48 protein-coding genes and 1 pseudogene (1 of these 49 running past the window's edge) are annotated in these 57,671 nt (G+C 55.0%); 18 read left to right on the top strand and 31 right to left on the bottom strand.

Going from position 1 to position 57,671, the window contains the following annotated elements; translation table 11 throughout:
- A protein-coding gene (locus FEAC_RS08320) for an ATP-binding protein (protein ID WP_035389376.1) crosses the window boundary here: on the top strand, positions 1-1,954 show its 3' portion. 608 nt of this gene lie to the left of the window's left edge; only the last 1,954 of its 2,562 coding nucleotides appear in the window; the start codon falls outside the window, past its left edge; its stop codon occupies positions 1,952-1,954.
- 445 nt (positions 1,955-2,399) lie between these two features.
- Here FEAC_RS08320 and FEAC_RS08315 read toward each other — a convergent pair whose 3' ends face one another.
- The gene (locus FEAC_RS08315) at positions 2,400-2,660 is read right to left on the bottom strand and encodes a Txe/YoeB family addiction module toxin (RefSeq protein ID WP_035389378.1); all 261 of its coding nucleotides are present in this window, start codon (positions 2,658-2,660) and stop codon (positions 2,400-2,402) included.
- Positions 2,661-2,909 carry a type II toxin-antitoxin system Phd/YefM family antitoxin gene (locus tag FEAC_RS08310; protein ID WP_035389379.1) on the bottom strand — a complete coding sequence of 83 codons (249 nt, stop codon included), beginning with the start codon at positions 2,907-2,909 and terminating at the stop codon, positions 2,661-2,663.
- A gap of 213 nt (positions 2,910-3,122) precedes the next feature.
- On the opposite strand from FEAC_RS08310, the pseudogene FEAC_RS16380 reads away from it, so the two are divergent.
- Positions 3,123-3,296 (top strand): annotated as a pseudogene (locus tag FEAC_RS16380) (type II toxin-antitoxin system RelB/DinJ family antitoxin); the annotation flags it as partial.
- Positions 3,297-3,807: 511 nt separating this feature from the next.
- Here the strand turns inward: FEAC_RS16380 and FEAC_RS08305 are convergent.
- The 6 genes from FEAC_RS08305 to FEAC_RS08285 all read right to left on the bottom strand — a co-directional run bounded on the left by FEAC_RS08305 (position 3,808) and on the right by FEAC_RS08285 (position 11,397).
- Positions 3,808-4,656 carry a carbohydrate ABC transporter permease gene (locus tag FEAC_RS08305; RefSeq protein WP_052566086.1) on the bottom strand — a complete coding sequence of 283 codons (849 nt, stop codon included), beginning with the start codon at positions 4,654-4,656 and terminating at the stop codon, positions 3,808-3,810.
- 8 nt (positions 4,657-4,664) lie between these two features.
- Positions 4,665-5,621: a carbohydrate ABC transporter permease gene (locus tag FEAC_RS08300; protein ID WP_201773876.1), complete on the bottom strand. Its 957-nt coding sequence runs from the start codon at positions 5,619-5,621 to the stop codon at positions 4,665-4,667.
- A gap of 16 nt (positions 5,622-5,637) precedes the next feature.
- Positions 5,638-6,807, bottom strand: coding sequence for an ABC transporter substrate-binding protein (locus FEAC_RS08295; protein WP_052566082.1), 1,170 nt, complete (start codon positions 6,805-6,807; stop codon positions 5,638-5,640).
- A 7-nt stretch (positions 6,808-6,814) separates the two neighbouring features.
- Positions 6,815-6,946: a hypothetical protein gene (locus FEAC_RS16085; RefSeq protein WP_269078258.1), complete on the bottom strand. Its 132-nt coding sequence runs from the start codon at positions 6,944-6,946 to the stop codon at positions 6,815-6,817.
- A 73-nt stretch (positions 6,947-7,019) separates the two neighbouring features.
- The gene (locus FEAC_RS08290; RefSeq protein ID WP_160290366.1) at positions 7,020-10,004 is read right to left on the bottom strand and encodes a substrate-binding domain-containing protein; all 2,985 of its coding nucleotides are present in this window, start codon (positions 10,002-10,004) and stop codon (positions 7,020-7,022) included.
- A gap of 223 nt (positions 10,005-10,227) precedes the next feature.
- Positions 10,228-11,397, bottom strand: coding sequence for an ABC transporter ATP-binding protein (locus FEAC_RS08285; protein ID WP_035389380.1), 1,170 nt, complete (start codon positions 11,395-11,397; stop codon positions 10,228-10,230).
- A 523-nt stretch (positions 11,398-11,920) separates the two neighbouring features.
- Here FEAC_RS08285 and FEAC_RS08280 point away from each other — a divergent pair.
- The 3 genes from FEAC_RS08280 to vapC all read left to right on the top strand — a co-directional run bounded on the left by FEAC_RS08280 (position 11,921) and on the right by vapC (position 14,519).
- Complete coding sequence (locus FEAC_RS08280; RefSeq protein WP_052566080.1) at positions 11,921-12,826, top strand: MIP/aquaporin family protein; 906 nt, start codon at positions 11,921-11,923, stop codon at positions 12,824-12,826.
- A 1,103-nt stretch (positions 12,827-13,929) separates the two neighbouring features.
- Positions 13,930-14,133, top strand: coding sequence for a type II toxin-antitoxin system VapB family antitoxin (locus FEAC_RS08270; RefSeq protein WP_152623145.1), 204 nt, complete (start codon positions 13,930-13,932; stop codon positions 14,131-14,133).
- Between the two features lie 2 nt (positions 14,134-14,135).
- A complete protein-coding gene (gene vapC, locus FEAC_RS08265; protein WP_160290365.1) occupies positions 14,136-14,519 on the top strand; it encodes a type II toxin-antitoxin system VapC family toxin in 384 nt (127 codons plus the stop codon).
- A gap of 79 nt (positions 14,520-14,598) precedes the next feature.
- On the opposite strand, the gene FEAC_RS08260 is transcribed toward vapC, so the two are convergent.
- From FEAC_RS08260 to FEAC_RS08250, 3 genes are all read right to left on the bottom strand, one after another.
- Entirely contained in the window at positions 14,599-15,144 is a 546-nt protein-coding gene (locus FEAC_RS08260; protein WP_081901079.1) for a zinc ribbon domain-containing protein, read from the bottom strand.
- 125 nt (positions 15,145-15,269) lie between these two features.
- The gene (locus FEAC_RS08255) at positions 15,270-15,488 is read right to left on the bottom strand and encodes an SDR family oxidoreductase (protein ID WP_035389388.1); all 219 of its coding nucleotides are present in this window, start codon (positions 15,486-15,488) and stop codon (positions 15,270-15,272) included.
- A gap of 167 nt (positions 15,489-15,655) precedes the next feature.
- Positions 15,656-16,591 carry a LysR family transcriptional regulator gene (locus FEAC_RS08250; RefSeq protein WP_052566079.1) on the bottom strand — a complete coding sequence of 312 codons (936 nt, stop codon included), beginning with the start codon at positions 16,589-16,591 and terminating at the stop codon, positions 15,656-15,658.
- A 95-nt stretch (positions 16,592-16,686) separates the two neighbouring features.
- On the opposite strand from FEAC_RS08250, the gene mdcA reads away from it, so the two are divergent.
- The 9 genes from mdcA to FEAC_RS08205 all read left to right on the top strand — a co-directional run bounded on the left by mdcA (position 16,687) and on the right by FEAC_RS08205 (position 26,034).
- Positions 16,687-18,363, top strand: a complete 1,677-nt coding sequence (gene mdcA, locus FEAC_RS08245) for a malonate decarboxylase subunit alpha (RefSeq protein WP_035389430.1) — start codon at positions 16,687-16,689, stop codon at positions 18,361-18,363.
- Positions 18,357-19,325 (top strand): triphosphoribosyl-dephospho-CoA synthase, encoded by a 969-nt coding sequence (locus FEAC_RS08240; protein ID WP_201773875.1) that lies wholly within the window; start codon positions 18,357-18,359, stop codon positions 19,323-19,325. The genes mdcA and FEAC_RS08240 overlap by 7 nt, the downstream gene beginning before the upstream one ends.
- A gap of 5 nt (positions 19,326-19,330) precedes the next feature.
- Positions 19,331-19,633 (top strand): malonate decarboxylase subunit delta, encoded by a 303-nt coding sequence (locus tag FEAC_RS08235; protein ID WP_035389391.1) that lies wholly within the window; start codon positions 19,331-19,333, stop codon positions 19,631-19,633.
- The gene (locus FEAC_RS08230; RefSeq protein ID WP_052566078.1) at positions 19,630-21,318 is read left to right on the top strand and encodes a biotin-independent malonate decarboxylase subunit beta; all 1,689 of its coding nucleotides are present in this window, start codon (positions 19,630-19,632) and stop codon (positions 21,316-21,318) included. The genes FEAC_RS08235 and FEAC_RS08230 overlap by 4 nt, the downstream gene beginning before the upstream one ends.
- On the top strand, positions 21,312-21,980 hold the full coding sequence (locus FEAC_RS08225) for a malonate decarboxylase holo-ACP synthase (RefSeq protein ID WP_052566077.1): 669 nt from the start codon (positions 21,312-21,314) through the stop codon (positions 21,978-21,980). Before FEAC_RS08230 ends, FEAC_RS08225 begins: the two co-directional genes overlap by 7 nt.
- On the top strand, positions 21,977-22,930 hold the full coding sequence (locus FEAC_RS08220) for an acyltransferase domain-containing protein (protein ID WP_052574657.1): 954 nt from the start codon (positions 21,977-21,979) through the stop codon (positions 22,928-22,930). Before FEAC_RS08225 ends, FEAC_RS08220 begins: the two co-directional genes overlap by 4 nt.
- Positions 22,927-24,453, top strand: a complete 1,527-nt coding sequence (locus FEAC_RS08215) for a carboxylesterase/lipase family protein (RefSeq protein WP_052566075.1) — start codon at positions 22,927-22,929, stop codon at positions 24,451-24,453. Before FEAC_RS08220 ends, FEAC_RS08215 begins: the two co-directional genes overlap by 4 nt.
- Before the next feature lie 92 nt (positions 24,454-24,545).
- Positions 24,546-25,292, top strand: a complete 747-nt coding sequence (locus FEAC_RS08210) for a class I SAM-dependent methyltransferase (RefSeq protein ID WP_052566074.1) — start codon at positions 24,546-24,548, stop codon at positions 25,290-25,292.
- A complete protein-coding gene (locus FEAC_RS08205) occupies positions 25,273-26,034 on the top strand; it encodes a UbiA prenyltransferase family protein (protein WP_052566073.1) in 762 nt (253 codons plus the stop codon). The genes FEAC_RS08210 and FEAC_RS08205 overlap by 20 nt, the downstream gene beginning before the upstream one ends.
- Before the next feature lie 527 nt (positions 26,035-26,561).
- Here FEAC_RS08205 and ettA read toward each other — a convergent pair.
- Positions 26,562-28,238, bottom strand: coding sequence for an energy-dependent translational throttle protein EttA (gene ettA, locus FEAC_RS08200; protein ID WP_081901088.1), 1,677 nt, complete (start codon positions 28,236-28,238; stop codon positions 26,562-26,564).
- A 1,182-nt stretch (positions 28,239-29,420) separates the two neighbouring features.
- On the opposite strand from ettA, the gene FEAC_RS08195 reads away from it, so the two are divergent.
- Positions 29,421-30,464: a zinc-dependent alcohol dehydrogenase family protein gene (locus tag FEAC_RS08195; protein ID WP_035389393.1), complete on the top strand. Its 1,044-nt coding sequence runs from the start codon at positions 29,421-29,423 to the stop codon at positions 30,462-30,464.
- Between the two features lie 952 nt (positions 30,465-31,416).
- Here the strand turns inward: FEAC_RS08195 and FEAC_RS08190 are convergent.
- The 11 genes from FEAC_RS08190 to queE all read right to left on the bottom strand — a co-directional run bounded on the left by FEAC_RS08190 (position 31,417) and on the right by queE (position 42,399).
- Complete coding sequence (locus FEAC_RS08190) at positions 31,417-32,268, bottom strand: fumarylacetoacetate hydrolase family protein (protein ID WP_052566072.1); 852 nt, start codon at positions 32,266-32,268, stop codon at positions 31,417-31,419.
- Positions 32,268-33,008: a GntR family transcriptional regulator gene (locus FEAC_RS08185; RefSeq protein WP_035389395.1), complete on the bottom strand. Its 741-nt coding sequence runs from the start codon at positions 33,006-33,008 to the stop codon at positions 32,268-32,270. The genes FEAC_RS08190 and FEAC_RS08185 overlap by 1 nt, the downstream gene beginning before the upstream one ends.
- A gap of 212 nt (positions 33,009-33,220) precedes the next feature.
- The gene (locus tag FEAC_RS08180; RefSeq protein ID WP_160290364.1) at positions 33,221-33,934 is read right to left on the bottom strand and encodes an enoyl-CoA hydratase/isomerase family protein; all 714 of its coding nucleotides are present in this window, start codon (positions 33,932-33,934) and stop codon (positions 33,221-33,223) included.
- A gap of 18 nt (positions 33,935-33,952) precedes the next feature.
- Positions 33,953-35,443, bottom strand: a complete 1,491-nt coding sequence (locus FEAC_RS08175) for an aldehyde dehydrogenase family protein (protein WP_201773874.1) — start codon at positions 35,441-35,443, stop codon at positions 33,953-33,955.
- A 91-nt stretch (positions 35,444-35,534) separates the two neighbouring features.
- The gene (locus FEAC_RS08170; RefSeq protein WP_035389399.1) at positions 35,535-36,293 is read right to left on the bottom strand and encodes an ABC transporter ATP-binding protein; all 759 of its coding nucleotides are present in this window, start codon (positions 36,291-36,293) and stop codon (positions 35,535-35,537) included.
- Positions 36,294-36,339: 46 nt separating this feature from the next.
- Positions 36,340-37,113 carry an ABC transporter ATP-binding protein gene (locus FEAC_RS08165; protein WP_052566070.1) on the bottom strand — a complete coding sequence of 258 codons (774 nt, stop codon included), beginning with the start codon at positions 37,111-37,113 and terminating at the stop codon, positions 36,340-36,342.
- A gap of 136 nt (positions 37,114-37,249) precedes the next feature.
- Positions 37,250-38,281, bottom strand: a complete 1,032-nt coding sequence (locus FEAC_RS08160) for a branched-chain amino acid ABC transporter permease (RefSeq protein ID WP_035389401.1) — start codon at positions 38,279-38,281, stop codon at positions 37,250-37,252.
- A 95-nt stretch (positions 38,282-38,376) separates the two neighbouring features.
- Positions 38,377-39,264, bottom strand: coding sequence for a branched-chain amino acid ABC transporter permease (locus FEAC_RS08155; RefSeq protein WP_052566069.1), 888 nt, complete (start codon positions 39,262-39,264; stop codon positions 38,377-38,379).
- Between the two features lie 5 nt (positions 39,265-39,269).
- Positions 39,270-40,586 (bottom strand): ABC transporter substrate-binding protein, encoded by a 1,317-nt coding sequence (locus tag FEAC_RS08150; protein ID WP_035389403.1) that lies wholly within the window; start codon positions 40,584-40,586, stop codon positions 39,270-39,272.
- Positions 40,587-41,404: 818 nt separating this feature from the next.
- Entirely contained in the window at positions 41,405-41,758 is a 354-nt protein-coding gene (gene queD / locus FEAC_RS08145) for a 6-carboxytetrahydropterin synthase QueD (RefSeq protein ID WP_035389405.1), read from the bottom strand.
- Entirely contained in the window at positions 41,758-42,399 is a 642-nt protein-coding gene (gene queE, locus FEAC_RS08140) for a 7-carboxy-7-deazaguanine synthase (protein ID WP_035389407.1), read from the bottom strand. The genes queD and queE overlap by 1 nt, the downstream gene beginning before the upstream one ends.
- Positions 42,400-42,989: 590 nt before the next feature.
- Here queE and FEAC_RS08135 point away from each other — a divergent pair.
- On the top strand, positions 42,990-43,739 hold the full coding sequence (locus tag FEAC_RS08135) for a DUF169 domain-containing protein (protein WP_052566068.1): 750 nt from the start codon (positions 42,990-42,992) through the stop codon (positions 43,737-43,739).
- Positions 43,740-44,014: 275 nt separating this feature from the next.
- Here FEAC_RS08135 and FEAC_RS08130 read toward each other — a convergent pair whose 3' ends face one another.
- Both FEAC_RS08130 and FEAC_RS08125 read right to left on the bottom strand, forming a co-directional pair.
- Positions 44,015-45,265 (bottom strand): beta-ketoacyl-[acyl-carrier-protein] synthase family protein, encoded by a 1,251-nt coding sequence (locus tag FEAC_RS08130; protein WP_052566067.1) that lies wholly within the window; start codon positions 45,263-45,265, stop codon positions 44,015-44,017.
- On the bottom strand, positions 45,255-46,991 hold the full coding sequence (locus FEAC_RS08125) for a class I adenylate-forming enzyme family protein (RefSeq protein WP_081901082.1): 1,737 nt from the start codon (positions 46,989-46,991) through the stop codon (positions 45,255-45,257). Before FEAC_RS08125 ends, FEAC_RS08130 begins: the two co-directional genes overlap by 11 nt.
- A gap of 419 nt (positions 46,992-47,410) precedes the next feature.
- Here FEAC_RS08125 and FEAC_RS08120 point away from each other — a divergent pair, with 419 nt between their 5' ends.
- Positions 47,411-48,352 carry a nuclease-related domain-containing protein gene (locus tag FEAC_RS08120; RefSeq protein WP_201773873.1) on the top strand — a complete coding sequence of 314 codons (942 nt, stop codon included), beginning with the start codon at positions 47,411-47,413 and terminating at the stop codon, positions 48,350-48,352.
- Between the two features lie 205 nt (positions 48,353-48,557).
- Positions 48,558-49,046, top strand: coding sequence for a zinc ribbon domain-containing protein (locus tag FEAC_RS16375; RefSeq protein WP_081901083.1), 489 nt, complete (start codon positions 48,558-48,560; stop codon positions 49,044-49,046).
- A gap of 414 nt (positions 49,047-49,460) precedes the next feature.
- On the opposite strand, the gene FEAC_RS08115 is transcribed toward FEAC_RS16375, so the two are convergent.
- From FEAC_RS08115 to FEAC_RS15555, 6 genes are all read right to left on the bottom strand, one after another.
- On the bottom strand, positions 49,461-49,733 hold the full coding sequence (locus FEAC_RS08115; protein WP_035389411.1) for a hypothetical protein: 273 nt from the start codon (positions 49,731-49,733) through the stop codon (positions 49,461-49,463).
- Between the two features lie 950 nt (positions 49,734-50,683).
- Positions 50,684-52,216: an ABC transporter substrate-binding protein gene (locus tag FEAC_RS08110; RefSeq protein WP_035389412.1), complete on the bottom strand. Its 1,533-nt coding sequence runs from the start codon at positions 52,214-52,216 to the stop codon at positions 50,684-50,686.
- A gap of 239 nt (positions 52,217-52,455) precedes the next feature.
- Entirely contained in the window at positions 52,456-53,436 is a 981-nt protein-coding gene (locus tag FEAC_RS08105) for an ABC transporter ATP-binding protein (RefSeq protein ID WP_052566066.1), read from the bottom strand.
- A 97-nt stretch (positions 53,437-53,533) separates the two neighbouring features.
- On the bottom strand, positions 53,534-55,801 hold the full coding sequence (locus FEAC_RS08100) for a dipeptide/oligopeptide/nickel ABC transporter permease/ATP-binding protein (RefSeq protein WP_052566065.1): 2,268 nt from the start codon (positions 55,799-55,801) through the stop codon (positions 53,534-53,536).
- Positions 55,798-56,481, bottom strand: coding sequence for an ABC transporter permease (locus FEAC_RS08095; protein WP_081901085.1), 684 nt, complete (start codon positions 56,479-56,481; stop codon positions 55,798-55,800). The genes FEAC_RS08100 and FEAC_RS08095 overlap by 4 nt, the downstream gene beginning before the upstream one ends.
- Positions 56,478-57,671: hypothetical protein (locus tag FEAC_RS15555; protein WP_052566063.1), on the bottom strand; the 1,194-nt coding region annotated here is incomplete at its 5' end. The genes FEAC_RS08095 and FEAC_RS15555, both read right to left, overlap by 4 nt.

Raw genomic sequence — 57,671 nt, 5'->3', positions numbered from 1 at the left:
TCTACTGTGGGTTGCTGATGACGTAGACGCACGAATTCAGGAGTATCGTCATAGTCACGGCATAGACGGACCTTGGGAAACCCGGGAAAGGGTGCTGGTTGCGTTGACCGGTAGCGCTAACGGCGAACACCTCATCCGTCGAGCCGCCCGCATGGCTCAGCGTGTCAAGGGTGATCTGATTGCTGTCCATATCCGCTCTGGCGACGGCATCCTTCAGTCAAGGCCCGACGACCTTGAACGACAGCGCTCCCTGGTCATTGAGCTCGGCGGAATCTATCGTGAAATTCTTGGCTCAGACATCGCAGAAGCGCTAATACAAGTAGCTCGAGCGGAGAATTGTACCCAGATCGTGTTGGGGACAAGCCACCGATCCAGATGGGCACGCCTAAGTGCGGGCTCGGTGATCAACTCGGTGATCGCTAAATCCGGCGAGGCACTCGACGTTCATGTCATATCCCCACCTGTCCGTTTGAAACCCGAGCAGCCGAGTGATCGTGTACCCAGAAGGGAGCGACGGCCCAATTGGTGGGGCCTTGGATGGCTTAGGCGAGAGCTAGGCGTCATCAGCTGGCGTCGGCAGATTGTTGGACTGTTGGTGGTTGTCGTCGCGATTCCGTTGGTCACGCTGGGCCTGACATCCATACGGGGTCATTTACCCCTCGGTACAGTGTCACTCGTCTATCTTCTACCAGTCATTGCCGGAGCCGGCATAGGTGGTGTCGGCCCTGGTGTGATCGGCGCGATCGGCGGATTTTTACTGCTCAACTGGTACTTCAGTCCACCAACCCATGCCCTTGCCATCACGGATCCTCGGGACATCATCGCCCTCTCTATCTTCCTTGTGATAGCAGGCGTTGTTATCGTCCAGGTCGGCCTCGTCGCCCGTCGCTCGTTTGATGCACATCGCATTCGCTCCCAGGCGGCCTCGATGGCTCGAACCTCGAGCGCACTTTTAAATCTATCCGATCCCTTGCCAGACCTGATGGAGGAGATATACAGCACCTTCTTAGTAGACGGGGTCGCTGTTCTACGTGCCGTTGACGAGGGTTGGACTCCAGAAATCGCAACTGGACCACATCCACCCTCTTCGCCCAAGGAAGCAACTCTTAGCATACCGATAGGCTCCGACCTGCTGCTGGTGCTTGACTCTGCGCGGTTACGGGCCGAGGATCGAGAGATGCTCAGCATCTTCGTGACCCAGATAGCGGTTGCTGTAGCCAACCGGCAGCTTCGAGAACAAGCAGCCGAGGCAGCGGCTCTGGCCAAGGCCAATGATGTGCGCACAGCGCTACTGGTCGCCGTCAGTCACGATCTTCGAACACCGCTCGCTTCCATTAAGGTGGCGGTAACGAGCCTCCTCCCGGACGACGCAACATGGGACTTGACAGCCGCTAGGACTCTTCTCGAAACGATAGATGCCGAAGTCGATCGCCTCAACGCCTTGGTGTTCAACCTACTAGACATGAGTAGAATACAGACTGGAGCGCTCATCGTTCGTCTCCAGCCAGTGGCACTTAACGAGATCGTCTCAGCCGCTTTAATCTCCCTCCCGCCCAGCGATCACCAGCTCGACCTCGAAGTACCTGAAACTTTGCCTCAAGTACAAGCAGACCCGCCATTGCTTGAGCGAGCAGTCGCCAATTTATTGGCCAACGCTCTCTCTGCATCGAGCCAACATACCCCGGTGCGTGTCGTCGCCGGTCACCAACCGGATGACTGGATGGAACTGCGGATCGTCGACCGAGGGCCAGGCATAGCAGCTGTAGACAGGAGCCGCATCTTCATGCCCTTCCAACGGCTCGGTCATCAAGATAGCGACAATGGTGTAGGTCTTGGGTTGGCGGTGGCCAAAGGGTTCATTGAAGCCATGGGAGGTGAACTCACGCTCGACGACACTGCCGGAGGTGGCACGACGATGATCATAAGCCTGCGAGTAGCAGAACCGAGGTCTTAGTTGTGCGTATTCTCGCTATACCTGCCGACCATTCTCGCTGAAGTATGCCGCCCCCAGGAGGGTGCAGGAAGGATCGCCTGAAGTGTATATATCGGTCAAAGGTCACCTCCTTCTGGGTTGACTTGATGGTACCACGAGAGCTAAATCGCTCGACTTGGTCACTTTGAACTTCTCTATCCCCATGGAGGTTTTGCTCATCAAGATAACGTGAGCGTTGCGCAGAAGGTGATAGAGGGCCACTCGACCGGTCGGTACCCTATTTGACCTATCGCCAACGCATCCTCGCATACGGTCGCGGTGCAGGATCGCCATTCCAGTAGCTGAACGGCTTGTGGGACGCGTACAGAACTTCCGTATCGAAGAGCTGTTTGCACTTCTGCAGGATCCGCGAGCGAGCATACGGCGGGGCGGTCGTGCTTTGGGATCCACATCGCTCCTCAGCATTCTATGCCTCGTAGTGGTAACGGGCCTGTAAAACAATCAAGTCCTCACCATCTACGAGATACACCAGCCGATGCTCCTCATCGATCCGCCGTGACCAGCATCCGGCGAGCAGATGGCGCAACGGCTCCGGCTTGCCAATACCCGTCGTCGGATCGCGTAGAGCATCGTCGATCAGGCGATTGATCCGCTTCAGGGTTGCACGGTCATTTGCCTGCCACCAAACGTAGTCCTTCCATCCGCGAGGAGTGAATACAAGGCGCACCTAGCTCCGATCGAGGGTGTGCTCTTCCCGTAGACCGGCGCGAGCTTGGGCCAGGCTCTCGATCAACCATTGGGCATTGGCAGGCACTCGCAGCAGCATGGCCGTCTCGTTCAGCGCGTCCCAGTCGGCTCGCGACACGAGCACAGCATCGCCCCGGCGAGAGGTGATCTCGATCGGCTGGCGGTCATCGTTAACTTGCTCGATGAGCGGAAACAGGTTCTTGCGGGCCTCGCTGGCGGTGATGGTCACGATTACCCTCTCTTCGTCGTTAGTACAATTCATTGTACCACTTGCCGAGGAGCTTGCCGGCTGCAGAACTGCGTCGATACACACAGTTCCGATTGCCGATGAGTCATTCTGTATCTGTCGGCTCGATGATCGAAACGAACAATGTCGATGCGTAGTAGCTCCCATGTTGAGCGAGGTGCAGTCCGGGCAGCTAATCTCTAACGCGCTACCGAGGTCCTAGAAGCGATGGACTTATCAGGCTCCGATACCGTTCATCTACTCATGTTTCGCATTGCAGAAGAACGTCGGATCCCATTTGCAGTAAAGGCTCCTAATTCTACGACTCCCAACGTCATCGCCCACCTCGAAGACAACTCGGCCAACTCTCTCAATAGCATCGACGCCTGAACGCGCAGGATTGAGCAATCATCGATCTTCAAACGCGATTGCCGACGGATAATCAAGTCCCGAGATCCGGTCATCACTGGAGAACAAGAAGCCAGAGCACGGGGGTGTGAGCCTCGACGAGTAACCCCGATGGCAGACGACGCCCGCCACCACCGTATCACAGACCCCACGCGAGTGCTACCCACGTCCACCACGCACTAGGTCCAAACGAACTTCGACAAAAGAACATAGAGAAACCACAACATCGTCCTCGACATTCAAAGTCACACTGGCAAAACACGTCTCTCAACCTTGAGAATTTACATTGGGGCCACCCAACCGGGATCCCAGGTCATCGACTAGCACTTGATCCAATCAGCGAACTTACCTATGATGACGGGCGAAGCTACGTCTACGCTAACTCGACGGTCGTGCGTCACTCATCGGTGGTTTCGCCTCGGGCCATAATGATTCGTAGGCCCCGATGGTCGTGGTCCGAAATGCAAAGGTGCACGCGCCCTGGACCGCCGCACTAGCGCATGCCCGTTGTTGCTATTCCACGGACGAACCACTTCTGGAAGACGAGAAAGATAACCGCCACCGGAATCGTCGTCATCACCGCAGCTGCCATGAGATATGGCCAGTTGACGAAGTACTCCTGTTGAAACATGACCACACCAAGGGGAACTGTCCAAAGATGCGGTCTACTCGCAACCAGCAATGGCAAGAGAAAGTTGTTCCATGACAACATGAATGAGATCAAAGCTAGGGTCAACAATGACGGGAGCACGAGTGGAAGGCTGAGCTGCCAAAACATTCGAAACCTGCCGGCTCCATCCATAATGGCGGCATCCTCAAGGTCGCTCGGCAAGTTCAAGAAGGCCTGACGCATCAAGAAGATGCCAACCGCTTGCACCGCGAGGGGAATGATGAGCCCATAATAGTTGTCCAGCAGACCAAAGGCACGTAGCAGAATGTATACCGGCAACATAACCGACTGGAATGGCACCATCAACATCGCCAGCACGCCAATGAACATCAACCGCTGACCACGGAACTGAACGCGTGCAAGTGCATAACCAGCCATGGAGTCACAGATCAGATTGCCAATCGTCACCCCAATGGCGGCGATGGCACTGTTGCCAAACCACCGCGCCAGCGGTACAAGATGCCAGATCTTGACGTAGTTCTCCCAGTCAAAGATATGGGGAATCCACACCGGGGGATAGACCAGCGACTCCGATAATGGCTTCAGCGACGTCGAAAGGCTCCATGCGAACGGAATGAACATCACCAGCGCACCCATGGTAAGAATGGCCAGATAGAACCACCGTGAAATATGACGCCTGATACGCCGTGATCTTCGCCTTGTATTTTGCATCATCACACCTAATACTCGATCGGCTTCCCAAGCCACTTCGTCACCACTAAGGTGATCCCCATCGTCAACACGAACAAGAGAACCGTCGCCGCCGCGCCATAACCGACCTTCCCATAGCTGAATATGTACTGGTAGATCAGCAATACGATCGTGGTCGTCGAGTGAAGCGGTCCCCCTGTCCCACCGGACAAGATAAAGGACTGATCGAACATCTGCAGAGTGCCGATCATGCCCATGATAACCACGAAGAAGGTTGTCGGTCGAAGCAAGGGAACGGTGATATGAATGAATCGCTGCCACACACTCGCACCATCCATCTGCGAGGCATCGTAGATATTCTGTGGTATCGCCTGCAATCCCGAGAGGAATACCACCATGAAATATCCGGATGTCGTCCATATATTCATAATCATGATGGCCTTCAGCGCGAACAACGGATTCGCCAACCAGTTGGGTCCGTGGATACCGATAATACTGAGAAAGCCATTCAGAATTCCGAACTTGTTATAGATCCACATGAATATTATCGATATCACCGCCGATGAGCTCACGGCGGGGAAGAAGAATGCGAGCCGAAAGAACCCCTTGGCCGGTAGATTCTGATTCAACAACACCGCGATGCACAGCGCCACGATCGTCTGTGTGGGAACTACCACCAACGCAAAGGTAACGGTGTTTACGACCGCGGTCCAAAACAGATGCGACGTGAACAGGAATCCAAAGTTCGACAAACCAACATAATGCATATGATTGAGCAGCGACCAGGAGAACAAGCTCAGGTAGAAGGCATACAGGGCTGGTCCAAGCGTGAACAGGAAGAGTATCGCAACACCCGGGAGCGTCATCGCGAAGCCAATACGCGCGTCTCGTGCTCTTCTCGATGGCTTGAACAATCGCAGGGGGCCCCTACCGCTGCGTTGCGGTGACGCCGCGGCAGGGGTCTTGGAGGTAGTAAGTACCGTCACGAAATCCTACTCTGTGCTATCCCTGGGAACTCAATATCGCCTGTCCAGCCTTTTGCATATTCGCCAACGCCTGCGCGGCAGATTCCTTACCCTCGATGGCCAGGGTAGCCTGGTCAACCATAGTCGTCGAAGAATACTGAACGAATCCAGGGGGGAACGTCCAAGCAATGGTGTGGGGCAGCTGCTCTAGCAGTCCGGCGGTCACCGGATGACTCTTATAGTACGGCAGACTCACGAGTGACTTGCGTGTCGGAAGGGCCAATCCCAGATTCATCCAACGTGTCATACCACTTTGGCTGGTCAGATAGGAGATCAGCTTCCAGGATGCTCCCGGATGTTTCGAGTCCTTGGTGATGGCATAGGCCACTGGAAACGTCAGCGAGATGTTGTTCACCGGACCAGAAGGGAGCACCGCCGTGTTGAAGTGAATCTTTGGATAGGTCTGGTTCAAGAAGGGGACCAACCAGTCACCCGACAGCACCATCGCGGCCTTGCCCATGCCAAAGGCCTGCCCGCCCCAACTCGCCCCTACGCTGGTGGGCACAGTGGCGTAACCATGGCGGTACAGGTTTACAAAGAACTGAAAACCCTTGACCGAAGCCGGACTCGTGAGGGTGAACTTTGACATCGTCGAGTTCATCACGCCACCACCACTCTGATACAAGAACTCGGCCCACCGTGGCTCCTGCACCGAGTTGATCAGACCATAGACATGTTGGGACGGATTGGTAAGGATCTTGGCATCGGCAGCGAGTTGGGCCCAGGTGGTCGGAGGGCTCTTGATCCCTGCCTTCTTGAACATAGCCGTGTTGTAGAACAGTGCTAGCGGCGACTGGTCCTTGGGTATTCCGTAGATATTACCTCCCTTCTTGAACAGCGCCAAGGAACTGGGGTAGAAATCACCGATTGAGAAATGTGATGCCTTGATGTAGGAGTTGAGAGGAACCAAAACATGATCCGCCATGAATGTGCTCGACTCGCCTCCGTTATTGACATAGATGACGTCAGGGGCATTGCCGGCAACAAATCTCGTACGTAGTACCGATTCATAGTTGCTACCGGAACCCGAGATAGGTCGGTAATTCACATGAATATTTGGGTATAGCTTGCTAAATCCACTGAGGTCCTTCTGTAAGAGTTGCGCCTCTACCGGGGACGATGTCCACCCTGAGAGGGTGATCGTCACTGGCCCACTACTCGATGACGATGAGGCGTTCGAAGTCCCCCCGCAAGCCGCTAATAACAATGTCAGGCACGATAGGGAAACCGACCCCTGCACTAATCTGCGAATAACTCTGTTCACCGTCTACTTCCTTTCCTCCCATTAGGAGATACTCAATGACTACTAAGGTTCAACTAACTGCTCAATAACTCTGTCAACCGTCGTCGTTCTACCCGTTAAAGCGGAGCGGTCTCGATACACCAGCCCTCTGGGAGCTCGGAGCAGGACACATGACCTGCGTCCCACTCGATATCCACTAGAGAACCCGCGACTGGCAAACCTCGGATCCGAATCGGATGGGTTCTCGCGACCTCCAGCGGCGAAAGCGAGACGATCCGCTCGATGGCATCCACCTCGATCCCCAGCAGCGTCGCAGTCACCTGCCAGACCGCCCCCGCTGCCCAGGCCTGCGGAGAGCACGCCCCCGGATACGGGAACGGGCCCCTGTTTCCTCTCTCTTCTCCGGAGAAGAGTTCGGGCAAGCGATGCTGGGGAAACGATGCGGCGGCATCCAGCAGCGCGCGTGCCACCCGTCCCGCTCCGAGCAGATCGCCACTGGCTCGCAGCCCCGCTGCGATCAGAGCGGTGTCATGGGGCCAGACGCTACCCCGGTGGTAGCTGTAGGGGTCATATGCCGACTCAGAGGAGCCCAGCGTTCGGATTCCCCATCCCGAAAAGAGCGCCGGCGACAGCAGCCGCCGTTGGGTTGGCTCACGATACCGCTTGGGTACTATCCCGCTCCAAAGACACTGGCCGGGATCCGAGGAGAGCGAATCGAGCTGTCGTCCGATGCCGTCGACCGCCAGCGCGTAGTAGTCACGATCCTTGAGCCAGAACGCCTCATGAAACGCCACTTGGACCGCCTCGGCATCGATCTCTAGATCCTCGGCCTCCTCGACTCGTCCGATCGACCGATACGTCATCGCCAAGGACTTGAAGGCCTGATAGACGTACCCCTGCACTTCGGCCACGGCAAGCGGCGGGGCCCCGTGGGAGCCATCCGCGAAGACCATGGAGTCAGAGGAGTCCTTCCAGGACTGGACCAGGAGCCCCTCCGCATTCCTCGGGTGGAACTCGAAAAGGCCCTCCTCATTGCGCTGCGTTCTAATCCACTCGATGGCGAGTTCAACCGCCGGCAACATCTCATTTAGGAACGATCGGTCTCCAGTCCGGCGCCAGGTGCGTGCCACCAGGGTAACGAAGAGAGGTGTCGCATCGACGGAGCCATAATAGCGCCCAAAGGGAATCTCCTTTACCCGCGCCATCTCCCCCAGGCGGAGCTCATGAATGATTTTCCCGGGCTCCTCCTCGGTCTCGAGGCGTACCTGCGTACCCTGCAGGCGAGCTAAGACTCTGGCAACTCCGATGGAGAGCTCGGGCGCAAATGTCAGTGTCTCTAATCCAGTGATGATCGCGTCTCTGCCGAAGAGGGTACCGAACCAGGGCAATCCCGCCATCGGGGCAAGCTCTCCCTCGTAAACCGTTGTCAGCATCGCAAGATCCTCGTGTGCGCGACGCAGGGCACCGGTCCAATCGGCATCGCGCATCTCCACGAGCGGCCAGGGTATCTCTCGCGAGGGCATCAAGGAGATGACAGGATTGGACCAGTTCGTGGTGATCGTAAGGGCACCGCTCGATGGCTCGACCGGAAGGCTCCATGACCATCCGAAATCCGTCATCTGTGCCGGCATCCGGTCCACACCGATGCGGACCGACCTTCGGATCTCATCTCGTCCCTCGTAGACGATGTCGATCGCCGATGTATCCGAGCGCGAGACCACCGTTCCATGCCCCCCAGGGGTCATGCCACGCACCGCGAAGATGTCCTGAAAGTCCGACGCGACCGAAAGCTCTATGACCACGGGAAATACTGGACCCCACCAGTTCCAACTCCACTCATCAACCAGTTCATCGGGAGCAATGGTGATCCTTCGCATCATCCGGAAGGTGGAAGCGGCCGTCTTGGTGATGTAGCTTGCGCGAATCTGGCTACCGTCGTGCTCAACCGCCGCTGGCGTCAGCGGCCTACCATCGGCTCTCACCTGATACAGCGAGAGCATGCGGGTGTCGCCTATATACAACCCGTGGCGCCCGCTGGCTGGGCTCATACTCAACTGCTTGGACCAGAGTGCGAAGGCAGGCCCAGACTTGATGACCGGCTCTTCCATGTCGACCTCAGGCGTTGCAAACGATCCAGCCGGTGCCGTTGACTCTCGAACCACTAACGTAGGCTCCACGATTCCGCCCGCCGAGCTATGGCCCTCTAGGGTATCCAATATGGTGGTCCCAGCCACACTCCCTAGGGCCTCCCAGTGAGGCGAGATGGTCGTGATCGGGGGAAACGCCTGCGCCCCATGATGGGTGTTGCCATAACCAATGACCGAGAGTCGCTCAGGCACTCCGATTCCCAGATCACCGGCCGCAGCGATGGCACCTTCAGCCATTGCATCGTCTAACACAACTAGGCCAGTCGGCCTCCCAATGCCGGTCAGCAGCGCCTTGGCAGCCTCGTAGCCTCCGCGAAAACCACGAGGACCCGAGAGCGTAACCAGGGTACCCGATACATCGGTGACCACGCCCTGACAGGCGCGCTCCCATAGCTCCGCAAGAGCCGACGGGTAAGTGACCAGACCGAGCTGTCGATGACCCAGGTCCAACAGATGCCTTGTCGCCAGCTGCGCCGCCGCGCCATGATCGACGTCGACTCTGGCGAAGCCCGGTGCACCCGGCCCAAGCAGCACCAGTGGAATATGGATCGACGACTCCCAACCGAGCGCCTCCCCGTCGAGGGCCATCACCACCACTCCGTCCACTCGACCGGAGTCCGCTACCTCGCGGAGTGAGCTGACGCCGCCGGTGACCTCACCACCGAGTAGCAGTAGATGATATCCCTTGTCGAGAAGTGCCAGCGTCAGACTGCTCACGAGCGGTGCAAACCCCTCGGAATTCACCATGTCCTGACTGGCAAACAAACCGACGGTCTGGGACTGCCCCAACGCCAGCGACCTCCCGCGCGCACTCGAGACATAGCCGAGATCCTGGATGACCTTGCGCACCCGCTCCCGCGTGGCCGCGGATACCCGTCCTCGTTCGTTGAGCACGTAGGAGACCGTAGCGATGGAAACCCCAGCTTCACGAGCTACGTCCTCAATTTGTGGCACTCGCCGCTTCCCATCACCGTCTTGCATCTGACGTGATGAAGCGCTTAAGCGATGGTCCCCATTCCCACTCTTCGAGTTCAAAATCGCCCCCTAATCTTGATGCTGCGCGAGCCCGGTTGCTTAATCGCTTAAGCACTGCCCCCCAACAAAGTAACGAAACACTATCACAACTGCTACGCCCGCGTGTGCATTTCAGCAAAATATTTTTCGCAGCCCACCTCACTTAGGGCGTGAGCGGCCCTTTCCCCACTGCAAGCCCTGTCGTTGGATCGAAGAAATGCAGGCGCTCGAAGTCCGGCGACAGCACAAGCCGCTCGCCAACGTGGACAGGGAGGTCCGGCTCAACGCGCACCACACCCTCGCCTCCCCCAATCAGAATCTCACCGTCGTCCTCCACAGCGCCCTCGACCTTGGCTGCAGTCGCATCCAAGGTGAAGTGCACTAGAATTTCGGCCCCGAGCGCCTCTAGCAGCACCACCTCCGCCGTAAAGGTAAAGCCGTCGTTCTGGGTCGCCACACGAAGATCGTTTGGCCGGATACCAACGGTAATCCGTCCCCCTCCATAGCGGACGAGCGAGGGGTGCGATATCCGAACGGACTCGGGCAGCTCAAGAACCTGGGACCCAAGACGCAGCGCTCGCGCTCCCTCCAAGAGATTAGCCTCGTAGAGATTCATGGCGGGAGATCCAATGAAGGCGGCCACAAACTGACTGACCGGATTGTCGTAGAGATTCTGCGGGGTATCACACTGCTGAAGGAGGCCGTCCCGCAACACGGCGACCCTATCCCCCATCGTCATGGCCTCCATCTGATCGTGGGTGACGTAGATCGTCGACACCCCCAGCTGAGCCTGAATTCTCTTCACCTCAGCACGCATCTTGACTCGCAATTTCGCATCGAGGTTCGACAACGGCTCGTCCATCAGGAATGCACTCGGCTCGCGCACGATAGCTCGACCCATAGCGACTCGCTGGCGCTGTCCTCCCGAGAGCTGTTTCGGCTTGGCATCCAAGAGGCCGGTGAGGCCGAGTATCTCGGCTGCGTCCTCCACTCGTTTGCGAACTTGCTGTTTGGGAAGCTTCTTCATCCGCAGAGCGAAGCCGATGTTCTCCGCTACCGTCATGTGAGGATACAGGGCATAGCTTTGAAACACCATCGCCATGTCGCGGTCCTTTGGCTCGAGATCGTTTACCAGCCGATCTCCCATCAGGAGACTCCCAGAGGATATATCCTCGAGTCCGGCGACCATTCTGAGCACCGTCGTCTTGCCGCACCCCGACGGACCCACGAGGACCATGAACTCTCCGTCGTTCACGGCCAAATTCAAATCCTTCACTGCGCAGTAGTCGTTCGAGTATGTCTTGGTGACATTCTCGAGAACAATTGAGGCCATCTCTTGCTTACCTTTCACGAAGAATCAGGTGCATCACGCTCGGGTGATACACGCTCGATTTCACCCTTTCGTTCAGGAGAAGCGCAAGACAAGCCATTTCGCTATGGTCTCGGATCTGACTTGGCGTCCACTGCCCCCGCCGCCAGTGTAGAGCGTAGCACAGTCACGAACGAACGATCGCCAGATCACTCGCTTCACCGTTGCATCTGAGCGATAAATAGCGAGTGTACTCGTCATGATGCAATCTTTACAAGGTTCTAGTCTCTGACTTCACTCTCACTCGTTCGAGGGTTGTTCTTGCCTCGCCGAGCACGGCCAGTATTGCTACCGCTCTTACATGCTCTCTCCAGGTGTAGAACCTCTTCACTCGAGCAACGATCGCATTACCAACACAGTACAACCACAACAGGCAACGTCTCCTTGCTCCGACGCTCCATCTTTGCGACCAAAGAAATCCTTGTCAGAGTCCACTTGTGAGGCGAAACCGAAAGAGCCTCCTCCCAACCAACTACCTTGAGTATCAGTGAGCTCAGATACGGTCAAGAACAAGGTGGGCAAAACGAAGCGATCCCTTGTCGCTCAGGTGCCCTGGCCGCTACTGTTGTCGGAGTTCATTGGCACCGCGTTGTTGTTGGGCGCTGGTCTTTCGATCGTCATCCTCAACTTCGGCCATGGGAGCCCGATGTTGAGATGGGTTCCTAGCAACTCAGTTCGTCGCGCTCTGACCGGATTTCTCTTCGGCTCTGTGGGAGGCTCCATTGCTCTTTCGTCCATCGGCAAGCGCAGTGGAGCTCATATCAATCCAGTGGTGACCCTAGCGTTCCGCCTTCGAGGTACGATCTCTACCCCGCTTGCTGCAGGATACATTCTTGCACAGCTCTCCGGAGCGGTACTCGGATCGGTACCTTTACTCCTGTGGGGACCGGTGGGGAAGAGCGTTGCATTTGGCGCAACGCTACCTTCTGTAAAATACGGCTCGCTCAATGCCGCATTGGGTGAAGTCGGCACCACTTTTGTCTTAGTAGTTGCGCTCTTCAGCGTGCTAGGCGTAGAGCGCATTCGCAAATTTACCCCGCTACTCTTCCCTCCGCTCTATGGAATCATGGTCTGGTTGGAGGCAACGCTGTCGGGAACGAGCACGAATCCAGCTCGTAGCCTTGGCCCGGCGGTCGTCTCCGGTGACTGGCATGGATTCTGGGTATACATTGTCGGCCCATTCGTTGGCTGTATCATTGCGCTAACTGTGCTACGTATTAGTCCTTTGCGACGTCTAGAAGTGGACATCGCTAAGATCGAGCACTTCTCCCGGGATGAGTATGGGGTTTTAGGGTTACATCACCTTGAGCGTGAGCATCATACGGACGAATCTGAGGTCTCAAAAACTTGTAGTCTAGAACCACGCCGAGACAACGACAAACCCAGGAAATAATGAACGGGGAGAGGTGAGGGCGGAAGTGACGGGTTCTGTCACTTCCGTTGCGAGCTTACCGTCGTCCAGGAGCTACCGCCATCGCTCGTGCGCCAGATGACCGGATCCTCTCCTAGGTTCGCGTCGTCACCAAGTAAGAATCCCACTTGGGAGTTGAGGAAATGGATTTGAAGCGTACCTCCTCTGCAATCGGCGGCGACACTTGGCGAAGGTGCCCAGCTTGTACCACCGTTGGAGGAAACGAGTAGGGGGCTTCTCGAGCCGACAAGAACGATTCTTGTGCTAATGGGCACTACGAGTTCACCGAGATATCCATTGACGAGCGGAGAGTGGAGACACGTGGTAGGGATCGTTAAGGAAAATTGACAAGCAAGCACCGTCTTCCAAGTTGTCCCGTTGTTCGACGAAACAGCGATGGACTTTGGCTGCTGACCTGTCCCAGGCTCGCTCCCACATCCGGCTACGAGTTCTCCTGCTGGCCCCACGGCAAGCGCCACCGCGCAGGGAGAGAATCCACACGGAACGCTATGGCCAACCCAACTTCCTCCGCTACTGTTGCTTTGCCACAGCGTCGCTGGAGAGCTGGCAGTACCGGGCGCTGGTGCCAAAAATAGATCAAGCCCGCCGGTGGGGCCGACCAGCATTGCCACGGTACCGCTCGTGGAATATCCTGGTCTAGCAGTTGACGGTAGGGATGTATCGTACGCCCAGCTTCGAACTCCATCATGGGAGTACTGAAACTGAACCGCCCCGGGCTTCTTGGAGACTCCTCTCTCTTGACATACGTTGATAATTTGACGACATCAGTATGCACCACAATTGAACTGGAAACAAGATACCATCTATAGGTTTCAAGAATTACGGGTACTTGTTATTAACACCACGTGGAGAACGATTAAGGCATGGACTTGAGCACGATGGCGAAGAGGCACGTAATTACTGGATTCAGTGGATGCGCGACGAAGACCGCTATTTTTAACCGGAGCGGCCGGGTTTGTGTGCCCACATCGCAGTAAACGGCTTGCTTACCTGGGTACGACTCACGACCAAAGTTGATGCTGGGTCTGATGAGAGCAGAGACAGCATATGTGTATGCTATGTGTATGGCACGCACCAACATTGATATCGATGACAAGGCCTGTGATGCGGTGATGCGCCGCTACCACCTTTCCACCAAGCGGGAGGCGGTAAATTTCGCTCTGCGAACCATCGCCTTGGAAGCACTTGACCTCGATGAGGCCCTTCGATTGCGCGGGTCAGGGTGGGAGGGCGACCTTGACGCGCAGCGTTCCAGCCGAGCCGGATGATCTTGGTTGACACCTCAGCCTGGATCGAGTTCCTGCGCGACACAGGGAGTCCGAGCTGTGAGAGGGTTACCGAGCTACTTGGTCTAGAGATTGCTACTTGCGATCCGGTTCGTATGGAGGTCTTTGCAGGGGCGCGCGACGAAGCCCACCTCCGGTCCCTGCGTGGCCTTCTTGCACGTGCCACCACTCTTGAGACATCGCCAACCGACTACGAGGATGCCGCCGCGCTGTACCGAGGATGCCGCCGCGGCGGTGAGACCGTTCGTAAGTTGATCGACTGCCTCATTGCCGCCCACGCTATTCGCGCCCACATACCGCTTCTCCAGGCCGATGCTAATTTTGATGTGCTCGCACGTCATACGCCACTGATGCTCGATCGTGTCTGAAAGTACGGTATCTCTGAACTTCAGCCCAATCGCAGCTACACCGTCAGCCGTTGCATCTGAGTGATAAATGGTGAGTCACTCACTTAGATGCACCTTTTTCAAGGTTCTCGTCTCGGACTTCATGCTCATTCCTTCGAGGGTTGTTCTTGCCTCGCCGAGCACGGCCAGTATTGCTACCGGTCTTACATGCTCTCTCCAGGTGATGAGTCATCCCATCATCTGAACTGTCGCCTGTACCAAATGGCCTGGGAACGAACAGGGCGCTGGACTCAACTAGCCCACAACTGATAACCGACCAGTCACGGATATTTAGCGAAGCATTCTCATCGCGATCTACCTCAACGTGGCAGGTATCACAGGTCAGCCTTTTAGCGAGCTTTGCACCCGTTAGTCTGCCTCCGCAGTTGTGGTGGATCTGTGATGACGGGAAGAAGCGATTTACAACGACTACCTTCACTCCCACACGTTCTGCCTTGTAGGTAAGCGTTGGTCGAAAGGCTCCGAGTCCGGCATCAGATACCGAACGGCGGAATGCCCGTCTTCCCATGCTCCGTTTCATGGCAGCGAGGTTAAGGTCGGCTCTATTGACATTCATGTGGATAGATTTGGCCTGGATTTGATCCATAGTCCCTATTCAACGGGGTATTTCGGGCTGAAATGCCTATACGAGAGACGCGCACGGTTTCTGAGTTCTAAATTTTGTGTTGGAAACCCATCAAAAAGGAGTTCGGAACCGTGCGCGCTACCTCTCTAGTTGAGCAGACGCTGCGGAGGATTCGTCGTAATCGACCCGACCACTCCACAATCGATTAGAAGATCCGTTCCGGTGATGAATGATGCCTCGCCGCTTAGAAGGAAAGAGACAGCGTTAGAGATGTCGGAGGGTGTTCCGATGCGGCCGATACCTGACCCATAGATCATAGCGTGCATAAACACGCCCGAGGGTCCCTTGAGTTCCAGTTGGCCCATCGGCTGGACTTGCTCACCAAATGGGACACCGAACCGCGCTTACCTATGCCACTCGTAGCGGAGCGCTTTGGAGTTCCTCAGCAAACAGGGCAGATCACTCTGCTTGACCATACATCTTGGTAAATCTCTCCTAGTCGACACCGTTAACGATAGCCAGGTACACCTCCTCATGTGTTTGGATCTGATGCTCCCGAGAAGAGCTGAATGACGAAGTTGCGAAAGGTTACTACCGCTTCGCCGAGGGGGCGCTCAGAGGTCCAGGTTAAAGATACCTTCCGTGATGCCTTGGGATCCACAAGTCGAAGGGCGACGACACCCTTGTGCGTCTCCTCCTCTATGGACGGGAGAAGCGCCACTCCAAACCCAGCCTCCACGAGACCTCGTGCAAGCGTAACGTCTTCGGTCTCGAAGGCGACTCGTGGACTGAACCCGGCCCGCGTGCACAGGAGATCGGCGAGTGTACGCGTACCATACCCTTGTTGCAAAACGATGAACTCGTCATCAGCGACATCTGTCAGGTCAACCTCTGTAGCGTCGGCAAGACGATGACTAGAGGGAACTACCAGCTCCATAGGCTCGCTCCACAGCTGCACCGACGTCACTCGGTGATCAACTGAAGGAGGCGCGACTATGCCGATATCCACTCGATCCTCGGTAATAGCTGCAACGATGGAGTCCGTGCTCCCCTGTCCTAGCGAGAAGCGAACTCCAGGGTGATCGCGTCGAAACCCCTTGAGGATATCGGGCACGGCCCGGGCACGAAAGCTGCGCAAGAAATTGAACCGGACAAGCCCGATGACAGGATCGTCGTCCGCTATCAACTCCATAATTCCGGTCTCTAAAGTGGCTAAGGTTCTCTCTCCACACGCCAGAAGAGAACGACCCTGCTTAGTCAAACGAATCGATCTTCCCTGTCGCACGAACAGAGGCACCCCAAGTTGGCGCTGTAGCCGGGCAAGTGACCTGCTGAGAGTGGGCTGTTGAACGCCCAGGGAACGGGCGGCCGAAGTGAGATTCTCCACCCGCGCTATCTCGACGAACTCGCTTAGCTGCGGGCAGAGGATATGCCTTAGCCGAACCAACTCGCTCTTTGGTGCCGTCACGCCCGTCCTTCGTCCGAAGATCTATGCAATTCGGTATTGGTTATCATGTAATCAATGTAGTACACGCCAATATTGATCAACGCTATAGTAGCTTTATGCCAGGTTCTAGTGATAACAAAGATGCGAGAGTCTCGGGTTCTGCTACTACCTGGTCAAACCGTCGTGCATCCAAACAAGCTCGTCTCGAGAGAATCGCTGGATTCATGCGTGGCGTCTACGTCGACTCCAGCACAATGTCCGAGGTGCTCGAACTCCTACTCCAGCCGGGTGACAGGGTGGCACTCGAGGGCGACAACCAAAAGCAGGCTGACTTCCTCGCAACAACACTTGCTGGACTCGACCCGAAGAAAATCCATGACTTGCACATGCTGATCTCCTCTGTCAGCCTTCCCACTCATCTCGACCTCTTTGAACGCAAACTGGCGTCGTTACTTGACTTCGCCTACTCAGGTCCGCAAAGCCTACGAATTTCACAATTGATAGAGGATGGTGTGGTGCGAGTCGGCGCAGTGCACACCTATGTGGAGTTGTATGCTCGCATGTTCGTCGACCTTATACCGAAGGTGGCACTTCTTTGCGCCGAGCAGGCCGATGAAGCAGGGAACCTATTCACCGGGCCCAACACGGAGGATACACCGACCATCGCCGAGGCAACCGCCTTCAGTGGTGGGCTTGTGGTGGTACAGGTGAATGAACGGGTGGCGAGGGTTCCTAGAGTCGACATCCCAGCTGACTGGGTCGATGTGGTAGTCGTCAGCCCTGACCCCTATCGAGTCGAGCCTCTCTTCACACGAGATCCTCGCCACATCGGCCCCATCCACATCCTTCAAGCGATGATGGTCATACGCGGGATCTACGAGCGCCACCAAGTGACCTCCCTCAACCACGGTATCGGATTCAATACCGCCGCTATCGAGCTGTTGCTACCCACCTATGGCGAAGAACTCGGACTGCGCGGCACTATCGCTCGAAACTGGGTACTTAACCCTCACCCCACCCTCATCCCGGCCATAGAGAGCGGGTGGGTTGAGTCGGTTGCGTGTTTTGGGGGTGAGCCAGGGATGGAGAACTACGTAGCGAATCGCCCAGACATCTTCTTCACCGGACGCGACGGCTCCTTGCGATCCAATCGGGTCCTGGCTCAACTCGCCGGGCAATATGGGGTTGACCTATTCATCGGTTCGTCGCTGCAAATCGATGCTGATGCCAACTCTTCCACAGTCACAGCCGGTCGCTTGAGTGGATTTGGTGGTGCTCCGAATATGGGGCATGATCCGCACGGCCGTCGCCACGCCAGCCCGGCATGGCTTAGCTTGCTGAGCGGAGAAGGAGTAGGGCTACGAGGTCGGAAACTGGTGGTTCAGGTCGCCGAGACCTTCCAAAGGGGTGGTGAACCGACCTTCGTGGAGTCTCTAGATGCACTTGAAGTCGGTCGGAAGGCAAACTTCCCGGTTCCACCTGTGATGATCTATGGAGACGACGTAACCCATGTGGTCACCGAAGAGGGTATTGCGCATCTTTGGAGGGCTCACAGCCTGGCAGACCGACGCGATGCCCTTGCCGCGATCGCTGGAGTCAGCCCGGTAGGAGCGACTGGGAATGCGGGTACCACCGAAAGACTGCGCCAAGACGGATTAGTTTCACTCCCATCTGATCTCGGAGTAGATGTTCGTCGCGCAGATCGCCGCCTGCTGGCCGCTAAGACTATAGAGGACCTGGTGGCCTGGTCCGGCGGACTCTACAATCCACCTGCAAGGTTCCGAAGTTGGTAACAACTCACATCAGTTCCGGCAAATCTTTTACGCCACCTATGCGCGACCCTCATTTTCTGGCCGAGTTAGCAGTCGATGCTCTTGTATTCGAAGCACACTTAACGCCCAAACCAGGGTTAGTGGACTCAGCCGGATCAGGAGCCCACAGTGACATGGACATCGAACTCCTCCTAACCTCAGCGGAGACCCTGCGGTCAACATTCGTTGAGTTGGCGCTAGCTGGACGTTATGGAGTGCTTGGATCCAACCTCCGTAGCGAAGTTGGCAGAATCGGACGGGAAGGTGAGGCTCGCGTGCTCGACATCACCAACGGAGTCAATACTCACCGTGGTGCACTCTGGGCACTCGGGTTGCTCGTCACAAGTGCAGCCCTAGGTGGTGGCGACGCAGCAATGGTAACCGGTATTGCCGCAAGACTGGCAGCCCTACCCGACCCTTCGACGTCTAATCTGTCTTCGGATTACGTCACCATCTCAAATGGAGAACGAGTGCGACGCATCTACCAAATCGGCGGAGCTCGTGCCGAAGCCAAAGCTGGTTTCCCTCATGCGATAGCAATCGCCCTTCCGGTCTATCAATCCCGCCTTGCCGTGCACGGTCCACACCTGGCAGCCATCGATGCATTGTTAGCCGTCATGGCAAGTCTGCAAGATACCTGCGTAGTCCACCGGGGCGGCCTCTCAGCACTTGCCTTGGTACGCGAAGGCGTCCGAGAAGTACTACTTGCTGGCGGATCAGGTACCACCTCGGGCATGAAAAAACTACGGGCCTTCGACCAAACTCTTACAATCGCGGGAATCTCTCCCGGTGGGAGCGCAGATCTATTAGCCGCTGGACTATTCCTAGAGGCACTGTCCTCTGGTGGTCACTCTTGGCGCTCCTGCATCAAGATGCATCGAAAAAGTCTCCATCCCCGATCAAGCCAACCCACGCCACTTCATTCACTGCTCATGAAAGGATGAGTCTTATGGAAACGCTTCATTTTGACTTCCCGGCTGACATCCCTGCCCTAAGGAGAGCTCGAGTCGGTGTGGTCAGCTCCGGCGACCTAGAGGTACTACTCTTTCCGGACACAGGGAACGCTAGTGCCCAGGCTCTTGTACGCGTACGCACCAGCGTCGACGGTTTCGCAGAGCTTTGGCAAGCAGCGCTCTATCGATTCTTCGACCGCCATCCAGTCGCTGGGCGCTATGAGCTCAATGACTTTGGTGCCACTCCAGGAGTCGTTGCTCTCCGATTGCTTCAAGCAATAGAGGCGAGTTGCTCATGACTAGCAGTCTCCACGGATCGACTTCGACTCCAGCTCAGGGCAACCAAGCACCTTGGCAAGCACTGCTTGCGAGGGATAGCTTCATTGAGTTAGACGGCCGGGGACGAGCACTGGCGTTACTCGACGCTGGTACTCATCGCGAGCTATGTGGACCCTTCGATGGAGTTGAATCACCCTGGCTCGAGAGTCAAGGTATCGTCCCTCAATCCGATGACGGCCTCATCGTGGTAAAGGGTGAGATCTTCGGTCTGCCATCCGTAGTTATCTCAATAGAGCAGGCCTTCGCAGGCGGAGCGATCGGCGAGGTCTCGGGAGCGAAGATGACTACCGCACTTGCAATGGCGGCAGCTCAAGAAAGAGGAGGTCCGTTACCGGCAGTTCTTCTACTGGAGAGTGGAGGTGTTCGCCTTCAAGAAGCCAACCTAGGACTCGCCGCTATCGCCGAGATCTGCGCCGCCCTCCTCGAGCTACGTCGCTTGAAGCCGGTCGTTGGGGTCATCGCTGGCCCACTCGGTTGCTTTGGAGGTATGGGCATCGTAGCTGGCTTATGCACTCACTTGATAATGACCGCTGAAGCCAGATTGAGCCTCAACGGCCCTGAGGTGATCGAGAGCGAAGCTGGAATCTACGAGATAGATAGCACCGACCGTAGCGCTATCTGGGCAGCAACCGGAGGCAGGGCTAGAGTTGCAGCCGGCCTGGCGGATCGGCTAGTTCTAGACGATGTAGGTGCCATGCGAGCGGCAGTGGCGGAGGCACTGAAAGTGCACCCGACTAACTCGCACCGATCGCAGCGCTTGACCACAACTAGACAATGGATCGAAACCAACACGCCAACGCATCAGGCTCTGAAGACCGACAGAAAGGTTCCGACATCCACACCTGAGCGGGGAACGATATGGACCGAGGCACTCACCGAAGTTGATCTCATGAGACCGTGTCCCTCAGTTCTTCGCGGTGAGCTACGCCTAGATGTCCGCGAAGCCGTCATTCTGTCCATAGCTGTAGATCCCGAAAGCCGTTACCATCGCGCAGCGCACGGCGAGTTGGGACTCCGCGAAGGTCTAGTGTTGGCCGAGCAGATCATCCAGGTAGTGAAAACTGACCAAAGCCTTCGCCCGACGGAAAAACGACCAATCATAGCTATCGTTGACGTGCCGAGCCAAGCCTACGGTTGGATCGAAGAGACAACGGGCCTGCATCACGTCTTGGCGTGTGCTGTCGACGCCTACGCCACAGCACGCATGGCCGGCCACCCAATCATTGCTCTCGTGGTCGGCCAGGCAATTTCGGGGGGATTTCTGGCACACGGATTCCAGGCCAATCAGATCCTGGCCCTAGATGACCCGGGGGTTCAGATCCACGCCATGCACCAGGCAGCAGCAGCTCGCATCACCCGGCGAAGTCTAGAATCGCTCGAGATCTTGGAGCGGACGGTTCTGCCTATGAGTCGTCGCGTTAGCGACTGGGCAAAGCTTGGCCTTTGCGATCAGTTGATTTCGATCAACGACCCGGATGCACCAACCGCCAGCGACTTAACGATGGTTCGATCAGCTCTGACACTAGCGGTCGATCGCGCTCGCATGGAGCCACTCGACCTCAGCAACCGGAGAATATTTACTGGCAACTCGACTACCCGTCGCGCCACTCAAGAGGTGATGGCGCGCATGGCCGCGCAGTGGTAATTAGCTCTGCGACCAGACGGGCAGGGGCTACCAAGGCAGCACCCCGACCTCACGACTTGCTGAGAATCGACGCCAACACGCTCATCTCAGATGACTCGGCCACCCCACAAGAATGGGTTAGCCACTGTCTATCTCGGACTCCCTGGGTGGTTGTGCGATGGTCCCCTGCCGGCAATGAACTAGTAGCGGTCGGTGTCCGCGGGGACGATAGAGTTCAACGCTTCGCGGCCTGGGTACCTCTAAGCGCCATTAACCAGATACTTTCACCCGAGGACCTGGTCGGCCACATCGACGGCATTGATCCTAACTTTGCCGTCGCCGAAGCTGCTAAATCCGCTCGGGATCTATTCAAAACTTTCGGACTGACGTGGGGGGTGACAGGAAGCGTGGGATTCACGCTTGCCACCGGTTTCAACGCGATACACTCAGCAAGCGACCTCGATCTCGTGGTGCGAGTCAGTGCGGAAACCGTCATCGGCGAACGAGAGTGGAAACATATCTCCACCTCGCTAGCGAGCCTACCTTGTAGGGTAGACGCGCGCATCTCGGCGCTAATCGGGGAGATTAGCCTAAATGAGTATGTAGCAGCAGCATCCGAGCCGGTACTCGTGCGTACCGCTGAAGGTCCGAAACTGATCTCGGATCCTCTGGGTGCACGATGAGCTGGGCGTTGTTATTTCCCGGCCAGGGATCACAAAGACCAGGCATGATCTCAACCATCGCTCAAAATCCAGCTAGCATCAGGGTGCTCGACAGCGCCCGAAGTCTGATCGGCGGCGAGAACCTTGACTGGCTTGACACCTCAGGTGGGCTTGCCACAACATCGGGAACGCAGCTATCGCTCTTCATAGCTGGAGTTGCATCGGTGGCCTCTCTCACCAGCTCGCTCATGCCCAACTATGTTGCGGGACATTCGGTCGGGGCTTTGGCTGCAGCCGTAACTTGCGGTGCAATCAGCTTCGAAGAGGGTCTCGATCTGGTAAAAGTTCGCGGCCGTGTCATGGAACAGCTCCACCCGAGCGGGTATGGAATGGCCGCAGTACTTAGGCGAACCGAACGCGAAGTCCGTCACATGGTTGCGGCGGTCAACAGAGCCGATGATCCCCTCTTTGTTGCGATCGTAAACGCCGACAACCAGGTCGTGGTGGCAGGTAGCGAAGCCGCGCTCGGCAGACTAGCCGAAGTGGCCGGAGGCAGCGTGACTCGTTTAAACATCAAAACCCCATCACACTGCCCTCATTTGACGGCAGTAACCGACATGCTATCTACCAAGCTCGCAACAATCCCTACTCGTGAACTTCGATGTTCGTACGTGCTCAACAGTCGACCGCGCACAACAATCGATGCTAGAGCAGTCCTTGACGACCTTGCACTCAGCCCGTCTGTGGAGCTTCGATGGCTCGACATGCTGACCCTGCTCAGCGAGCTAGGAGTAGAGCTCTTTGTCGAGGCCCAACCGGGCGATGTTCTAACCAGGATAGTGCGTCAAGTTCTGCCACACACTCGCGCCGTCGCCATTAAAGATGTGACTCCCCTCGAACTGGAGATGCTGATCGAGCTAGCCGCTGATGGCCGCCCATCGCTTCGCCCTCCAACTGAGGAGTACTGGTGAGAGAGCGCAAGAACGTAGTTGCCACTAAGTATGGGTTAGTAGAAGGAACCACTGAAGGGCCAAATCGCCTTTGGCGCGGCATCCGCTATGCCGCTCCCCCAACGGGTGGCTTGCGATACCGCCCACCTCAATCGCCTGAGCCTTGGTCCGGCGTGCGCCTCGTCGACCACCCTGGCCACATCGCTTGGCAAGGCAGGAGCATAGACCCTTCCGCCGGTGCGCCAGCTTCAGAAGACTTTGACGAAGATTGCCTGTTCATCAATGTGAGTTCTCCGGTCACACCCTCACCAGATCCTCAGGGATACCCGGTCATGGTGTGGATTCACGGCGGTGGCTACACCCAGGGGTCAGGCAGAGAAACTCCGGTAGGCGATGGCGAGGCATTCGTCTCTCGAGGCATGGTCGTAGTAAGTTTCAACTATCGCCTCGGTTCGCTCGGCTTTCTAGACCTCTCCGAATTTCTTGGCGATAGCGAGCGCGACTCAGGTGCCGTTGGACTGCTAGACCAGATTTTCGCGCTGCAGTGGGTGCGAGACAACATCATCGGGTTTGGCGGCGACCCTAATCGCATAACGATCTATGGGGTGTCGGCTGGTGCCAAAAGTGTCGCCAATCTTCTTGCCTCCCCACTCAGCTCCGGTCTTGCACAACAAGCGATCTCCGGTAGTGGCGGGGCGGACCATGTGGCCACTCGGCCCCAAGCAGCGCGCTTGAGTCGGCGCTACCTGCGCGAACTTGGGCTTACCGAAGCGAACGCTCACAAGCTACGCGCAATCCCGGCCGATGACCTGATCGCCGCACAGGAGGAGATCGCGAGTGGAGCACGTGCCATTTGGGTATGGCGTCCAACCCTTGGCAGCTCAGCTCTGCCGATCGCACCTCTAAATGCGATTGCAGCTGGGTCGGCGGCAGGTGTAAAAGTAGTAGCCGGAAGCAACGGTAACGAAGGTGTCACCTACAGTCTGCTCGATTCGAGCGCCGGAGAGCAGGCTGAAGGTGTGCTAACCAACCTCTTCGGATCTGATCGAGCCCATATCATTATCGATGCTTATCGCGTTGCCCGTCCCGACCTCAACCATGATGACATTGGGATAGCTATCCTTGGTGACGAAAGATATGGGATACCGACACGACGCTTAGCCATCGCTCAATCCATGAATGCACCCGTCTGGCGCTACCGCTACGATGGGTGCCCTCCCGGTCTACCACCCCAGCTAGCCGGTGGACATGGGCTCGACATGTTTGCAATCTGGAACGCCCACGACTTCGCGACCCAAGCACCCGACGATCCCCAGGCACAGCTGTGTCTTGCGATGGCTGACGCGGTATCCTCATTCATCATCACGGGAACTCCAAACGCACAGCCATTGCCCACATGGGACCGATACGAGCCTAATGCGGAGACAACCATGGTCCTAGACTCGCCTCCCCGGATCGAATTTCATCCAGGTGCCCAGGAGACTGCCGCATGGCCGGAAGAGACTTGGGCATCAGGCACTTGGTGGCCGATCGATGGGCTGTGACAACTAAGGGCTGCTCTTAACTTTCAGCAACTCGAGACGACCGGCTCAAGGGTAGCGATAGCGTTTGCGCTAACTGGGCTAACCTTACGCCTGTGACGAGAAAGATTGCTTCAGACCCAAATCGCTTTGCTGTTGAACTTTTTGATGGTCTACCAGCGCATTACGACATGCTTGCAAATATCCTATCCTTTGGCCAAGATCGTCGGTGGCGCCGTGAAGTCGTAAAACACGTAGGTGACACCGATTCACCCGGCTTGGTGCTCGATGTCGCCACCGGTCCTGCTGGTATTGCGCTCGCAATCCGTGCAGCCACCGGAGCGCAGGTGGTTGGCATCGACATCACGAAAGCGATGCTTGTCCGTGCGCGCGAGAATTTATCCAGGCGTGGTGAAAACTCCATACATCTCATACAAGCTAGAGCAGAGCAGCTACCCTTTCCAGATCAAACCTTCGATGCAGTTAGTTTCAGCTATCTGCTTCGTTATGTGGCTGATCCGGCTGCTACGCTTACAGAACTGGCTCGCGTCCTCCGACCTGGTGGAACTCTGACTAGTCTCGAATTTCACGTTCCGCCCGCTCTTTGGTGGCGTGCATCATGGTGGCTTTACACACGTCTCATACTGCCGACCGCAGGATGGCTAATAGGGGGCGTCGAGTGGTTTAACGTCGGTCGCTTTTTGGGACCTAATATCTCGGAGCACTACAGGAGGTACCCAGTGGCATGGACCGTAGATGCGTGGAGACGCGCCGGCATAGACGACGTGGAGACTCAACTTATGTCACTGGGTGGAGGTCTGGTGATGTGGGGGACCAAGGGCCATGGAACCCGAACCAGGTGAAACTAGCGCTCCCAGAGACGGCCCCGCCTACTACGCCGTGGGTGCCCATACTCGCCTTAGAGACGTGCGAGCCATACTTCACCCTCCGTACACAGCCTGGCATCTCTCCTACGTCGTCATTGGTTCGCTGCTAGCATCGAAGGTCAACTGGAGTACACTCGCGGCTGCGGTGGTCGCCTTCTTCCTGGCGGTAGGGGTAGCGGCGCATGCGCTCGATGAACTCCGAGGGCGTCCGCTGGGAACACAATTACCCAAGAATCTCCTGATTACTTGCGCAGCTCTGGGTCTGTCTGGTGCGATAGCTATTGGCATCTTAGGCGTGCTACGGCTTGGCCCCTGGTTCGCCGTATTCATTGGTTTAGGTGTCATACTCGTGCTCGGCTATAACCTCGAACTTTTCGGTGGCCGACTCCATACCGATCTTGGCTTCGCCTTGGCGTGGGGCGCGTTCCCGATTTTAACAGCAGCCTACGCTCAAGATCAGACTATCGCTGCATCAACCATACTTCTCGCATGCTCGGCGACTTTCCTGTCTGCCGCCCAGCGATCACTATCCAACCAAGCTAGGAAGATACGGCGTCGCGCGGTCTCCGTTGAGGGTCGTATCGTCTACGCAGACGGAACAGTCGAGCGTCTCTCTCGATCATACCTCCTCGTCCCTGTGGAGAGGGCTTTGCGCGCCCTCTCCTGGGCGATCATCGTCCTGGCCGCCAGCCTGCTACTCCTACGGTTGGGCTACTGACTAAAGGCAGCTACTGCCGTGAAACGCACAATTAGACCAAGTATGTTGCGCTGATCCGCCCACTGTTGACAAAAGGCCGTCGCCTTTTGCAACTTGCCCTACATCAAGTTCAACTACCACTTAGCAGCGCGCTTTCGGCGAGCGCGGGTGGCACATGTGGACACAACCACGCACACGACAACCGAAGCGGCCCATCTAACACTCAAACCGACGAGGCGGGTGACCCCTACCCTAGATACAGGACAATGACACCAAAGAAATGTGGCTTCTAGCGAATCAAAAACCTAAGCGAATCTATCTGTTATGACTTTTCCTTCTTATCTCAAGGATCGCATCGCTCTAGAGTTGACGCCCTATCCTCTCGCGAATGCTCCGACACTTTAAGTGTTGGCTATTGCCACCAGACAACATCAATTAAGCAGACGAGCGTCAGCAATTATTCACTTTAACTCCCGTTACGCCAACCCAAGTCTCACCGCGAACACCCCTGCCCAAAGAGGCCTTAGAACCACGATCCTGAATACGACCTAGCGGGTAAGTGGCTTGTACTTCATCCTATGTGGCTTATCAGCATCGGTTCCGAGCCGTCGATGGCGATCAACCTCATAGTCGGAGAAGTTGCCTTCAAACCAACGCACCTCCGCCTCGCCTTCGAAGGCGAGGATATGGGTAGCGATCCGGTCGAGAAACCAGCGATCATGGCTGATAACCACCACACATCCAGGGAACCCGAGAAGTCCATCCTCGAGTGCCCTCAGGGTATCTACATCGAGGTCATTCGTAGGCTCATCAAGGAGAAGCACATTGCCTCCGCTGCGGAGTACCTTCGCAAGCTGGACTCGGTTTCGCTCGCCGCCGGAGATCTCGCCAATCCGTTTTTGTTGTGTGCTACCTTTGAACCCAAAACTCGCTACATACGCACGGGCGTGGATCTCTCTGCTGCCAACAACGATCCGTTCAACGCCTCCGGTGATCTCGTCATAGACGGTGGCGTTCGGGTCCAGAGAGTCGCGCGATTGGTCGAGATAGGTAAAACGTACACTGCTACCAACGTCGATGGTGCCGCTATCCGGATGCTCCAGGCCAACCATCAGCTTGAAGAGGGTGGTCTTGCCAGCTCCATTAGGACCGATAACTCCGACGATCCCTCCAGGAGGAAGAAGAAAATCAAGATTTTCGATAAGCTGCCTATCAGCGAAGCCTTTTGTCAGTCCACTCACGTTTACCACGACATCGCCAAGACGTGGCCCCGGTGGAATCGCTATCTCTAGAGCTTCACCCCTCTGGTCGGCTGCTTCAGACTCCGCTACCAGCTCATTGAAGGCACTCACCCGAGCCTTACCCTTGCTCTGGCGAGCCCTCGGCGACATGCGGATCCACTCGAGCTCACGGGCCAGCGCCGCCTGGCGGGCTCGGTCAGCCTTCTCCTCCGCAGCGAGGCGTGCCTGCTTCTGCTCTAACCAGGAGGAGTAGTTCCCTTCCCATGGGATACCACGACCTCGGTCAAGCTCCAGGATCCACGAGGCCACGTTATCCAAAAAATAGCGGTCGTGTGTGATTGCAACTACCGTGCCTGCGTACTCATGCAAGGTTCGTTCCAACCACGCCACCGACTCCGCATCGAGATGGTTGGTGGGTTCGTCAAGCAAAAGAAGGTCTGGTTTAGCTAGCAATAACCTGCACAGAGCAACCCTACGCCGTTCACCTCCAGAGAGCGTGGTGACGTCAGCATCGGAGGGCGGAAGACGAAGAGCGTCCATCGCAACCTCAAGCGTCCGCTCAAGGTCCCAACCATTCAGCGCGTCAATCCGAGTCTGAAGTTCTGCCTGTTCCGTGAGGAGAGCATCAAAGTCAGCGTCTGGGGAGGCAAAGGCCTCACAGACCTCGTTGAACCTCGCCAACAGGTCACGCTGCTCACCAAGACCATCGGCGACGTTGCCGACTACATCCTTGGTAGGATCGAGTTGAGGCTCCTGCGGAAGATAACCAACGGTGAATCCGGGGCTGAGGCGAGCCTCACCACTAAAACCATCGTCGAGACCAGCCATGATACGAAGAAGTGAGGACTTACCAGAACCATTTGGACCGATAACACCAATTTTGGCTCCAGGGTAGAAGGAGATGTTGATCCCCTTCAGGACCTCCCTATCCGGTGGGTAGAAGCGAGTTATATCGCGCATGGTGAAGATATATTGAGCAGCCATGACGTCCAGTCTCGCCGGTGAGAGCTCCATCTCCTGCACTTCTGTCCAAAGTCTCTTCCTTAGCGACTGACCGTACTACAACTCCAAAGGTAACTCATCGCCGGCCTGCCATCGTCTTATTGGCTATAGTGGGCGCGACTGCTACATCGCCGGCAACATCAAGACGACCCACACCTCGCTTTCATAATTGTCTTCACCTCGTACTCACGGATATGGACTGCTGCACAACCACATGACTAGCATTTCTTCCACCCTGGAGGACAGAGAGGATGTCACATTCACCTCTTGCTACTGTCGCAAAATTCATACCGAGGAGAAACAGACAGCCATCCCGATAGATCTAGATAGCGTCCAACCTGGTGATCAGTGGAGTTAATCGGCAAATAGAGCAATCTTCTCCTCACGAGCATTTCAGTGGCGCTCTCATTCCATGGATCCCTCCGGATGCGCGCTAGCGCTATCACCAGTCCAGGTCTATCCTCAGGTCGCTGCTGAAGGGTAGAGCCACACAAACTGTCACCCTGCCCAAGTGTGACCTGGACAAAGATTACGTTCCAATCCTCGCGTAGTTTGCGAGCGCATGGGCCCTTGTCCCGTCAAGTGCTCCAACCGTAGCCACCGGTACTGGACGGCCCCTTGAGCCCCATCAAAGATCTCATGTGTGTCATAGGGGTTGGTTCCTGAGCTATGGGTTTCGGTCGAACGCCTACAAAGGTATGAGTAAGTCGAATCATGAGTTCAGTGGGCCCTTAGGCTTCGACTGGGGTGGGGTGTAAAACTTGGTAACGTGAATTGATAGAGTCCTGGAAGCAACCAGTGGACTAGTTTCAAGAAGCACTATTGCCATCAGCGTCCTCATGACCGGAAAGATAAGATTCACCAACCCACAACCACCTCTTTGCGTCGTGCGACAGGTGTTGCGTAATCCCGAACACCGCGACAATTCGTTGCCACTACCCGCTACTTATTCTCACTTCCGAGCACTAATCCAGACTCGCCGGCTATCGTGCACCACCTCCAAGCCCAGTCGTCTACCTTGAGACGACTTATGGCTGACTAGCAGCTTCAGCCCGCAAAGCATTTACGGCCAAAAGACCCTTACGGTTGGGACTAGCTCCCCTGGTAATCGACAAAGGGTGTTCCTAGGTTCACCTCTAGCTAGTTCGAAAGGCAGTCTGACAAATGAAAGCACTTATCTACCATGGTCCTGGCATGAAGACATGGGAAGACGTAGCAGATCCAGAGATCCACGAAGACACCGACGCGATTATACGAGTGGACACTACCACAATATGTGGCACTGATCTGCACATTCTGAAAGGCGACACACCTGAGGTGGCTAAAGGTCGCATCCTTGGTCATGAGGCCATCGGTACGGTCGAGCGCGTGGGCGCTCAGGTCAAGAATATAGCCGCTGGCGATCGGGTATTGGTCTCTTGCGTGTCGGCATGCGGACACTGTCGATACTGCCGTGAGGCCAGGTTCGGCCAGTGCCTGAACGGCGGAGGTTGGATACTCGGCTACATGATTGACGGCACTCAAGCCGAATATGTACGCATTCCATTTGCTGACAACTCGACCTATCTAGTACCCGAGGGCGTCACAGACGAAGAGCTCCTAATGCTCTCAGACATCCTCCCGACCGGCTACGAAGTTGGAGTTCTCAGTGGGAAGGTAACCCCCGGAGACACAGTGGTGATCGTTGGAGCGGGACCAGTCGGCCTATCGGCGATAACCGGTTCACGCATGTACTCACCTTCACACGTCATCGCGGTAGATATGTCGGATAGACGGCTCGAGGCAGCGAAGGCTTTCGGCGCAGACATCACTATCAATAACACGCGAGAGGACCCGCTAGCAATCGTCAAAGACTTGACCGATCAGCTCGGCGCGGATGTAGTTATCGAGGCAGTTGGTACACCAGCAACCTTTGAGCTATGCACCCAACTTGCCCGCCCAGGAGGGCACATAGCCAACATCGGTGTCCACGGCGCACCTGCGACTCTCCATCTCGAGTCGCTGTGGATCCGCGATTTAACCATAACAATGGGTCTAGTGGACACCTTCTCAATTCCCACCTTGCTACGACTGCTGACCACCAAGCAAATCGATGCAGGAGCGTTTATAACTCATCACTTCAAGATGAACGATATCATGGCCGCCTACGATGCCTTCCAAAATGCAGCTGATACTGGAGCCCTCAAAGTAGTGATCACACGCCAATGACGCCTTCCGCGAGACACCGGTGAGCGAAGCTCCAATCCCACTGGCGAGGCTGCTCAATCCTAGCTAACAATTGAACAGAAATGTGAAGACAATCGCTCTGATCGGCTTGAGTGCGCTGGTCTACCGGTGCGGCCAAAGCGTGCAATTTCCATCGAGACCGCAATAGGCGTCGAGCAGAGATGCCCCGAAACGAAGAGTTCGGCCGACACTAATATTGTTCAGGTGTCGGCTTTGCCCAAACTGATGATCCGGGCCTGCTTGGCCGATGTAAGTATCATCGCACCCGCCGTTCACGACGACAACACCTGAGATGACCGCTGCACCACTCTTATCACCGGCGACTAAACGGCAGTCGCCTGAGGTGCTCGCCAATGAACCCACACTTCTCTGCCTTCTCTGAGCCCCCAAGGCAGGCTCGTGCGATCCCTCGCCGTAAAGTATCCTTAAGAAGACCGAGAGACCGCAACGATCCAGTTGTAGTGCACTGCAGCCAGACTAAGCGCTTCGTCTACCAGATGGATCGTATGCCCCTCGGATTGATAATCCGACTCAATCCGCTGAATCCAATCCACAGGGCGATTCTGATGTATACTAACCGAGCTGTCCAAGTCCCCTCGTTCTAGAACACGAGCGGGTTGCGACCTTCAGATCGTCTCTCTACGACTGGCGACAGACGCAGACGACACCCAACACAACCGACGTAGAGATCTGCTCGCTACGATAACGGCGCTACGCCAGGAGCGATAGCGACTATCGCGAGGACACAGGAGGGGTGTGTTGACGGCAGTAAGACCAATGGAATCGAGGCATAGATGAGAATTTAGATGTTAGCTCCACCTACAGTTAATCCCTAAACAAACCTCCGTTCTATTGTCGCAAAAATAGAGTGGAAAAGGCAGTGACGACAGAGCTACGGCCTGAACCAGCTGGCAGGAATGCGCCACGAGCATCCTCACACAATACAGACGGTGTTCTCCAGTCTCCCTATTCCTTCAATCTCGGAGACAATGTGATCTCCATTTTGGAGGAATCGGGGCGGATCAAAACTCACTGCTACCCCTGCGGGTGTACCCATTGCGATAACATCGCCCACCTGAAGCGGCACAACTCGCGATATCGTTGCGATAGCCTGTTCGACACTCACAATCATGTCCGATAATGCCGCGCGTTGACGCAGCTCTCCATTCACCCAGGTAGAAAGAAGGCGATCACCCAGAGGGTCAAGTTCATCCGGTGTCACCAAAACTGGTCCCATAGGCGATGCGCCCGGCAATGACTTGCCCAGGAACCACTGGGCGTGCAGGGCCTGCAAGTCGCGAGCGGTCACATCGTTGATCACCGTGTACGCCGCGATGTACTCGCCTGCACTATCGGCACCGATATTCCGCCCTGATTTCCCAATCACAACTGCCAACTCAGTCTCGTAGTCGAGCTGGTGAGCTAAACCCTCTTGGACCACGAGACTATCAGTTGGGCCACAAAGCGCTGCTACCGCCTTGGTGAAGATAATCGGTGCTGATGGTACTACCTCCGCATCACGATTAAACAATGCAAACTCCTCTGCATGTGCGACGAAGTTCTTTCCCAGGCACATCACATTGCGCGAAGGAAGCAAGGGCATAACGGGTGCGAAATCCTGAGAGAGAGCGCGCTCCGCAGTCACGAAAACCCGCGCCGCGTCTACACCTTTAAGCAGGACCGTGATGGAGGACTCAGTGCTCGCGTCACCAACGTCATACCAACGTTCATCATGTCCCAAAGCAAGCCGATTTTGGCGACCATCCGTCATTGTTGCTATCCGCATCACTCACTCCTGTCAGTCTTATTACGACCATTCATTCTTATCACCTCATCCACCCAAGCCAGCGTTGCGCCTAAGTGCGCGCGTACCAGCCTTTGTAGCTCGCCAACATCTCCACGCTCAAGCGCCGCAAACATCTCACGATGTTCGTGCTCGGCTCGCACTCTACTTTGATCGGATTGCGCCACCATGTTGATGTACAAACTCGCCCTATTGCGTAGCATCGTTATCATCTCCACCAACAATGGTTTGCCAGACATCTCATATAGGCAGGTATGGAACCCAAGGTTATACCTAATCCAATCGGCCGAATCTCTGATCTCTACCAATCCCTCCATGTGCAGTCGAAGCTGCTCGAGCTTATCTACGGTTCTATGTCCAACAGCCTCCTTGACAGCCTCACACTCAAGGATCTCCTGCAGTTCATAGATGTCACGCAGCTCTCCAATCGATGGCTGGGCCACCATAGCTCCCTTATGTGGATCCAGTCGTATAAGACCCTCAGCGGTGAGCCGATGCAAGGCCTCGCGCAACGGAGTCCGGCTTACCTGCAGCTGCCTGGCAACCTCATCTTGCCTCAGAACTGCGCCAGACTGTATCGCACCCGAGAGAATGAGACTCCTCAACAGATCAGTCGCAGCCTCAGTGGCGGTGACTCGACTCAGCTGAGGTATCGAAGAATCCGATACACCAATGCGCGCAATCCCCTCTACATCATCACGAGTAACCAACGGATCAGTCATGTGCCAACCACCCTCACGACAGGACCCCCTGCCAGCAACGTATCAATCCTCCAGAATCAAGCTCAGTCATCAAACCGACCCCAGTGATCAACTGTATCGGACTGCAGATCCGTTAGCGAACTTGGCAACTGCCAATGGGTCCACTAGCGTGAATCGAACTGAAGTGAAGAGGACATATACGCCTATTCCGAACGTCAGCACCTGCCGGCCACCTAGTTATTAGAGAGATCCGGGCATGAGTCAGACTGCTGCCTAACTAAAGTGCGAAGCACCAGGCGATCCGCGGCCGCCCGAGACTCGGCGATTATCGCTAACCTCTCCTGGCTAGGTAGATCGGACTTGATCTGTGCACACACCGAGCTAGGTGCGAGCATGAGCGTCTTAACGATTGAATTAGTACGCTCATCCATGAGTTGAGAAGGCACGACTTCATTTGCCAGCCCGATCCTGCAGGCCTCGACAGCATCGATCTCCTCACCACTAGCCGCCATCCAAAACGCCCTCCGTCGACCAACCACGTAGGGCAGCCATGCAAGCACGAGAGCTGGTGAAAGCCCGTCACGCACCTCGGGAAACCAGAACCTCGAACCTTCAGCAACAATGGCCACATCAGCCAATGCGACGAGACCGACGCCAAATCCAGCAGCATCGCCATCAACCCTTGTCACCACCGTCAGACGGGTTGCAAGAAGGGCTACGTTAGCCTCTGCCAGCGCTGACGCCATTGCTCGCATCTCTCCAGGCAGACGAGCAGAACGATCCCTGCCGGTGCAAAACACCTCACCCACAGCCGTTAAAACCACCAGTGATGCCGACGCGGGTGGATTCATGAGAACGTCCGTCAAGCCCAGGCACATCTCTTCGGTGAACTCATTTCCAGGTCCATTCTCGAGCTCAACCCTAAGAAGTGCTCCATCTTGGCTCACGTTCAAACCATTGATCATCTAATTCAACCGTCCTTGCTGACCCCCACCATACCAATCAACCGATTCTTCAGCTGTCCGAATCGTAACAGCCTTAACATGCGTAAACTCGTGAAACGACTCCCAACCACCCTCACGGCCAATTCCGCTCTCTCCGCTCCCACCCCATGGAGAACTAGGATCGAGTCGATGGTGATCGTTCACCCAAACTATTCCACAATGCAATCCTGATGCGAAACGATGCGCTCGAGCAACATCTCTGGTCCAGACTGCTGCACCAAGTCCATATACGGAATCATTCGCCTTGGAGAGTGCATCTGCCTCATCCCGAAATGGAACAACGAAGGCCACTGGACCGAAAATCTCTTCTCTGGCCAACCTGTACTCCTGCGATGGGGCAGTACACACGGTCGGACTCATAAAGAACCCACCCGGTCGTCCGTCCACGGAGACCTCGTCGCCTCCCGAACGAACATCGACTCCCTCAGCCGCCGCAAGATGCACCTTCTGCAACACACGATTTCGAGCCACAGCCGAGATCATTGGTCCCATCTGAGTCTTAGGATCTCGAGCATCACCAACTCGAAGGCCGCCTGCTATCCCCACAAGCCGCTCGACAAATTCGTTATAAAGTGACTCATCAACAATGAATCTCCTGCCGGCGATGCAGGTTTGTCCAGAGCCAATAAAGGCGGAGAACGCTGCGCCTCGAACTGCCTCTTCGACCGGGGAATCCTTGAACACCACAACCGGCGAGGAACCACCGAGCTCCAATGTACACGGAGCAAACCGTGTAGCACACGCCTGTGCTACCAATCTTCCTGCCTCAGTGCCGCCAGTGAAGGTGATCCGCGAGATGAGTGGATGGGCTGCGAGCGCTGCGCCTGCAACTCCGCCGGTACCAGGAACAACGTTGAGTACACCCGGCGGAATACCCGCCTCCAGTGCTAGCTCTCCGACTCTGAGAGCAGTGAGCGGCGTCAATTCAGATGGCTTGAGCACCACAGAGTTGCCAGTGGCCAGGGCAGGAGCGAGACTCTTAGACGCAATCATCAGTGGATGGTTGAAGGAGGCCAAGATCCCGACCACCCCTAATGGACTCCGTTCAGTATAGGAGTGATAGTCGCCTGGCATCGGAACAACGCTCGTACGGTCGGCGAGCGCCAACGCGGCGTTATAACGGTACCACTCCGGCAGTCGTGCAATCTGAGCCCGAGTCTCGGCAACCGGCCTTCCATTGTTCAACGTCTCAAGGACGTTCAACTCGTCCAAGGCCCCCTCTAGAAGGTCAGCAAACCTTGTCAGCACTCTGGCCCTCACGTGTACTGGAGCCTTGCTCCACTCCCCGTCTACGAATTTTTCGTAGCCAGCCTGAACGGCAACATCCACATCGTGGCTATTGGCCGATTGCACTATCGCTATCACCTCTCCAGTAGATGGATTGATGACCTCCAAGGGCTCATCATGCCCTTGCAAATCCTTACCATCTATCAGTAGGCTCCGCTCTTCCATCATCGCACTCCTAGATCAAGCGTCACAAACATTGGCCCGATCCCTAGCGCCGTTGCAACCTGGGCGAAACTAACCGTCTCCGACACCATACTCACAGCGCCTCACTAGAGACGGGACCCAAAGAGCCGCGACCCAAAAATAGCTGCCCGAGATCAGGAATTGCCTTTAACTCCTCAGCGCTGCCCTCCAATCGCAGCTGTCCGTCGGTCAGTATGTAACCCCACGAAGCGACCTCTAGGCCCAAGCTCACGCGCTGCTCTATGAGCAACACCGCCTTTCCGGAACCAGCAGCGCCAGTCACAATACTCTGCAACACCTTCTCAGCAATCAATGGCGCCAGATTCGCCGTAGGCTCATCAAGAATTAACAATCTGGGCCGTGCCATCAGAGCTCGAGCAATTCCGAGCATCTTGCGTTCACCACCGCTTAGCGTACTAGCCGCTCGTCTACGGCTCGGAAGCAACTGGGGAAAGAGGGAGTACACCTCCTCTTCACGCTCACGCAAATCCGCGCCCTTATAGGCATAACCACCCATCTCGATATTCTCCTGAACAGTGAGCGGCGGAAAAACATCTCGCACTTGAGGCACGTATCCCACACCATGACCGACTCGATCCTCCTCGCCCATGTGGGTGACATCGACATCATCGATCTTTATCGAACCTTCGAGTGCGGGGAGCTCGCCCGTTATAGCTTTTATTAAAGTACTTTTGCCAGCCCCATTTGGCCCCATAATGAGCACTATCTCGCCGAGGCCAACCTGTATGCTCACCCTCTGGACAATAGGCGTCTTGTTGTACCCCGAACTCACTCCAGCTACATCTAGAAACGGCTTTACCCTAGCAACCATCTAAACCCACTTCCATCGCAGCATTCCAACTAAGTAGCCGCATACTCTATCCAAGATACGCAGCCTGCACGTCTTCGTTGCGGACGATTTCCTCATAGCTACCCTCTGCTATTTTGCTTCCAAACGACATTACAACTACACGATTACTAAGAGCCTTAACAACCTCCAACGCATGCTCTACGATGACAATAGCAATGCCTTCATCACGTATAGCAATTAGGTCATTGACCAGTTTTTCGACTAAATGCGGTGCAACACCTACCATAGGCTCATCGAGTAGCAACACCTTTGGAGTCGACATGAGACAACGCATGATCTCTACTAGCCGTCGTTGACCACCGCTCAACTCCCTAGCATAGGTATTGGCCTTCTCGGCCATATCAAAACGTTCCAACATCTCCCAAGCACGATCCGCAATAGCCCTATCAGCAGCAAGACTCGCCTTTCTATGAAACACAACCCTTGTCAACCGCGCCCCGCTATAACCATTTCCGGCTGTGACCAGGTTTTCAAATGTCGTCATGTCACCAAACTCGCTGGTCGACTGAAACGTTCTGACCAACCCAAGGCGTGCTCTTCGATAAGATGACAATTTATGGACCTCTCGTCCAGCCAACGTAATCGACCCGCTCACCGTCTTGACCTGGCCACCAAGGGCACCAAGAGCAGTTGACTTCCCGGCGCCGTTGGGTCCAATCAAACCCACCGCTTCACCAGCACGCACATCAAGAGAAAGGCCATCGACAGCTATCACGCCACCATAACGGACCACTACATCCTTGGCAGCGAGTACTACATCGCCATCATCAATACCAGGCAATTGCCACCACCCCTTCTTACCACATCGGACCATTCACTACAGATATTGTGGTCTCAACGAACAACACATCACAAACACCTAGCTCTATGGTGCTGGGAATCAAATCGACACTCCCACCACTGGTAGCCTCCATCAACTAGGTAATCTCACCCAATGAATGACCCGCCGCCTTTACTTGCGGTGAGCGCTTACCCCCCAATACCTTCACATAATTTCCAAAGGAGACAATGTTCCGCTTCTCCGGGATAATCCCCTTGGGTCGAAGCAACAGGCTCGTCATCCACAGCAAGCCGATAACAACCCACTCCAGCGAGCTGATGAGCCCTGGATATCCAATTGGAGGAAGAAAGCGCGGCAATTCGAGAAACAAGATCGGGACCAACAGCGTTCCTAGGATGACTCCCTTGTAGTTACGAATGCCGCCAACAAACATAGCTGTGAATACCACAAACGTCTCTGCATATCCCCAAGCTCCAGGTGACCAGGCACCAAGAAATTCAACCAGCAGACCTCCACTCAGGCCAGCGATAGCTCCACCAATAACGAATACCTGAAGACGCAGAACCGTAGTATTGATCCCGAGGCTTACTGTGGCATCCTCATGATCACGCATTGCTCGCAGAGCACGACCCCATGGAGAGATCGACAACCATCTAACCAACAGGTAGACACCAGCGGCAATTACCAACACCCAAACTAGGTACACCCATTGGTAACCTAATGACGATAATGGCAAGGCTGTCCCTAGTGGCTTTCCGACACCAGTTACACCGTTAGACCCATTAAACAGACTGACGTCAGACTTCACAACTTCCCATGCAATCAGCGAAACAATCAGGAACACTGCTGCCTGGTAATCCTTACGCATTCGACGTAATCCAAAAAGACCCACGACCAATGCTAAGATCGCACCTGCCAACGTCGCGAAAATTAGCGGGAGCGGGAACGGCAGACTCATCCCGAATAGATAGGTCTGAAAGGCATTCGCCCCCGTGTCAGGTCCGAGCGATAGAGATGCGGCGATGTAAGCACCTGCTGCTTGGAAGACTATGAATGCCAGGTTGATGATACCTCCGAAACCAAATTGGAGGTTAAGCGAGAATGCTGACAGTACGTCGATCGCGAAATAGACGAGTAGCGTACTGATATAAAATTCCCAAGCTGACATACCCTATGCCCCCTTCACAACCACGTGGTAACCGTTGCGCCAACCCTCAGCAGTTGAACGCAGATGATTTGAACTGAAGAAATTGGAGCAGACCATCAAAGAGTCAGCTCTCCTTCAGAGGCACCGTGCGCAATAACTCCTGGCCTTGCCAAGAGCACGATCACAAGTACCGCGAAGCCTGCTACGGTGCTATAGGCGGGCTGACCAAACGCAGCAACTACCTGTGTCACGATTCCCATCACTAGAGCAGCAACCACCGCACCACGCGGTGAGCCGGCGCCTCCAAGGAGAGCGGCAGCAACAACCAATGGCAAGAACAGTTCCCCTGTTGAGTAACCAATACTCTGCGAATTGACTATGTAAACCACCCCGGCCAACCCACAAAGAAACCCACTGAGCAGCCAAGTCACAATTACAACCCGCCCAGTACGAATACCACATGAACGAGCAAGCGATGCCTCGGCGGCAGTAGCACGCAACGCCTTACCAATCCTCGTGAATCGAAGGAGTGCCTCCAAACCAAGGAAAACGACTAGGCCGACAACTGCGAGGATCAACTCGGTAGGTGTTATGACTACTGGGCCAAGGTGAATTGGCGCACTCTGGAGAACAGTGAACTGATAGATATTGTTATGCGATAGCGCCTGAAGGCCATAGTCCACAACCAAAGCCAAGCCAAGCGTAACCATCATCATCTCAAATAGCTTTGCTCCACGTCTCGCATATGGTCGAAAGACATAGATGCCAAGCACAAGCGTAATAACAGCTCCGACAATCCCACCTATTAGGAGGGTATACCACGCGTTGATTCCGTGGCTTACCGCAAGATAAGCCACGAAACCAGCCGCCGTCATGACACCTCCATAACTGAGATTGAGCATATTAGTCAACCCAAACTGGATCGTAAACCCCATCGACGCAATGGCTATTACGGAGGCAAGAACGATCCCAAAAGCTATCGCAGAAAGAAGGGTATCTAACATTGCACCTACTGCACACCCTGAACTTTGACTGCACCAATGGCAGCAGACGTGATCAGCCCTTGCGAGATAGGCGCGTACGATGACGAACTCTTGACAGCCTCTTGGTTGCCGTCGGAGTTGTGATACTTATTGAAATCAATAACACCCGTCGCTCCATAGTATTGGATCTGCTTTCCGGCCTTCAAGGCAGCCACACCCTGCGCATAGGTATAGACGACCGTCTTGCCAACTCCAGGGTTGGTGACCTTGGCGATGTAGTTGTTAAACACCGAAGGCTTCACGCTGTGCGCTGCATTCATAGCCAGGGCGGTAGCAATTACACCGTCATAATAGGTCTGCGAGAACGGGTTACTCATATAGGACTGCCACGGTGGTGGAACATTAGTCTTGGTCGCCTTTAGAGAACTCTGAAAGGTAGATATAGCGGCGGTGGGCTTCCCTGGCTCAGTTATCATACCCGTGTAGTACTTGGTGAAGGTACTCGTTCCGAGTGCGCCCTTCACGGCGGTAAGCCACGGCGTAGTAAAGGTTGCTTCCGTTCCTATGATCGGCTTCATTCCACCGAGTTGCTTCAGCTCTCCAAAGAAAGTACCAGCAGTTGTGCCATCGGATTCGGTCATAATGACCTGAGGCTTGGCATTCATCAACTGACGCACCGACGATAGATATGAAGGCTGGTCCGGTGTAATGTTGAGCTCAGTCACGAGCTTCATGTGCAGCGCCTTCAAACTAGCGAGCACGCCAGGAAGGTCTCCTTGCGACCCGCTATCGGTTCCAAATACCGTCGCTACCCTGGTATAACCCTTCTTATGCGCCCAAAGTGCCATGGCCGTCCCGTTAGCAGAGTCGGGCGGGAATAGCCGCCAGAAATACTTATCCGTAGTGGTGTTGAAAGAACTCTCACCAGCTACCGCGTTCATCGGAATCTTGGCCCGATTAAGTATTGGAACGATGGTCGGAGCCGATGCTGTTCCAGGTCCTGTGACCAGAACGAGATTAGATGTAGTCGCGAGCATTTGCTGGACTGCTGGGAGCGCGTCTGCCGGATCACCTCGCGTATCGACACCCTTATACACCAGTTTGTGGCCAAGAACTCCGCCGGCCTTGTTGATCGCATATATCGCCGGCAACACACCACCGGCCTGATTTGATCCCTCGAAATTACTAGACCCAGTGATCGCGATGACCCCAGCGACAACCAGCGACGAACCCTTGCCTACGCTAGTCGTCGAACTCCCAGAGGTCGACGCTGATCCACACGCGGCGAGCGCAACGCTCATCGCGCCGACAAGCACAACCGACTTACCAATCTTTACTCGCAAGACTTCCCCCTATCACTCAATGGCGCAGTCGCCTGGCCATCCCCTACCACAAGAAGTCAACCGCTTCCAGTGGATACTGTATCCAGGATACAGTTTTAACAAGATCGGTGTGGGAAAATAACAAAATATTTTCAATCTTCGGTCAACTCGATCCTCCAACCGTCAAAACCGGCCCTCGATGGCGCCGCCAATCTATGGTGACCGGATATCATCGCGAAGACATATATGGCTTTGATCACCTACTATACGACATAAGGTGCCGGTTGGACTCTACCAAACCTCCGCCCCCACGCAACGGCAAATTCTTGTCTCAGAAGAGTTGACACAGGCCCGGCTGGTTTTGCGTCTACGCAACCGAGTCCTACGCCAGGACCCCGGCGTACAAGAACTGAGTACCACACCACCAACTACTCGGTCACCGAATTTGTGGCAGAGACGAAAGCGAGACCCCGTTGGGACCCAGAGCGCTCACTCAGGTCTTGCAAGATCTCTTACACCTCAGGAAACAAGCAAATGTGCTTCGATTCTCATAGCCAGAGGTCGATGGCTCGTCCTGGATGGATTCAAAACGTCATCTACACTGGGTCCACATTGGTCGACAGTCTCTACTATCACCGCAAAGCATCATCATTACGGATTCACTTAGACGGTGCAAAGCACGAATAGCAGTTATACAACCGCCTCTCGCTGGACAGTCAGAATTCTGGCCATAGTCCACAACGCGAATGACTCCGTGCTCACCACAGCCGATGAGACCCAAACCGAGAGCTGCTCCAAATCATCACGTCCGAAGTGGAAGGCCTCCTTGTCCTTTCGGATCAATCGCCTCGATAGATAGATCCCGAAGTGGGAGTTTCTCGCACAACTATTGACGACAACGGCAACAGGTTCTTAAGCTGGCTCCAAATCCAGATGGCAAGATGCTCGCTGGTCGGATTGGTGAGCCCTTCGATTTCATTGAGCAAATGATGATCCAACTGGGAGCGAATGGGTGCAAAAGCCTCCGTAATGTCTGCAAAGTCCATCACCCAGCCTGTAACTGCATCCACCTGACCCGAGACGTGCACCTCGACCCGATAGGAGTGTCCGTGGAGCTGGGCACACTTGTGTCCTTCACTGACGTTAGGTAGGCGGTGCGCCGCCTCGAACGTAAATTCCTTAAAAATCTCCACTATCGAATCCCCGTATATTTATGAGTCTGAAGGCTCAGCCTCCACTGTGGATGAGCAAGGCAATAGTCGATGGCACGCGCTGTGTTTTCGGCCCTCTTTGGTCCGTCCATAGGTTGCAGTAGAAGGTGATCGAACTGCAACTCCTCGAACAACTCCGGAGGGGCCAACGCCTGCGGGTAGACCAACTTTAGTTCGTCTCCCCGATCCAACACCAGTGGAGCACCAGCCTTCGGGCTCACGCAGATCCAATCGAGTCCACGAGGAGCAGGCTGAGTTCCATTTGTCTCCACACCCACCGCGAACCCTTGATCATGCAACGCATCGACAGCTCTTTCATCGAGTTGAAGCAACGGCTCCCCGCCGGTACATACGACATAGGGCTTACTCCTCGTATGGCTACTGCCTTCCCAGGAGGATGCTATCGCACTGGCAAGATCGATGGCGCTTGCGAATCGTCCTCCACCTGGTCCATCGGTACCGACGAAGTCAGTGTCGCAGAACTGGCAGATTGCCTGAGCACGCTGCGACTCCTTGCCGGTCCAAAGATTACATCTCGAGAAACGGCAGAATACGGCTGGCCGACCTACTTGCATGCCCTCGCCTTGGAGGGTATAGTAAATCTCTTTGACTATGTAGGCCATCAAGCAGCCATTTTGAGTGTCATGAAGTCTTCCAAATCCATCTCCACTGGGTCCATGGAGGACATGTACGCCAGCTTCGAAAATACCAAAAAAATATCTCTAGCAAACATCCAAATTTCATTCGACAACTTCGCCCATAGTTGAGGCTACTAACTCCGCAACCTTGGTTGGACTCCAAAGCAAAACCAGTAGTCGAGTCATTTCTACAACCAGAGAGGGCCATGGCCGGTTGAGTGGTCAACTGGCCTCCTAACCATAGATAGCTATTACCTTCGCTATCAAGGTTAATCGCGCCAAGCACTGGGTTTGTGTGTGGAACGCGAGAGTCTGCCAGAATTAGGGCACAGGCTAATGGTCGAACTCCGAGACAACCATGCAACAACCCGCGCTGCACTTGAGTCGACTAGGTTTCGTCAATAACATGATCTTCTGAAAGAATGGACCGGCCGTCAGCACCACTCACTCTACTTCGGGCGACATCCCGGAAATCGTTAGAGCAGTAGTGATGTCCCGACCAATCCTAGTCCACGCCGACCTATCTCGACGAATAGGCGAAAGGTTTAAAAGCTCAGGGTCTGTAAGCTGGCATCATGGAAAACGCGACCAATGAATTGCTAACAGGCTGGAAAACTCTCGCGAATGAACTGTCGCACTCACTTCACCTCTCAGTTCCACCAGTCAGCATCACCTTCTCAGACGAGTCTCCAGACTCAGTACCTGCCTTCGATGAACCTATGTCCTCGCCATCTGACGATGGACGTGCCGGGAGGGTTCCTGCTAGCTGTGTATTCTGGGTGAAAGCTATCGCTGCAACCTTCACCACCTCGCCCAAGGATCATGGCAACTGTTCTGTCGGCCGATACACTCACGGACTGGCCTCATTCGCAGAGGTCGCCGACAACGCCGACATTGCTGCACTGCTTGAATCGGGATGGGTCGATGGCACCGACGTCGGAAAGATACCAGCGATCTCAAAACGAGCCAACGCCATCAGCTATGGTCCACTTACTGACGCCCGCTTCGCACCTGATGTTGTTTTGTTGAGGGTAAACGGCCGCCAGCTCATGGTGCTCTCTGATGCAGTGCCGGAGCTACGCATCGAGGGAAAACCTCAATGCCATATCGTGGCATTGGCCAAAGAGTACAATCAGGTGGCCGCAAGTGTTGGCTGTGCCCTGAGTCGAGCTAGAACCGGAATGGGCCCAGATGAGATGACTGTTGCCATCCCTGGCTCGCGACTAGCTTCGGTGGTCCAAGCTGTCCGGCAGACCGCGGCGGTGGATACGGTTGTTGCCAAGTATGCAGCAGACGATGCCAAGCGTTTTAAAGTGCGCCAATAATCAGTCAACAACACCCTGGCCTCCAGCAATGTGGTTAACATCGCACCCATTCTTCGCCAACACCTCTGGCGCCTATGGGTGGAGTGGAGATTATCCTCTTTGCGTCGGCACCTCATCTTCAGCTGGACCAAGCAACGCGGCTGGGCACCCGAGGTTCGGTCACGGTTCAGCTCACAAGCTAGGCATCTCTTTCTCCACGTCCTTGGAGGCTACCAACCTGGAAGGATTGATCAGATCCACCGCCAGTAGCCTCGTCTCAGTTAAAACCTGGCAGACTACTCTTCGCCTGGTGCAAAGATTAAGGATACGTTGTGGCCTCCAAAGCCAAAGGAGTTAGACAGCACAAGCGCACCGGGCTTAATCTGTGAGGGAGCAAAAAGTAGTCCTGATGGCGCACCGGCGGTGTCCGGCTGTTCGATGCCGGTATTGGCCGGCATCATATGAGTACGCAACACCTGTACCGACAGAGCGGCCTCGATGGCCCCCGCAGCTCCGAGAGAGTGCCCTAGCGCACCTTTGACAGAAGAGACAGGAACGCCGTCACCCAATACCCTCAACAGAGCGGCAGCCTCAGCAGCATCACCGAGTTTGGTGCCAGTCGCATGAGCACTGACATAGCCAATATCTCGAGAGGTGACTCCCGCCGACTCCATCGCCATCCTCATGACGCGTTCGGCACCCAACCCTGATGGTTCAGGGGCGCTCACATGATGGGCATCGTTGCCGGTTCCAAAGCCCACCAGGTACGCGTATATCTGAGCACCGCGAGCACGTGCTAATGCCTCACTCTCGAGTACGAAAAATGCGCCTCCTTCTCCAAGGGCCATGCCTCGCCGAGCTCGATCAAATGGGCGAACCGCCTCGGCCGCGGACTCATCTGCGTCGAGTGTGGCGAGCGCTCCTGCAGCCATCAGACTCCACATGATTGGGTCCACAAACAAAGTGTCAGCGCCTCCAGCTAGGACACGGTCGCATCTCCCTGTCAGGATCGCCAACATCGCCTCACCAAGCGCCTGCGCTGAGGCTGCGCAGGCTCCCATATAGGTCATTACTGGGCCAGTAACCTGATATTCGATTGCTAGATATGACGCCAACGCAGACGGTATAGCCCGAGTGACCAGCCGAGGAGACACTCTGCCTCTTCCAGCGCGTGTACGTCGATCCTCGTCTACGAGCGATCCTATGCCGCCAAAGGAGGTGCCAACCATGATCGACATTCGCTCTGGACCAACATCACTGGAAGCGATGGAGAGTCCAGCCGACTCCAGCGCCATAGCAGCCGCGCTCGCACCCAGGACTGTGCTCCGATCAGACACAGTACGTACGCGAGCGCTCACCCCTAGGTCCCCCTCCGGAAGTGGTGCTACCGCCACCAAATGTTCTTCATCGAGAATCCGACATCCGAGTGCGGACGAACCCTTCATAAGAGCCGACCAGGTGGTCTCGACGTCGAGGCCAAGCGGCGTAACCATACTAAAGCCGGTAATAGCCACTCGCTGGTCGCGAGCTCGAAGCCTAGGCGTCAAGATCCTCCTCAACAGTACCGTCGTTGGAGATGCGTTCGCGTGCCAACTGGGCTAGCAGATACTTTTGCACCTTCCCAGTTCCCGTCATTGGCCACTCCGATGCCTCGACAAAGAAATAGTAGCGTGGCACTTTAAACTTTGCGAGGTGTTCTCGACACCACTCAATCATCTCTCGACGACTCGCTCTCTCCCCATAACGAAGTTCGATGAGCGCCACCCCAGTCTCCGTGGTCACCGGAGAGGGGACACCTACCACATAGGCCTGATTGACGGCCGGGTGGCGAGAGATCACCTCCTCAATCTCCTTCGGCGAGACATTCTCGCCAGATACCTTATAAAGCTCATTGGCGCGTCCATGGAATTCGAGGTAACCGTTTTCATCTATGCGACCTAGATCACCAGTGCGAAACCACCCATCTTTGTCGATATGCCGAGCCGTCTCATCCGGCTTCCGGTAGTAGCCTCGAGTAACGAAGTTACCTCGGACTGCTAGCTCGCCGATCTCGTTGTCAGCGAGATCCTCTCCGCTATCGGGGTCGATCACCTTGTACTGGCTGTTGGCCCATCCGAACTCCTCAAGACCACTAGGACCACCGGGCTTGATGCGCCCTACCTTGGTGGTAATTACCTCTAGGCTGTCGCCAAGTTCGGTGTGCACTGTTGCCGCCGAAGCCTCAGTACCTCCATAGCCAGTAACCATCTCCGTCAACCCAAAGGCGGCAACCGCTCGCTCCCAGAGCGGTACCGGAGCAGGTGCCGCCGCACACATGAGGGCATAAAGCTCCGATAGCTCATAGCTGGCTCGCTCGGCCTCGGTCACCATGGCGAGCAAAATCGTTGGGACGCAGAGAATATCGTGCGCTCGCAAGTCCTGTACCATTGTCATCGCCTGACTCGGTTTGAAGTTCGGCATCGTAATGATTGTGCCGCCCACGAATGACACCGCCATCAAGCCCTCGACAAATGCGAAGACGTGATAGAGAGGGAGTGGCGTAAATATTCGCCGCCCCTCCTCGAAAGCACGTGAAAGCGCAGTCGAGTATCCACAACGTAACAACATATCACTCGTGAGCATGACGCCCTTCGGTAGGCCGGTGGTGCCAGAGGTGTAGATGATGTTCACCACCTCATCCGGATATCGACTTGCTTCGCGACGAGCATCAAGTTCAGCCTCAGTGACAGATGTCGCCCGAGCCTTAAAGTGCTCCCAGTTTTGAAAACCATCCTGAACAGGCGCATCGGTGGTCTTAATAACCACAACATTCTCTATTGCCAATGTCTTGTCTCCACGTTGATGCTCACGCACTATCGAAGCTACGGCCTTCTCGTGGTCGATTCCAGCTACCGTTTGATGCAGAAACACCCACTTGGAATCAGATTGCTCAAGCAGATAGTCGAGTTCATCCTCGTGGAGCATAGTGTTCAATGGAACCACTACCCCTCCGACCATCGACACGGCCATGCTCAGGAAAATGAACTCGGGTTCGTTGCCTAGCAACAATGCGACATGGTCGCGACGACGCACTCCCAGCGCCATCATAGCGCGAGCCAAAGAACGTGACTCTTCAACAAGCTCCGCATATGTAATAGAGCGATCAGGGGTCACCAACAGAGGGCGGTCGCCAAAACGCGACGCCAGTTCGGTGAAGTGGTCGCCCAAGGTGCGTCGCGGCCAGGGCGAATATTGATCGATTAACCAGGTGCGTCGTTCGGACGGTGTTTTCATTCTCATACCTCCCGGTCCTCGGCGGCTGCCTGGTCGCGCCCAAGCAACCCAACTGAAATCATAGTAATCACATTCCTTGGTATATGCAACTTGTTTCGAGTGCTGCAGCTAGCTCAGCATTTTGACATGGTATGTACCCCGGTGCACCTCTTGCATATCTGCATCGCTGGAGATCTCTTAGCAACCCGCTCCAGTTGACATTGCCGAGGCGTTCAATCGCGTTAACTTCGTCAGCCCTACCGAAAACAGCTTTGGCTGTCCCTGTAGACTTGCTATGGCCGTACGTCTAACACAACAAGGTGTCGATAGACATCCACCAACTCCATTATCACCAGCTGGGGTCATCAACACGGCCATCAAAGCCGAAGAACGAGGTATCCAGTCTTAAGCCTCGAGAACCGGATGTCGATACTCATGCGATGAAACCTCTCGACGTTGTTCACTGGAAGAGATACGGTCAGGACCGGCTCTATGTCAACATGCCCTCTGGTGAGCAGGTAGGTTGGTTTGATCTAAACACCGGTAAAGCAATGCTTGAACGCTATGAACTTCACTCCGAATTCGAGGCTGCCCTGATCGCCTTCGGAGTGCAACCGTTGCAGGAGCACAAGCCAGATCCCGGGACTGACTGCGAAGACCGCCCACGCACACAACCGATCACATCAAATACGCAAATGACAGAAATCGCCTGTCCGCAGGACATCTCATCGTTCGCCCCGCAAACGACCACTCAACAACTTCCTTGGATAGACTTGGCCAAAAACACAGCAGGCGAGGGTATCCAAGAACGTGCACGAGAGCTCCGCGAGGCCACCCCAATCCGTAGCTTCCTGGCTCGTCTATTTGACGAACACACCGACGAACGCGCATTCCGAGTCGGTGCCGCAGGGGAAATGAAGATTGGTCAACGGCTCACCACTCTATCCGATGACTGGAGAGTACTGCACTCGGTGCCAGTAGGGTCACGAGGCTCGGACATAGATCACGTTGTGATCGGACCAGGTGGAGTCTTTACCATCAACACTAAACACCACCCAGATGCATCCATATGGGTATATCACGATGTATTCAAGGTCAATCAACACAATCAGCGTTACGTGCCGAACGCCCGTTTCGAGGCAAGGCGCGCTTCCAACGCATTGACAAAGACAACCGGAATAGGATTGACCGTGACGGCCATAATAGCCGTGGTGGGTGCCCACAAGGGCTTCAACGTAAAAGCACAACCGGCCGACGGAATGGTCTATGTACTTGGCGGCAAATATCTAGTTCCTTGGCTGCTGCGGCACGCGCCGATACTGAGGGCCGATCAGGTGGCAACCATATTCGAGCAAGCAAGGCGCTCAACCACCTGGCTCTAGCACCACTAGGCCCGATACGACCGAGCAACGCAATGATTCGGGAGGCAGGTAAAGCCGATTATCTGACTTCATCATATCCCACTATCGATCGCACCACCAAGCATCAATTGCGTATTCGACTGCACAACCACAGCGCCTGAGCTGCTCTTAAGGGCAATACCCCGCTGGCTAATATGAACTCTATGGGAGCTATCAAGCTAGCAGACTGGACGACAGCGATCGTCAACAACTGTCACAGTGGTCGAGAGGACGCCAGGAACGCTATCTCCAAGACAAAACTGGATTAGAGCTGGACTTGCTGAACGAATCCGGTTCCAGCAAGACTTGCCCCGCGTGCTTAACACGCAACCGATCGTCAGGTCGACACTACCAATGCAAGAACCCAGTTTGTGGGTTTACTTGTCAACGAGACGCCCTAGGAGCAATTAATATCCTCCAGAAGGCTATATACGGGGAATACGTACCCATAAGACCGGATACTACAATCCGAGTCACGTATCTCCGGTCTGTCCAACGTTGGTCACCCGATCAACGCGAGGCACACCATATGGTGCAGTGCCGCAAGGCCAAAGCCTTGAGTAGCGCCCAGAACCGGGCCCTGTCTGAGATAACTCAGACTAGCAAGCCGAAGCTAGCAAACTCATCTACCAGTACCGATCCATCGGTGCTAGACCAGTCGGTCGCGGTAGCTTGATGGGAGCGGTGCCAGGTAACCTCAACCAAACAGCGGAGCCAGAAGCCACGTCTGTAAGGGCGGGGAGGTTCACGAGCGTTTCAGTCTCTCACCGTGACAGACATAGCCGTAAACAGACTGTGCGCAGCCTATCGCCAAAGCGACCTCTCTTAGTGCCAGCACAGCTAGCCCAAAGAAAGGCTATCGAAAGCCGAACTCGTCCAGGAAAATAAACGATCTAGACTGTTCTCGAGCCGACTCGCTCGGCTATTGTTTCCGTACCCGTCACCGGCGCAGCATGCCCACCCATCAAGCAACAACCAAGTCACGAACGCGTCATGGCCTCGCGAGAATTCAACCCGGATCGACAACCTTCCGGAAATCGAATCTCAGTAGTGTCAACTCTCACGGGGCCAATCTTCACACCGGTTTCAGTTAGCCCAAATTATCCTTACTATCGACAGACCTGACGGTACCAACAGGAGTACTGTTGACTTGCTCAGTTGTCACAGTATGACGACGGCTCCCTGTCAACGCCACCAAGATACCTAAAAGAATGGTCACGACTCCAATAACGAGCAAAATAAGACCCACCTCAGTGATGGAAAATCCTGTCGCGCTAGCCGTGACAGCATATCTCATTATTGCCCCAGCTGCCACCAGGATGATTCCAAAAACAATAATTCCTGTACCAATTGGACGATTCATAATATTTCGCCTCCTAACTGAATTGTAGCCGCAATCGCGGTCCATATTTCGGAAACAGCGTATTTGTGATCAAAGTTTTCACAATCACACTGCCCCACTACCAGTTGAGCTTCTTAAGAAGCACCCAAATCGGGTGTTTCCGCTTACTAGTGTCCTCCTGACAAGCACAATCAACTCCGGTAGGAAAGTTTTATGCACTCACCAAACGATCCACTGGCAGTAGTAACGGATGGAATACGGTGACCGTTACAAGGTTTTGATCACCATAGCAACACAACTTACTCAGAATCCTGGGTGACCTTTTTCAAACTACAGCAGCACCCGCAACTGCCCTAGGAACGAAACCAGTCTAGGAGGCTTTTCACGACCCGCCAATGCCACGCGACTGCACCGGTCCGTAGAGTCAGTCATCCAGGCCAACTCTCTGTCAGCGACTGCCACTTTTCTGTCACTCTTACCAATGCGACTCCATCGGTATGGAGGCGCAAACAACCCTGGGTGATCTCCTATTTCTCGCGCAAGCACCCAACCAAAAGCGGCGCCACAAGGAGAACAAAACCACCTCTTCCATATCTGAGTTACAGGTGTTCAAGAGTCAACCCGCGACACCAGATCTGGCATCGCAATATCATTGGCTGAAATCCCCACCACCGCCCAATCTTCCCCAAACGATCGCGAACACCAAGGAGGGTAGATCCAAAACTATCACGACTAGAAATATCCGGCCGTGAGCAGTCGATTCACAAAACGGTGAGACAAAGAGCTCAATTAACACTCTCATCGGCGGTGTTTGCTGTTCTGAAATCGCCAAGCACCGCCGGGAGGTCACTGGATACAGACGTTCAGCAGAGATGCATCATCTCTATCACATCGAGCGAACTGGGCTAAGGCTCTCCCCGAGAGGTCCTACGTACTGACGTGGGACTCCTCGAGGAGAGTTTCACAACCGATCAGCCTCGGGGTCGCAGGTGTAGCACAACAACCTCGTTTGTCGGGTTATCAGGCTGTCCAGACTCGTAGGGGTTTGATGGTGTTGGCCATCCGACAAAGTTGGTGCTGTTGTACTCGTCGAAGGCCGCACCATATACCGTCGGTATAACCGGCAGGTTGGTCGCCACATATTTCGCGATAGGGATAAGAGCTGTTCTCTGCGTCGCCAAAGTAGATGCCTGCGCTAAATTAGCCAAATCAGCGTTGATTGCAGCGTTCTTCAACCGCTCATAATCGCCAGTCGCCGAAGTGGTCGCGAGCGAGGAGGCCAACCAGCCCTCATACTGCTGGTAGGGGCTGATACCCTGAGCCGACCAGTGCTCGGTCAACTGGAAATTTCCGGACGCAACATCGCTTGACCAAGCCGACACCGACATGCCAACGAACTTCGCATCGATGTGAGCCTTCTGCAGATCTTGGGCAACGATCTCGTCATCCGCAGCGTAGTCACTATACGAAGATGGGTCAACTATACTCAGCGCCACCGTCTTGCCATGGAGCTGGTAATAGCCATTGGAGCCGATCGTATACCCTGCACTCTTCAATACCGCGTCAGCAGTTGATGCGCTTCCGCTGTCACTCAAGGCATACTTAGAAAGAGCCGAGCTGCTGTAAGCCGAAAATGTTGGGAGAACAAGACCAGATCCATTAGTCACCGGAGGTTCAAGGCCAGATTCACCTTGACTCGAAATGGCGTTACGATTTATCGCATCGCTGATAGCTCTACGTACCGCCAACTGATTCGTTGGCCATTGATTCAGATTAGGAATGAGAGCAACAGTATTCAATGGATCGAACCATGCTTTATGATGAGCTGGATTGGGATTGATGAACAACTTATTCAGTCCAGTTATGAAGTTACCCGCCCATTGAGCTTGTCCAGTATCGAGTGCCTCCAAGGCAGTGGTGTTCGAAGAATAAACCGGGAAATCTAGCGTACTCACGTGTACCGGTTGCCAATAGAGACTATTTTTCGTAAGTGTGAATCCCTCGGGAGTGAAGTTTGCCAACTTGTACGGCCCAGTGCCAACAGGGTTCGGATCCGAATACTTGCCGGGATCACCAACAGCACTCCAAATTGACTTAGGAACAATTGGAACATTCGCTATACCCTGAAGATTAGTATACTGTGGACTAGGGAATGTTACTGTGACGGTATCACCAGACACAGACACATTATTAATAGATAGTCCACCAGTATTAATATCCGGATATTTCTTCACCAATTCATAGGTGAATGCAACATCACTCGGGGTAAGAGCACTACCATTATTCCACTTCACGCCTTTACGAATGGTAAAGGTGATTGCCGTACCATTTGAATTCCACTTGTACGATGTTGCCAACCACGGATACTTCACCGTCGGCTTCGCTAAATCGAACTGAATTAACGGTTCGTAGATCATCGACGTCGCACCAAGCAACTGTCCTGCAGACGTCGCTAGGAATGGGTTGAAGTTCCTGCTTATAGGATTGGTTGGACTCGACTCCATGGTCAACACCTGCGCAGTTGAAGTTTTAGATGAAGTACTGGACTGCGTCTGAATACTGCTCGAAGCACCACAAGCGCTCAACGTAATGCCCGTTGCCACAAGTGTGGCCGCGCTGAGTCGGAATCGCCGGTTGTTAAGGATTTTCATTTTAGCTGCTAGCCTTTCAATATCTAGGTGAAATAACACATCACTGGAGGGCACGCGCTCGGTGGGGCCGGGCGCGTGCCTCAAACCCTCTCTCAGATCTCTACTGTCCCCCCTTCGTGAATTCCAAAATGAGTCACTGACGCTCTGTCGGACTGCGTTGTTTTTATCTCTAGGTTCCAGCAGTTAGCAAAATGAGCACCTCCAACCTCTGTGGTAGGTGGATAACTTTCCATGCAGATGTCGGTTACTAATGGGCAGCGTACTGCAAAGGGACAACCGATATTAGTTCTAGCTCCTGACGATGTGGGGGTCAAAATGTTGAGGTGTTGCGACCGGTTTACAGCAATCGAATCTGGGTCAGGCGATGAACGTATCAATAGCTGCGTGTAAGGATGTGATGGTATCTGGGTAACCTCCTCGGCGGTTCCGCGCTCCACCACCTGCCCTGCATACATCACCACAATCTCGTCAGCCAAATAGCGCGCCGATGCAATATCATGGGTGATATAAAGCACCGCTAAACCTAACCGACTCCGTAGATCATCTAGTAGAGCTAGGATCTCCAAACGGATCGAGACATCTAACATCGAAACCGGTTCATCAGCCAACAACACCATCGGCTTGGCGGCTAGTGCGCGAGCTATCGATACTCGTTGGCGCTGACCGCCAGACAATTCATGTGGATACTTACTCAAATAACGGCTCGATGGTGTGAGTCGCACCTGCTCCATCAGATCATCGAGCTGAGCCTGCAGCTCCTGGCCATGCAGATGTTGATGGATCTTGATCGGACGCTCAAGATGGTAGCGTATCGTGTGAACCGGGTTCAGAGATGCAAACGGATCTTGAAAGATCATCTGCACCACCCGTTTGTACTCCTTAAACCTCCGTTTGCTCTTGACCGTGATAGCCGATCCTGCCAACTCAACATGTCCAGTACTAGGGATCTCCCGTCCGGCGAGCAACTTGGCAAGAGTAGATTTACCGGAGCCTGATTCGCCAACCACTGCAAGCACTCGCCCTTGATGGAGCTCAATAGAGACATCCTTGACGGCGTCTAGATATCCTCCCACACCGCGCGTTAGCCGACATCATTTCCCGACGCCAACGGCTGCAAGGCTTGGAAACTCGCCATCACTGCTCTGCGACTTCCCGTTGTTGACTCCCCGTTCAAACGCTGTCATAGCTACCTCGATCCCGCGATGCTGTCATGTCACCAACGACGCCTACGTCCGTTGCCGTTCCACGAATTCGTTCAGGAAAGGGGCAGGCGCTCATGTGACCCAGCCCATGTCCACAATCTAACGTCAACAACGTCGGATGAATTTTTGTGCAGGCATCGTCACTATAACGACATCTTGGAACAAAGGGGCAACCCTGCACGGCATCGCGCAAATCGGGTGGGGTGCCTGGTATCCCTGCGAGGCTCCTCCGCGGTCCATGCAGCGGAGGGAACGAGTTGAGCAGACCTTCGGTGTAGGGGTGGCCGATCCGAGCCACCACATCCGAGGTCTCGCCAATCTCCATCAGACTTCCGGCGTACATAATCGCAAGCCTGTCGGCCAACTCAACCAGCAGCGAGAGGTCATGAGTGATAAATAGGACAGAGAAGCCGAGTCGATCCTTCAATTCGCTGATCTGAGCAAGAATGTCCCGTTGTACAACCACGTCCAGAGCCGTTGTCGGCTCATCCATGATGATCAGCCGTGGATTCACAGTAAGTGCCATCGCAATCATAACTCGTTGCCGCATGCCACCAGAGAGCTCATGGGGGTAGCTTCTCAATCTATTCCGAGGTATGTTGACGAGATCGATTACCTCGTTAATTCGATCCCTTGCTTCGTCACGGCTCAAATCGAGATGTCTCTCTATCGGGTCGAGCAGCTGATCCTCGATCCGCAGCACCGGGTTGAGCGCGTTCATAGCGCTCTGGAAGACGATAGAAATCTCTCGCCAACGCAGGCGATCGAGATCGCCTGCACTCACTTTCATCAGATCAAGCTCACTAGCGCCACGGCGACTTCCCCTGTAGATCGCAGATCCGGATGTTATGACCGCGGGTGGCCGGAGGAGGCGACAGGTGCCATAGGCAAGCGTAGATTTACCCGATCCCGACTCTCCCGCCAAGCCTATGATCTCTGCCTGGCGGATGGCAAGGTTGACGTTGTTAACTGCTTTCAGATCGCCAGTTCCAGACCGATAAGCGATGCTCAAGTCGCGGATCTCGAGAATATTAGAGTCAGTCGACGCGCCGTGAACCTGGCCATTCAATCCACCGGACTGGTGGACATCCACCGCATTGACCAGAGCTGAGCCCGATCGATCATGTCCGTCTACCCGTTGGAGAGACTCGAACGATACCGAATTAGTGCCATCGCCACTTAGCGATGAATTGCTAATTTCATCCGTTCTGGGTACAAGTGTGTCATGACCACGCCGCCTCCAAGATCGTCCACCGGTTTTCACTAGAGCTTGAACTGCCGTCGGGTCAGACGGACTCCACAGCCTACCGTTTATGCGACTAACTGCACCACTGTCACGCAGGCGAGGATTTCCGAGTTCATCGAGACCGAAGTTGACCAGTACCAGCCCAGTCCCTATGAGTGCGATAAGCACTCCTGGTATGGCAAACCACCACCACGCCCCTAATTCAAGTGCGTTCCCATTCTGAGCCCAATACAGGATCGTACCAAGACTCCAGGTCGAGGTATTGCCGATGCCCAGGAAGTCGAGTCCTACCGAAGCTCCGATCGCGTACAGCACTGCACTAACAAAACTTGCCGCGATCAAACTTATCTGGTTCGGCACGATATCGTAAAAGATTATCTTCCAACTGCTCTCACCGGTCTCCTGGGCGGCGGCCACAAAGTCCTTATTTCGAAGTGACAGGGTCTGTGCCCTGATCACTCTGGCACCCCATGGCCACCCAAGCAAAGACAACATCGCAATAATCGGCACCTGTCCAGTCCCTGGAAATGCGCCAAGCACCACAATCAAGAACGGAAGTGCCGGAAAGACCAGGAACAGATTAGAGAGCAGCGACAAGAATTCATCCCACTTAGCGCCCAAATAACCAGCTGACACTCCAACGACCACCGCGAGAAACGTGGCGATCACACCGGTAACGACTCCAATCAGCATGGTGGTGCGCGTCCCAATCAGTACCTGAGATAAGACGTCCCTACCCAGCTGATCGGTGCCAAGGAGATGACTTAGGCTGGGGGCCGCTACCGACATCCCCTTGGCAGTACTCTCGGCGGAAGGACTGTACGGAGCCAGCAGCGGACCGAAGATCGCAACCAGAACGAAGAAACCGAGTATCACAACCCCGACAAGTGTTTTCTTGTTTCTGAGGAACAAAGGTAGCTGTCTTTTCGATTGCGCTGGTGCTGGTGTCTCCGACAGTGGACTATCGCTCAACGTAGTCGACATCATCATGCCACCCCCCTGCGTCGGACCCGTGGATCCAGGAGGACGTAGATTACATCAGCGCCGATATTCGCGAGCAAGACGGTCACCGAAATAATCAGAAAGATCGCTTGAGTGAGCGGATAGTCGTCTGATGTTACCGCGTTATAGAGTTGAGTGCCTATACCAGGGTAATTGAAGACAATCTCCATCAGTAACGTCCCTGAGACCACAAAACCAAGTGCCAATGCGAACCCAGAGATAGACGGAAGGATGGCATTCCTTGCCCCGTAGGTGAAGATGACCCTTCGCTTGGAGAGCCCCTTCGCTTGGGCTGCAAGTACATAGTCCTCACCCATAGTCGACACCATGACATTACGCATCTGGAGCATCCAGCCTGCAGCGGAGGTAAGCACGATGGTGAGGGCAGGAAGAATCGAATGGACGACCGCACTGGAGATAAATGGCCAATTGAACCCCACGATCAACCCGTTGCTAAAACCTTGTTGAGCTGGGAACCAATTGAAGTGCAGAGCAAGCAACCATACCAACACTAGGGCAAGGAAGAAGTACGGCGTCGCCTGAAGGAAGCTCAATGCAGGCAGGAGTTGGTCGAGTTTGCCTCCTCGCCTCCATGCTGCAAGCATCCCGAGACCGGTCCCTAGGGCTCCTCTGGTATCCCAGTCTTTAATTTTGAGCCAAGTTTTCAAGCAGCGGCTTTGAGTTTTGCATGTTCGAGATAGTTGCCGACATAGTTCTCTATCGTGTTGAGTGCGCGCTGTAACCCGATAGGAGCAGGTTGCTGGTTGGCTGCGAGAAGGGGTGGCAGAACGCGGTGGCCTAGCTTGGTATAGGTGATGGCAAAGCGGATTCCCTCTGGCGTAAGCGTATAGCTGTTGGTATGGGGAATCCTTGTAATGAGACCTTTGAGGCGCAGCTTACGCAGGTCATAGGTCATCTGCGCGGCGCTATAGGGACCACCAAGCAGCTGGGACACCGAGGCACGAAGGCTCTTGTTGGTGAAGCCGATGACGGTATTTAGCGCCACGCAGAGCGCATCGGCCAGGGCCATGACGCGTTTATCCCCGAAGCGTATCGCTCCGGTTCGTCTGCCCTCCTCTAGCGAGGGCTGTGAGATCCGCTCCCATAGAGCAGTCTCGATGGCACAGCCCTGACCGGCACGTTGGATGTCAAGTAGTCGACGATTGGCGGCTCGAGCCTTGTCGATCAACTCGGCGAGGTTGCGGAGGCGACGTTGCACACCAAGATCGGTGGGGCTATTGACCACCGTCTCAATACGGAGTGCACGACCCTCCTTGAGGTATTCCTTGATACGAGAGTGTTTGTAGAACGCGTTGATGGTGACATCGGTTCCCCGTGTTACGATCCTGGTTGCGAACTCAGCGTTGGTGTTCTTACGGATCTGGCGAGCAAAGATTAGCTTGACTTCATCTGGGCGGCCGATGTCGATGTTGTCGGCCACGGTTGACTCGAAGAAGGCCCGGGCTCGACGAGGTGCATCAAAGACGATAGTGCGAGAGACCTCGATCTGACGCATTGACAACTCCCACCAGAAACCGGCCAAACGGTCTCTATCGTCGAGTGGGATTGGGATGACCTGCATCCAACGGTGGAAGAACTCCTCGATCTGGTTTGGACCAAGACGGTTACAGAGAGCTTGAAGAGCTACAGAGTCCTCACAGGAGGCGAACCCATTGGCTAACTCCGTGAATCCGATACCTGCTTTGAGCGCTTGACGTTTCGCCCATTCGTGTCCGTTGACCCAGACCTTTCCCGGATAGGGGAAGTACGAGCAGATCTTGATGAACCCGGCTCCGAAGTCGGCATCCATGAGATAGAAGTAGTAAGCGGTGACTCGTCGATCAGCCTTTGCGAAGGT

The sequence above is a fragment of the Ferrimicrobium acidiphilum DSM 19497 genome (assembly GCF_000949255.1).
Lineage (GTDB): Bacteria > Actinomycetota > Acidimicrobiia > Acidimicrobiales > Acidimicrobiaceae > Ferrimicrobium > Ferrimicrobium acidiphilum.
Note: the sequence above shows the minus strand (reverse complement) of the source record. Positions and strands in the feature narration are given on the sequence as shown.

Coding starts and splice junctions, on each gene's coding strand:
- FEAC_RS08175 (WP_201773874.1), bottom strand. CDS start 35,443: ATGGAAGAGCGGAGCCTACTGATAGATGGTAAGGATTTGCAAGGGCAT.
- FEAC_RS08125 (WP_081901082.1), bottom strand. CDS start 46,991: ATGAAAACACCGTCCGAACGACGCACCTGGTTAATCGATCAATATTCG.
- ettA (WP_081901088.1), bottom strand. CDS start 28,238: ATGGCTGCTCAATATATCTTCACCATGCGCGATATAACTCGCTTCTAC.
- FEAC_RS08190 (WP_052566072.1), bottom strand. CDS start 32,268: ATGCGGATAGCAACAATGACGGATGGTCGCCAAAATCGGCTTGCTTTG.
- mdcA (WP_035389430.1), top strand. CDS start 16,687: ATGCCAGGTTCTAGTGATAACAAAGATGCGAGAGTCTCGGGTTCTGCT.
- FEAC_RS08185 (WP_035389395.1), bottom strand. CDS start 33,008: ATGACTGATCCGTTGGTTACTCGTGATGATGTAGAGGGGATTGCGCGC.
- FEAC_RS08305 (WP_052566086.1), bottom strand. CDS start 4,656: ATGCAAAATACAAGGCGAAGATCACGGCGTATCAGGCGTCATATTTCA.
- FEAC_RS08235 (WP_035389391.1), top strand. CDS start 19,331: ATGGAAACGCTTCATTTTGACTTCCCGGCTGACATCCCTGCCCTAAGG.
- FEAC_RS08135 (WP_052566068.1), top strand. CDS start 42,990: ATGGAAAACGCGACCAATGAATTGCTAACAGGCTGGAAAACTCTCGCG.
- FEAC_RS08115 (WP_035389411.1), bottom strand. CDS start 49,733: ATGAATCGTCCAATTGGTACAGGAATTATTGTTTTTGGAATCATCCTG.
- FEAC_RS08285 (WP_035389380.1), bottom strand. CDS start 11,397: ATGGCCTCAATTGTTCTCGAGAATGTCACCAAGACATACTCGAACGAC.
- FEAC_RS16085 (WP_269078258.1), bottom strand. CDS start 6,946: ATGGGAGGAAAGGAAGTAGACGGTGAACAGAGTTATTCGCAGATTAGT.
- FEAC_RS08170 (WP_035389399.1), bottom strand. CDS start 36,293: ATGGTTGCTAGGGTAAAGCCGTTTCTAGATGTAGCTGGAGTGAGTTCG.
- FEAC_RS08220 (WP_052574657.1), top strand. CDS start 21,977: ATGAGCTGGGCGTTGTTATTTCCCGGCCAGGGATCACAAAGACCAGGC.
- FEAC_RS08255 (WP_035389388.1), bottom strand. CDS start 15,488: ATGGGCCAACTGGAACTCAAGGGACCCTCGGGCGTGTTTATGCACGCT.
- FEAC_RS08110 (WP_035389412.1), bottom strand. CDS start 52,216: ATGGAGTCGAGTCCAACCAATCCTATAAGCAGGAACTTCAACCCATTC.
- FEAC_RS08100 (WP_052566065.1), bottom strand. CDS start 55,801: ATGATGATGTCGACTACGTTGAGCGATAGTCCACTGTCGGAGACACCA.
- queE (WP_035389407.1), bottom strand. CDS start 42,399: ATGGCCTACATAGTCAAAGAGATTTACTATACCCTCCAAGGCGAGGGC.
- FEAC_RS08260 (WP_081901079.1), bottom strand. CDS start 15,144: ATGGATCAAATCCAGGCCAAATCTATCCACATGAATGTCAATAGAGCC.
- FEAC_RS08230 (WP_052566078.1), top strand. CDS start 19,630: ATGACTAGCAGTCTCCACGGATCGACTTCGACTCCAGCTCAGGGCAAC.
- FEAC_RS08155 (WP_052566069.1), bottom strand. CDS start 39,264: ATGTTAGATACCCTTCTTTCTGCGATAGCTTTTGGGATCGTTCTTGCC.
- FEAC_RS08205 (WP_052566073.1), top strand. CDS start 25,273: ATGGAACCCGAACCAGGTGAAACTAGCGCTCCCAGAGACGGCCCCGCC.
- FEAC_RS08270 (WP_152623145.1), top strand. CDS start 13,930: ATGGCACGCACCAACATTGATATCGATGACAAGGCCTGTGATGCGGTG.
- FEAC_RS08195 (WP_035389393.1), top strand. CDS start 29,421: ATGAAAGCACTTATCTACCATGGTCCTGGCATGAAGACATGGGAAGAC.
- FEAC_RS08120 (WP_201773873.1), top strand. CDS start 47,411: ATGAAACCTCTCGACGTTGTTCACTGGAAGAGATACGGTCAGGACCGG.
- FEAC_RS08160 (WP_035389401.1), bottom strand. CDS start 38,281: ATGTCAGCTTGGGAATTTTATATCAGTACGCTACTCGTCTATTTCGCG.